At 39.1% G+C, this 57,671-nt stretch carries 45 protein-coding genes and 5 tRNA genes (1 of these 50 running past the window's edge); 39 read left to right on the top strand and 11 right to left on the bottom strand.

Features of this window, described 5'->3' with window-relative positions; all coding sequences use genetic code 11:
- Positions 1-481 carry the 5' end (the start) of an energy-dependent translational throttle protein EttA gene (gene ettA / locus VJ937_RS02920; protein WP_324065403.1) on the bottom strand. Its footprint begins 1,211 nt before the window's first position, so 481 of the gene's 1,692 nt are visible here — the first part of the coding sequence; its start codon is at positions 479-481; its stop codon lies off the left edge, out of view.
- A gap of 110 nt (positions 482-591) precedes the next feature.
- Between ettA and VJ937_RS02915 the strand changes: the two genes are divergently transcribed.
- From VJ937_RS02915 to VJ937_RS02890, 6 genes are all read left to right on the top strand, one after another.
- Positions 592-1,836 carry a hypothetical protein gene (locus VJ937_RS02915; protein WP_324065402.1) on the top strand — a complete coding sequence of 415 codons (1,245 nt, stop codon included), beginning with the start codon at positions 592-594 and terminating at the stop codon, positions 1,834-1,836.
- An 18-nt stretch (positions 1,837-1,854) separates the two neighbouring features.
- Positions 1,855-2,787 (top strand): DUF6263 family protein, encoded by a 933-nt coding sequence (locus tag VJ937_RS02910; protein WP_324065401.1) that lies wholly within the window; start codon positions 1,855-1,857, stop codon positions 2,785-2,787.
- A 165-nt stretch (positions 2,788-2,952) separates the two neighbouring features.
- On the top strand, positions 2,953-3,942 hold the full coding sequence (locus tag VJ937_RS02905) for an NAD(P)H-dependent glycerol-3-phosphate dehydrogenase (protein WP_324065400.1): 990 nt from the start codon (positions 2,953-2,955) through the stop codon (positions 3,940-3,942).
- Positions 3,943-4,017: 75 nt separating this feature from the next.
- The gene (locus VJ937_RS02900) at positions 4,018-4,668 is read left to right on the top strand and encodes a deoxynucleoside kinase (RefSeq protein WP_324065399.1); all 651 of its coding nucleotides are present in this window, start codon (positions 4,018-4,020) and stop codon (positions 4,666-4,668) included.
- 39 nt (positions 4,669-4,707) lie between these two features.
- Positions 4,708-6,318, top strand: a complete 1,611-nt coding sequence (locus VJ937_RS02895; protein WP_324065398.1) for a dipeptidase — start codon at positions 4,708-4,710, stop codon at positions 6,316-6,318.
- A gap of 99 nt (positions 6,319-6,417) precedes the next feature.
- The gene (locus VJ937_RS02890; protein ID WP_324065397.1) at positions 6,418-8,709 is read left to right on the top strand and encodes an NADP-dependent malic enzyme; all 2,292 of its coding nucleotides are present in this window, start codon (positions 6,418-6,420) and stop codon (positions 8,707-8,709) included.
- Between the two features lie 187 nt (positions 8,710-8,896).
- Here the strand turns inward: VJ937_RS02890 and VJ937_RS02885 are convergent, their stop codons facing one another.
- A complete protein-coding gene (locus tag VJ937_RS02885; protein ID WP_324065396.1) occupies positions 8,897-9,667 on the bottom strand; it encodes an FkbM family methyltransferase in 771 nt (256 codons plus the stop codon).
- Positions 9,668-9,854: 187 nt separating this feature from the next.
- On the opposite strand from VJ937_RS02885, the gene VJ937_RS02880 reads away from it, so the two are divergent.
- Together VJ937_RS02880 and VJ937_RS02875 are read left to right on the top strand one after the other, a co-directional pair.
- Positions 9,855-10,946: a sensor histidine kinase gene (locus VJ937_RS02880; RefSeq protein WP_324065395.1), complete on the top strand. Its 1,092-nt coding sequence runs from the start codon at positions 9,855-9,857 to the stop codon at positions 10,944-10,946.
- A gap of 25 nt (positions 10,947-10,971) precedes the next feature.
- Entirely contained in the window at positions 10,972-13,302 is a 2,331-nt protein-coding gene (locus VJ937_RS02875; RefSeq protein ID WP_324065393.1) for a PAS domain-containing sensor histidine kinase, read from the top strand.
- A 42-nt stretch (positions 13,303-13,344) separates the two neighbouring features.
- Here VJ937_RS02875 and VJ937_RS02870 read toward each other — a convergent pair whose 3' ends face one another.
- From VJ937_RS02870 to trmD, 3 genes are read right to left on the bottom strand one after another with little or no spacing between them, the layout of a single operon-like run.
- Positions 13,345-13,989 carry an HD domain-containing protein gene (locus tag VJ937_RS02870; protein ID WP_324065392.1) on the bottom strand — a complete coding sequence of 215 codons (645 nt, stop codon included), beginning with the start codon at positions 13,987-13,989 and terminating at the stop codon, positions 13,345-13,347.
- Positions 13,990-13,991: 2 nt separating this feature from the next.
- On the bottom strand, positions 13,992-15,230 hold the full coding sequence (locus tag VJ937_RS02865; protein WP_324065391.1) for a M28 family metallopeptidase: 1,239 nt from the start codon (positions 15,228-15,230) through the stop codon (positions 13,992-13,994).
- Between the two features lie 11 nt (positions 15,231-15,241).
- Positions 15,242-15,934: a tRNA (guanosine(37)-N1)-methyltransferase TrmD gene (gene trmD / locus VJ937_RS02860; protein WP_324065389.1), complete on the bottom strand. Its 693-nt coding sequence runs from the start codon at positions 15,932-15,934 to the stop codon at positions 15,242-15,244.
- A 269-nt stretch (positions 15,935-16,203) separates the two neighbouring features.
- Here trmD and VJ937_RS02855 point away from each other — a divergent pair, with 269 nt between their 5' ends.
- The 5 genes from VJ937_RS02855 (at position 16,204) to VJ937_RS02835 (ending at position 25,788) form a co-directional block, all read left to right on the top strand.
- Positions 16,204-18,339, top strand: a complete 2,136-nt coding sequence (locus VJ937_RS02855) for a DUF349 domain-containing protein (protein WP_324065388.1) — start codon at positions 16,204-16,206, stop codon at positions 18,337-18,339.
- Positions 18,340-18,441: 102 nt separating this feature from the next.
- Positions 18,442-20,766: a TonB-dependent receptor gene (locus VJ937_RS02850; RefSeq protein WP_324065387.1), complete on the top strand. Its 2,325-nt coding sequence runs from the start codon at positions 18,442-18,444 to the stop codon at positions 20,764-20,766.
- Between the two features lie 15 nt (positions 20,767-20,781).
- Positions 20,782-22,404, top strand: a complete 1,623-nt coding sequence (locus VJ937_RS02845) for a CTP synthase (protein ID WP_324065386.1) — start codon at positions 20,782-20,784, stop codon at positions 22,402-22,404.
- Between the two features lie 3 nt (positions 22,405-22,407).
- A complete protein-coding gene (gene yidC / locus VJ937_RS02840) occupies positions 22,408-24,273 on the top strand; it encodes a membrane protein insertase YidC (protein ID WP_324065385.1) in 1,866 nt (621 codons plus the stop codon).
- Between the two features lie 93 nt (positions 24,274-24,366).
- On the top strand, positions 24,367-25,788 hold the full coding sequence (locus VJ937_RS02835; protein WP_324065384.1) for a gliding motility-associated C-terminal domain-containing protein: 1,422 nt from the start codon (positions 24,367-24,369) through the stop codon (positions 25,786-25,788).
- A gap of 81 nt (positions 25,789-25,869) precedes the next feature.
- Here VJ937_RS02835 and VJ937_RS02830 read toward each other — a convergent pair whose 3' ends face one another.
- On the bottom strand, positions 25,870-28,029 hold the full coding sequence (locus tag VJ937_RS02830) for an elongation factor G (RefSeq protein ID WP_324065383.1): 2,160 nt from the start codon (positions 28,027-28,029) through the stop codon (positions 25,870-25,872).
- 197 nt (positions 28,030-28,226) lie between these two features.
- On the opposite strand from VJ937_RS02830, the gene rpsU reads away from it, so the two are divergent.
- The 21 genes from rpsU (at position 28,227) to VJ937_RS02725 (ending at position 46,561) form a co-directional block, all read left to right on the top strand.
- Positions 28,227-28,424, top strand: a complete 198-nt coding sequence (gene rpsU / locus VJ937_RS02825) for a 30S ribosomal protein S21 (protein WP_057952293.1) — start codon at positions 28,227-28,229, stop codon at positions 28,422-28,424.
- Positions 28,425-28,469: 45 nt separating this feature from the next.
- On the top strand, positions 28,470-29,342 hold the full coding sequence (locus VJ937_RS02820) for a tyrosine-type recombinase/integrase (protein ID WP_324065382.1): 873 nt from the start codon (positions 28,470-28,472) through the stop codon (positions 29,340-29,342).
- A 22-nt stretch (positions 29,343-29,364) separates the two neighbouring features.
- A complete protein-coding gene (gene hpf, locus VJ937_RS02815; protein ID WP_324065381.1) occupies positions 29,365-29,664 on the top strand; it encodes a ribosome hibernation-promoting factor, HPF/YfiA family in 300 nt (99 codons plus the stop codon).
- 88 nt (positions 29,665-29,752) lie between these two features.
- Positions 29,753-29,826 (top strand) — tRNA-Thr (locus tag VJ937_RS02810).
- A 25-nt stretch (positions 29,827-29,851) separates the two neighbouring features.
- Positions 29,852-29,934 (top strand) — tRNA-Tyr (locus VJ937_RS02805).
- Positions 29,935-30,020: 86 nt separating this feature from the next.
- Positions 30,021-30,093: transfer RNA gene (locus tag VJ937_RS02800), tRNA-Gly, on the top strand.
- A 9-nt stretch (positions 30,094-30,102) separates the two neighbouring features.
- A tRNA-Thr gene (locus tag VJ937_RS02795) sits at positions 30,103-30,174 on the top strand.
- Positions 30,175-30,237: 63 nt separating this feature from the next.
- Positions 30,238-31,428: an elongation factor Tu gene (gene tuf / locus VJ937_RS02790; protein ID WP_324065380.1), complete on the top strand. Its 1,191-nt coding sequence runs from the start codon at positions 30,238-30,240 to the stop codon at positions 31,426-31,428.
- Positions 31,429-31,471: 43 nt separating this feature from the next.
- Positions 31,472-31,544, top strand: a tRNA-Trp gene (locus VJ937_RS02785).
- A 14-nt stretch (positions 31,545-31,558) separates the two neighbouring features.
- A complete protein-coding gene (secE, locus tag VJ937_RS02780; RefSeq protein WP_057952289.1) occupies positions 31,559-31,753 on the top strand; it encodes a preprotein translocase subunit SecE in 195 nt (64 codons plus the stop codon).
- Between the two features lie 24 nt (positions 31,754-31,777).
- Entirely contained in the window at positions 31,778-32,311 is a 534-nt protein-coding gene (nusG, locus tag VJ937_RS02775; protein ID WP_081421451.1) for a transcription termination/antitermination protein NusG, read from the top strand.
- 21 nt (positions 32,312-32,332) lie between these two features.
- Positions 32,333-32,770 carry a 50S ribosomal protein L11 gene (gene rplK / locus VJ937_RS02770; RefSeq protein WP_324065379.1) on the top strand — a complete coding sequence of 146 codons (438 nt, stop codon included), beginning with the start codon at positions 32,333-32,335 and terminating at the stop codon, positions 32,768-32,770.
- Between the two features lie 24 nt (positions 32,771-32,794).
- The gene (gene rplA, locus VJ937_RS02765; protein ID WP_324065378.1) at positions 32,795-33,490 is read left to right on the top strand and encodes a 50S ribosomal protein L1; all 696 of its coding nucleotides are present in this window, start codon (positions 32,795-32,797) and stop codon (positions 33,488-33,490) included.
- A gap of 21 nt (positions 33,491-33,511) precedes the next feature.
- Positions 33,512-34,027 carry a 50S ribosomal protein L10 gene (gene rplJ / locus VJ937_RS02760; protein WP_324065377.1) on the top strand — a complete coding sequence of 172 codons (516 nt, stop codon included), beginning with the start codon at positions 33,512-33,514 and terminating at the stop codon, positions 34,025-34,027.
- A 40-nt stretch (positions 34,028-34,067) separates the two neighbouring features.
- Positions 34,068-34,442 carry a 50S ribosomal protein L7/L12 gene (gene rplL / locus VJ937_RS02755; protein WP_057952284.1) on the top strand — a complete coding sequence of 125 codons (375 nt, stop codon included), beginning with the start codon at positions 34,068-34,070 and terminating at the stop codon, positions 34,440-34,442.
- Positions 34,443-34,546: 104 nt separating this feature from the next.
- Positions 34,547-38,362 carry a DNA-directed RNA polymerase subunit beta gene (rpoB, locus tag VJ937_RS02750; protein WP_324065376.1) on the top strand — a complete coding sequence of 1,272 codons (3,816 nt, stop codon included), beginning with the start codon at positions 34,547-34,549 and terminating at the stop codon, positions 38,360-38,362.
- Between the two features lie 49 nt (positions 38,363-38,411).
- Positions 38,412-42,683, top strand: a complete 4,272-nt coding sequence (gene rpoC / locus VJ937_RS02745) for a DNA-directed RNA polymerase subunit beta' (protein ID WP_324065375.1) — start codon at positions 38,412-38,414, stop codon at positions 42,681-42,683.
- Between the two features lie 118 nt (positions 42,684-42,801).
- Positions 42,802-43,125, top strand: a complete 324-nt coding sequence (locus VJ937_RS02740; RefSeq protein WP_324065374.1) for a DUF3467 domain-containing protein — start codon at positions 42,802-42,804, stop codon at positions 43,123-43,125.
- Between the two features lie 90 nt (positions 43,126-43,215).
- Positions 43,216-44,073: a hypothetical protein gene (locus VJ937_RS02735; RefSeq protein ID WP_324065373.1), complete on the top strand. Its 858-nt coding sequence runs from the start codon at positions 43,216-43,218 to the stop codon at positions 44,071-44,073.
- A 116-nt stretch (positions 44,074-44,189) separates the two neighbouring features.
- Entirely contained in the window at positions 44,190-44,648 is a 459-nt protein-coding gene (locus tag VJ937_RS02730) for a DUF4293 domain-containing protein (protein WP_324065372.1), read from the top strand.
- Between the two features lie 68 nt (positions 44,649-44,716).
- Positions 44,717-46,561 (top strand): tetratricopeptide repeat protein, encoded by a 1,845-nt coding sequence (locus VJ937_RS02725; RefSeq protein ID WP_324065371.1) that lies wholly within the window; start codon positions 44,717-44,719, stop codon positions 46,559-46,561.
- On the opposite strand, the gene VJ937_RS02720 is transcribed toward VJ937_RS02725, so the two are convergent.
- Both VJ937_RS02720 and VJ937_RS02715 read right to left on the bottom strand, forming a co-directional pair.
- On the bottom strand, positions 46,558-47,391 hold the full coding sequence (locus tag VJ937_RS02720; protein WP_324065370.1) for a phytoene/squalene synthase family protein: 834 nt from the start codon (positions 47,389-47,391) through the stop codon (positions 46,558-46,560). The two genes, VJ937_RS02725 and VJ937_RS02720, sit on opposite strands and share 4 nt — an antisense overlap.
- Entirely contained in the window at positions 47,357-48,856 is a 1,500-nt protein-coding gene (locus VJ937_RS02715; protein ID WP_324065368.1) for a phytoene desaturase family protein, read from the bottom strand. Before VJ937_RS02715 ends, VJ937_RS02720 begins: the two co-directional genes overlap by 35 nt.
- Positions 48,857-49,051: 195 nt before the next feature.
- Between VJ937_RS02715 and crtD the strand changes: the two genes are divergently transcribed.
- From crtD to VJ937_RS02695, 4 genes are read left to right on the top strand one after another with little or no spacing between them, the layout of a single operon-like run.
- On the top strand, positions 49,052-50,539 hold the full coding sequence (gene crtD, locus VJ937_RS02710) for a 1-hydroxycarotenoid 3,4-desaturase CrtD (protein ID WP_324065367.1): 1,488 nt from the start codon (positions 49,052-49,054) through the stop codon (positions 50,537-50,539).
- Positions 50,536-51,198, top strand: a complete 663-nt coding sequence (locus tag VJ937_RS02705) for a carotenoid biosynthesis protein (RefSeq protein WP_324065366.1) — start codon at positions 50,536-50,538, stop codon at positions 51,196-51,198. Before crtD ends, VJ937_RS02705 begins: the two co-directional genes overlap by 4 nt.
- Positions 51,195-51,797: a 1-acyl-sn-glycerol-3-phosphate acyltransferase gene (locus tag VJ937_RS02700; protein ID WP_324065365.1), complete on the top strand. Its 603-nt coding sequence runs from the start codon at positions 51,195-51,197 to the stop codon at positions 51,795-51,797. Before VJ937_RS02705 ends, VJ937_RS02700 begins: the two co-directional genes overlap by 4 nt.
- Complete coding sequence (locus tag VJ937_RS02695; RefSeq protein ID WP_324065364.1) at positions 51,785-52,888, top strand: glycosyltransferase family 2 protein; 1,104 nt, start codon at positions 51,785-51,787, stop codon at positions 52,886-52,888. Before VJ937_RS02700 ends, VJ937_RS02695 begins: the two co-directional genes overlap by 13 nt.
- A 172-nt stretch (positions 52,889-53,060) precedes the next feature.
- On the opposite strand, the gene VJ937_RS02690 is transcribed toward VJ937_RS02695, so the two are convergent.
- Entirely contained in the window at positions 53,061-53,255 is a 195-nt protein-coding gene (locus tag VJ937_RS02690; RefSeq protein WP_057952271.1) for a winged helix-turn-helix transcriptional regulator, read from the bottom strand.
- A gap of 99 nt (positions 53,256-53,354) precedes the next feature.
- Positions 53,355-54,509 carry an alanine racemase gene (alr, locus tag VJ937_RS02685; protein ID WP_324065363.1) on the bottom strand — a complete coding sequence of 385 codons (1,155 nt, stop codon included), beginning with the start codon at positions 54,507-54,509 and terminating at the stop codon, positions 53,355-53,357.
- 320 nt (positions 54,510-54,829) lie between these two features.
- Here alr and VJ937_RS02680 point away from each other — a divergent pair, with 320 nt between their 5' ends.
- Positions 54,830-56,863: a M13 family metallopeptidase gene (locus VJ937_RS02680; RefSeq protein WP_324065362.1), complete on the top strand. Its 2,034-nt coding sequence runs from the start codon at positions 54,830-54,832 to the stop codon at positions 56,861-56,863.
- Between the two features lie 67 nt (positions 56,864-56,930).
- Here VJ937_RS02680 and VJ937_RS02675 read toward each other — a convergent pair.
- A partial coding sequence (locus VJ937_RS02675; protein ID WP_324065361.1) for a gliding motility-associated C-terminal domain-containing protein occupies positions 56,931-57,671 on the bottom strand: 741 nt, incomplete at its 5' end.

Genomic DNA, 57,671 nt, shown 5'->3' with positions numbered 1-57,671 from the left:
GCAGGGCATCCATGGCCAGTTCAAGCTTTGAGTCTAAATCCCATGCGCCTACCTGGTCCAGCTTTTCCTGTACTTCACCCTGCCGCTTTACCAGTTGGTCCATCTTATCGGCATCATTCATTACATCTTCATCCATGAATGCTGCGTTTATTTGTTCGTATTCATTCAGTAGGTCTACTGTGTCCTGAGCACCTTCTTTAACAATTTCCATTACTGTTTTTTCTTCGTCGAGGTAAGGCTCCTGTGGCAAATGTCCCACTGAATAACCTGGGGAAAAATGTACCTCGCCCTCATGCTCTTTGTCTAAACCTGCAATTATGCGCAGTACAGTTGATTTTCCTGCTCCGTTCAGACCCAATATGCCAATTTTAGCTCCATAGAAAAATGAGAGGTATATATCTTTGAGGATTTGTTTACCTTGCGGTGTTTTTTTGCTCACATTTACCATGGAGAAAATCACCTTTTTGTCATCAGTACTCATGTATTATAGGTTTTAATTTTGATGCAAAAGTAATGATTTAAGATACGGAAAGGAAATAACTCTTTGTAATAAAGTGATGTTTGCTGCTATTTTTATAATTTCGTATTATCATGAATACTACAATAATAAAAATTCTCTTAGTTGCAGGGCTTTTCGGAATGGGTGCTTGTAATCCTGGAACTAAAAAACAGGCCCCAGACCATGAATCGCAAGAAATAGTCTATTTGTCCGATGTTGCTGTGACAAAACCTGAAACTTCTGGTGATAAATGGCCTGTAGTGCTGTTTTTCGATGCGCAAGCCAGGGGGACACAATTTATAAATGCTTTTGGTTTACCCCTTTCAGATGCAGGTTTTGGTGTGGTTGCTTCAAATCAATGGAAAAATGGGACGAGTGGTGCATTGTCGCAAAAAATTGTAAAAAAGATGCTGGGCAGAGCCGCCTCAGAGGGTGCAGACATGAATCAGGTTTATGTGGCTGGGTTCAGTGGCGGTGGGCGTTTTGCACAAGTGTTGGCGCAATCTGGGCTTTCTGTACAAGGGGTCATAAGTCTTGGGGCAGGAGGTGCAGCAAAAAAGGAAATTACTAAACCTGTGGTATCCATTGCTGGAATGAATGATTTTAACCTGAGAGAAGTCCTTCAATATGCGTTAACTGATCAGTATCATGAACCAGATTTATGCATGGTATTCGATGGCGGGCATGAATGGCCTCCGGCAGATGTTTTTATGGCTGCGCTGAGTTGGTGTAAAAATCCAGGCACAGACCTGGCATTTAGTTCGAAAGATACCACCTTGCGGCAATTGAACCATTACTTTCTGCTGAAGTCAAAAGGTGATAACGCAATTCAGAACAATCCAGGTATTGGTAAACAAGTAGAGCCCATGCTCGAGCAGCTAAAAATGGAGTTTGCTGAAGAACTTAAAATTCAAAATGATTTAAAGCGGAATTTTGGTACAAATTCAAAAGGGTTTTGGCTTAAATGGCTAGATCAAATTGAGCAGTCTGGTAACAGTATGCATTTTCAGGCACGGGTTCGTCAATACATGAGTTTATTGCAGTATATGGCTGTTGACAATTACATCAGGCAGAAGCAGTTCGCAAAAGCTGAGCAAAGTCTGGACATATACAGGAGAATAGACCCTCGTAATCCTGATGTTGAATTTCTTGCTGCCAAAAGATTTTTGAAAATGGGTAAGAATAGTGTTGCAGTAAAGAAACTAAATGAGGCTGTTGAAAAAGGGTATAACAAATATCAGATCATAAGTAAGAGTGAATTCTCTAGAAAATTGAGCGATAGCAATGATTTTATATTAACTTTAAAACAAATTTATCCTGATAAAAAGACTTATTAACTAAACACAATTGACATTATGAGAAAAGTTCTGATTTTTTGGGTTGCGGCCCTTTTTATGGTGGCCTGCCAAAATGGAAACAAACAGAATAATGAAGAAACAGGTAAATCTTCAGTTACAATAAATTATGAAACTGAAAGTGGTATTCCTGAATTTTCTGCCACTAGCGACGAAGCTGTGAAGTTGCAATATTATTTCACTGAAGGCGATTCAGCTCATATGATTATGGAAACAGAAATGAACATGGAAATGATGGGACAAAAGATGCCCATGCAAATGACCATGGAGAGTAATTATAAAATTAATGAGGTAACTGAAAATGGTAATGCCAAAATTGGTGTTGAATTTACGCGTGTTGCTGTTTCTATGGATGGTCCGCAGCCTATGAAGTTCGACTCCGATAGTGAGGAAGATATGGAAAATAATCCAAGTGCCGGTGTTTTTACCTCTTTACTCAACAATGAAATTTCCTCTGAAATTACACCCAGCGGAAAAGTTGTGGAAATGAATATGGATGCCATTATGGATAACCTTCCGGCTGAGCAGGGTGCGCAGGTAAAAGGACAGTTGGAATCAATGTCTGACCAGTTTGCACAAAACGCTTTTGTGGCCCTTCCTGATGAGCCTGTAAAAGAAGGCGATGTATACGATGCCGGTATAATTGAAACCGGAAATTCCGGAATGAGTATGAAGGTAGATATGAAATATAAAGTTCTAAGCATTAGCGAAGACAAGCGTTATGTGATACTTGAACCACAGGGAGAATTTATAATGGAAAGTATTCAGGAAGGCGTTGAAATGTCTGCCGAAGATAATACCATTGGTGGCTGGGTATTATTTGACCTTGAAAGAGGTTTTCTGGAAAGTTCAGATATGAAAATGTTTATGAAGCTGACAGCTAATCAGATGGCGATTAAGATGGATATGAATATAAAAATGCGCATGGAATAGTGTGTAAATTAAATGTATTTGTGAAGTGCCTTGCAATAAGCATATTGCAGGGCATTTTTTTGTTTGGAATGCTGTTTTTCTGCCTTAAAATTGATATTCAACCGGGATTCTGTTTATTTTGTAGTTATAAATAGGTAGCACCTGCTACCATTAAAATATTTGACCGTGAAGACGACAATTGGTGTTATTGGTAGTGGAAGCTGGGGAACAGCCCTTGTTAATTTACTTACTCAAAACGGATACCATGTAAACTGGTTTGTTCAATCCCAGGAAATACGGGAGCATGTATATGAATATGGTCATAACCCCCATTATTTGTCATCTGCCTCATTAAATATGCCAAGGCTGAGGGTTACTATTAAAATAGATGACTTAATTGAGGCCTCATCTATTATTATTCTTGTCGTCCCATCTGCATTTCTGCATAGCGTTTTATCAAAATCCACCTATCCGTTAAAGGACAAAAAAGTAGTTTCTGCAGTAAAAGGCATCATTCCTGAGTCAAATGAAATTGTAGCTGATTATTTGTTCAGGGAGTTCAATGTGCCCAGAGAACATTTTGCTATGATTGCAGGTCCAAGTCATGCAGAAGAGGTTTCTTCTGAGAAGCTAACCTATTTAACTGTTGCTTCTGAACATGTTGATTTGGCAAAAGAGCTCAAGTTGCTTCTGAAAAACCATCATATAAATGTTAAAATCTCTCACGATATAGTAGGTACTGAGTTTGCTGCTGTTGCCAAAAATGTGTATGCCATTGCTGCAGGAATATATCATGGCCTGGGCTATGGCGATAACTTTCAGGCTGTGCTTGTTTGTAATGCCACTCAGGAAATGCGTGAGTTTATGTCAAAAGTATGTCGTGTAAATGCGGACATCATTGAGTCGGCTTACCTGGGTGACCTACTTGTTACCATGTATTCGCAATACAGTAGGAACCGGAATTTTGGTGTAATGATTGGAAAGGGCTACAGTGTTAAGTATGCCCGTATGGAGATGCTTCAAATTGCCGAGGGATATTATGGCGCAAAAGGCCTTGCTCATTTTATGGAAAAATTAAACATTGATATGCCCATTGCAGAAGCTGTTTTTAATGTGCTCTATGAAGGGCAGAACGCTTCAAATGTTTTCTCTGAATTGACCAATGACCTTTCGTAAAGATCCCAATAATAAGTCTTTTTCGACCCTTCAGGAAATTTTCTTTTTGAGCTACTTTTTTTATATCTTCGTTTTATGACCGAGAAGCCTGGTTCAAACTATCGCTACATAGTTGTTGAAGGAAATATTGGTGCCGGAAAAACTACGCTTACAGAAGCTTATTGCCGGCATTTAAACGCAAAAGAAATTTATGAGCAATTTGTGGATAATCCTTTTTTGCCCCTATTTTATGAAAATCCGGACAAATATGCCCTTCAATTGGAGCTTTCTTTCCTTGTAGAGCGGTTCAGACAGCTTAAAGAAGAACTTGAAAGCAGTTTGTTTCACGATGCCATTGTAGCTGACTATTATCTTAAAAAATCGCTGATATTTGCCTCTACAACACTTGATGAAGCTGATTTTAAATTGTATGCACGGATATTTCATTCTATGACCAGTACGCTGCCGGAACCAGATATTGTAATTTATTTGCACCAAAATCCTGAACAACTACTTCAAAATATTGCCCGTAGGGGCAGAACCTACGAAAGTAATATCTCTAATACGTATCTTGAGCAAATTCAAAAAAGTTACTTCAGATTCTTTAAGCAGGTTTCAGCTTTCCCGGTTGTGGTGGTCGATTGTCAGAATATTGATTTTGTAGCTGATAAAGCTTATTTAAATAAATTACTTGACATACCGTTTCAGCGTTTTAATAAAGGATTTAACGTCTATGACCTGAATTAATTTTAATAAAACTGATAATTAAATTTAAAATACTTGAAAATGAGACACATTACAATTTTAGCCTCTATTTTAATCATCTTCTCTATTACAGTAAATGCGCAGGATAAAAGCGACTGGAAAGGTGGATACCCTGAAGGTTGCACTTCTATAACTGTTGGCAAAAATGCCAGCTCAGACGGTTCTGTGATGACATCGCATACTGATGACAGCCACAGAACCAGAAGTTGGATGGATATTGTACCTGCCAAAGACCATAAGCCCAGTGAGCGTTTTACCGTTTACAAAAGAGAATCTACCGATTCCCTTGTGATGCCGGCATATGCACATATTCCAATAGGCAGTATACCACAGGCCGAGCATACTTACCAGTTTATAAATACTGCCTATCCCTGTATGAACGAGCATCAGCTTGCAATCGGGGAATCAACTTTTGGCGGACGTGAAGAGCTCTTTAGCAAAGAATGCAAAATCGACTGTCAACGATTGGTTCAGTTAATGCTTGAGCGTGCCACTACTGCAAGAGAAGCCATCAAGCTTGCCGGCCGTTTGCTCGCCGAACACGGATGGCGCGATTATGGTGAAGCCCTTACCATTGCTGATCCAAAAGAAGTATGGCACTTTGAGGTTGTTGGACCGGGTAAAGGAAATGTAGGTGCTATTTGGGTTGCCCAACGTGTACCAGACGATCATATTTCTGTTAATGCCAACGCTTCTACAATTAAAGAAATCGATCTGGACAATCCTGATTATTTTAAAGCATCAGATAATATCTACAGTTATGCAAAAGCACAAGGTTGGTGGAAGGAAGACGAAACTTTTCGATTCTGTGATGTTTATGCACCTGAAAGTCGTAAATCTGTAGCTTCACGCAGGCGCGAATGGAGGGTTTTTGACCTCCTTGCTCCATCGCTCAATTTGAGTCCCACATCAGAGAATTATCCCTTTTCTGTAAAACCCGATAAAAAGGTGTCGGTTGAAGACATGCGCCGCGTATTTAAAGACTATTACCAGGGCACGCCTTACGATATGCGTAGAAATATAACCACAACAAACGAAGATGGAGAAAGCGTTATTTCACCTTTGGCCAATCCTTTCCTGCCTTATGATCAACTCGATATAGATGACGTGAGTGGTGGTTGGTACCATGTGAATGACGATGGACACATTCGCTTTCTTGGTGAACGAACCATAGCACGCTGGTACACCATGTATGGAACAATTACGCAGAGCCGCGACTGGCTTCCCGATGATGTAGGCGGTGTTGTGTGGCTTGCACAGGATAATATCGCTTCTTCGGTTTATATTCCAGTGTATTGCGGTGCGACCGATTTGCCCGAATCGTATAAAACGCCTGGTCGAATAAACGGTTATACACGTGAATCGGCATGGTGGGCATTTAATAGGCTTGGTACGCTGGCAGCTCAGAGATGGGGCGATATGCATAAGGATTTGGATGCTGTATGGAATCCGATGCAGAAAGTATTTATTGATGAATTAGAGGAAACCGACGAAAAGGCCAAAAGCATTAAAAACACCAAAAAACGCAGGGAGTTTTTAACTAATTATGTGATTGAGAAAGGAGAGAAAGTAGTTAAAAAAGCCTGGGAATTAGGAGATTATTTGTGGACTAAATACGACGAGAAATTTTAATCATATAGTAACTACAGGGTTTATTTAAATCAATTTCTTTTACATAAACCCTGGCAATAATCTATTAAACAATTGTGGAAACACTAAATTCCAAACATCATGAAAAAATTCACAAAACAGGAAGCATTGGATTATCACTCATCCGGCAGGCCCGGTAAAATAGAAGTGATACCTACCAAGCCCAATAGTACACAGTATGATCTCTCTTTAGCTTATTCTCCGGGTGTGGCTGAACCATGCCGTGAAATTGAGAAAAATCCGGATGATGTTTACAAGTACACAGCAGCGGGTAATTTAGTTGCTGTAATATCAAACGGAACGGCTGTGCTGGGTATTGGCGATATTGGAGCCAGCGCCTCCAAACCGGTAATGGAAGGTAAGGGGCTGCTTTTTAAAACTTTCGCTGACGTCGATGTTTTTGATATCGAAATTGATGAAAAAGACCCCGATAAACTGGTAGAGCATATCAAGGCCATAGCTCCAACATTTGGTGGCATTAACTTAGAGGATATAAAGGCACCTGAGTGTTTTCATGTTGAAAGAAGACTAAAGGATGAACTCGATATCCCCGTTATGCACGACGATCAGCATGGGACAGCTATAATTTCAGGCGCCGGCTTATTAAATGCATTGGAGCTTGGTGGTAAAAAAATTGATAAGATTAAGGTAGTCGCCAATGGAGCTGGTGCCTCAGCCATTGCATGTTTGCGTATTTATAAAGCATTGGGTGTGAAGCCCGAAAATATTGTAATGTGCGATAGCAAGGGCGTTGTGCGTAAGGACAGAGAGAAACTCAGCGAGCAAAAAAAGGAGTTTGCCACAGAGCGTGATGTTCATACCCTCGAAGATGCAATGAATGATGCCGATATGTTCCTGGGATTATCTGTCGGAAATGTGCTTTCGAAAGATATGGTTAAAAGTATGGCCAGCAATCCTATTATTTTTGCAATGGCCAATCCGGACCCCGAAATTACCTGGGAAGATGCACATGCTGCCAGAAATGATATAATGATGGCTACCGGTCGATCAGATTATCCAAACCAGGTGAATAATGTGCTTGGATTTCCCTATATATTCAGGGGTGCCCTTGATGTAAGAGCTACTGATATTAATGAGGAAATGAAAATTGCTGCTGTTTATGCATTGGCCGATCTTGCAAAAAAATCTGTTCCCGAAGAGGTAAATAAGGCATACAACCTGAAAGGAATAACCTTTAGTAAAGATTATATAATTCCCAAACCCAACGATCCACGGTTAATTACGGAAGTTGCGCCTGCTGTGGCCAAAGCAGCAATGGAATCTGGCGTTGCACGTACGCCAATTGCCGACTGGGAAGAGTATGCTGCCGAACTACGTCGCCGGGCAGGCCTCGAAAATAAGCTTGTAAAACAAGTCTACGAAAGAGCCAAACAAGATCCGAAACGCGTTGTGCTCTCACAAGCCGATAACTATCAGGTTATTCGTGCTGCATTGATGGCAAAAGAGCAACAAATTGCAGAGCCAATTCTTGTAGGAAACACTACCAAAATAAAACAAATCGCAGAGGAGTATCATCTCGATATATCGAAATTGACTCTTATTGACAATGTATGTCAGGGTGAAGAAAAACGCAGAGACTATTTTGCCAAAGAGCTTTTTGCTTTGCGTCAACGTAAAGGTATTAGCTATAATGCTGCCCACCGCATGATGACTAATTGCGATTATTATGGTGTAATGATGCTTGAAACCGGACAGGCCGATGCCTTTATAACTGGACAACAGACAAAGTACGGAGAATCTTTGCGACCGGTAATTGAAGTTATAGGTGCGCGCAAGAGTGTAAACCGGGTGGCAAGTATGTATATTGTACTAACCAAGCAAGGGCCTCTTTTTCTTGCCGATGTGGCTGTAAACAGAGAACCCAATGCTCAAACATTGTCTGATATTACAGTGCTTGCAGCAGAAGAGATTAAAAAACTTGGGTTTGAGCCCAATATTGCCATGTTATCATATTCAAACTTTGGGTCAGTTAGAGGCGGAAGTCCAGCTAAAGTGCGCGAAGCTGTAAAAATTTTGCACAAAGATTATCCGGACTTGAATGTAGATGGCGAAATGCAGGCAAATTTTGCTTTAAACCCTGATCTAATCAGTAAACGCTATTCGTTTAGTAAACTTGTTGGGCGGCACATTAACACACTGATATTCCCTAATCTTAGCTCCGGAAATATTGCTTACAAACTTATAAGCGGAGTCTCTGATGCAGAGCTTATCGGACCTATTTTACTCGGAACACGTAAGCCTGCCCATGTATTACAACTTGAAAGTAGCATAAACGAAATTGTAAGGTTAATAAGTGTGGCTGTTGTTGATGCCCAGTTTTATCAGCGGGGAAGTAAACACCACTTGTTGTAATAAACAATATATTGGAGAGTGCTAAATAAATGAAAACGCGATTTGTGTTTTGTCAAAAAATTTACGGCAGAGGTTACTTCTGCCGTAAATTTTTAGTTTTTTTTGAATATATTTTATTTGGATTTGTATTGAATCCGCTAAAGCTTCAGCATTTTCTTAAACTCTATACCGCATGATCCTGTGCTGCTTATATATCTCCTTTAGTTGAGTTCTCAAGGTCATTAAGGCTAAAGATCAAATCACCGGAGAATTCCGGCGGATTATCTATGTTGTAATGCTTTGCTCCATCAGCATCAATATAGAAGATTTTGTAGCCCAGCGGTACTAGTATATCAATAATCTTTTTCCTGTTACTGCCATCGGTTTCAATTTGTAAGATTGGTTTATGTTCCTTCAAAAGGGGAAGCATTTCTGGAATCACTACTATTTCGTAACCTTCGATATCGCATTTAATGTAATCGATCTTTTTTAAATCTTTAAAAAGATCGTTCGGATTTCGCATCTCTGCTTTAAACTGCCTTTCGAATTCGTTTTTTTCGTTTTTAGAAACCACATGGGTTCTGCCATGGCTTAGATACTTATTACTGGCAGGGAGCCCCATTGATATTTGCTCTCCACTATTTTGGCCCAACGCGTAGGGCAGGACCTCCACATTCGATATCCTACTTAGGTTTTCAGAAAGAATGTTGCGGAACAATTCTACAGGTTCTACAGCGTAAACCTTGCCATCTTTACCTGTTAGTTTTGCAAATAACTGGCTGTAATAACCTAAATTGGCGCCGATATCGATAATAACATCATTTTTTTGAATCAGATTTTTGATGTAGTAATGGCAATAATATTCTCTCTTGTTTTTAAGCCATCCTTTTTTGTACGATAAGAAAAATATTTGGCTGATAAGCTTTAAATAGCCTCTAAGTCCAAGGGTTTTGTAAAGGAACCTTTTGATAAAAAACATATGATTAGCGTTAGGTCTGGTAATCAAAAACGTGCGAATTTACTGAGTAATGTAGTTGCAGCAAATTTTTTGTTGAAAAATAATATAAAAATGTCCAAAATATTTATGCTCTGACAGAACAAACTGAATAAAATCATTATTGTAACGTTCAATTTTTTTTAGCTTTGTACACAAGATATGGTTTCAGATGGAAGAAATGTTTTCAAATAGTGAGAAAGAAAGGCTGACAGAACTAATTAAAAAGGTGCAGGATAAAAATGACGAGCTTGAGAAGCACCGTAAGAAAATTGAACTGCAGAACGAAAAATCGCGTCAGCGTACCATTGAGCTTTTTGGTAAAATGATTGATCTGAAAAAGGCTAAAAAGATCATCAGTATACAAAATGAAGAGCTTGAAAAAAAGAATGAAGAGATTAACCGCAAGCGTGCTGCACTAGAAAACACTTATGTCAAATTTCGCAAACGCACCATTGAGCTTTTTGGCAAAATGGTCGATTTACGAAAGGCCTACAATATTATTAATAACCAGAAAAAAGAAATTGAGAATCAGCGTAAACAGCTGCATGAGCTCAATACAAGCAAGGATAAATTCTTTTCTATTATTGCCCACGATCTTAAAAACCCTATCGCGGGTTTCCTGGGACTTACAGAAGTTATGGCCCAGGATATGAACTCTTTTACCGACCAGGAAAAACAGGAGTTCATTGAGTTGATATATAAATCATCTAAACAACTTCATTCGCTTCTTGAAAATCTTTTACAATGGTCAAGGGCGCAAACAGGCAGACTCTCATACAAGCCAAGGAGATTAAATATGCATGCGCTTTTCCAGGAGAACTTTTCTTTAATCCACGCCAATGCTGAAGTAAAACAAATTGTGGTCGAAGAAAAAGTTGATAATGACCTGGAGGTTTGGGCCGATGTCGATATGGTAAATACCATTTTGCGTAATTTACTCACCAATGCAATTAAGTTCAGTAACAATGATAGTAGAATTACGGCCTACACTGAAATTGAGGGTGATAAAGTAATTACAAGCGTAAAAGATGAGGGGATCGGGATTAGTGATGAGGATCTGGATAAACTCTTTAAAATAGGCTACAATAAATCAAAAGTTGGTACTGCCAATGAAGAAGGCACAGGTCTTGGTCTGATATTATGCAAAGAATTTGCAAAGCGTAATGGTGGCGATGTGATGGTTGATAGTAAACTGGGAGAGGGGAGTATTTTTTCTTTTTCTTTACCCAGGGCGCAGCAGGGCGGAGAAGAAAATGATTAATCGTTTTCCAAAATAATTCAATATTATGGAAGGAAACAAGGCATATGAAAACAGAATAAAAAAACTTGAAGCAGAGAATAAACGCTTACGCTCTCTTTTGGATAGCCAGTCAGATGTTACACAAATTGGCTACCTGGAGGCGATAATACACTCCCTGCCTGATATTGTTTTTCTGATAGATGAAAAAGGCACATATCTCGATATTTTAACAGATAAAGAGGATCTTTTGTACAAAGAGTTCTCTTTTATGCTCAATAAAACATTTAAAGAGGTTTTACCAGCCTATGTTGCGGATAAAGCCCTTGCAGGTATTCGCAAGGTACGGGAAACCGGTAATCCTACAGTAATTGAGTATCAATTGTCAATTGCAGATGAGTTAAAGTGGTTCGAAGGTCGCATAGCCCCTATTATCGGGAGTAAGGATGAGCGCTACGTATTTCTTGTAATGGATATAACCGAGCGAAAAAATATTACGCGATTAGTCGAAACAAGTCAATTTAAATTGCGACGCGCACAGGAAATTGCGCGTTTGGCCTATTTCGAATGGAACCAAAAAACCAATAAAGCAAGTTTTTCTGAGGAGGCAAAAGCGCTGTTTCAAATCGATTCAGTGAGAGCTTTTGAAATGGACGATTATTTCAATTTTTTTGAAACACAAGATCAAAAGGAAGTTAAGAAAGGTCTTGAGGAATATGCCAGCAAAGAGGGTCCATTTGAGTATGAGTACAGTACACAGATAAATGGAGAAGAACGGGTTCATTTGATTCATTGTGAGTTAATGACAGAGTCTGATGATTCCAGAGTTGTTTTTGGTATTATTCAGGATGTAACTGATATACGCAACCTGGAAACTCGACATATACGCAAAACCCAGGAGCAAAATGCCATGTTGATGGCCATCCCCGATATGATGTTCATTCAGGATTCGAATGGGATTTTCCTGGATTTTCATACACCACAGGGGCAAATGCGGAATTTATTAATGGGTCCTTCTGATTTTATTGGTAAAAAGTCAATAGAAATTTTGCCCGCTGATATTGCTACAGCTAATCACGCAAAAATTCGACAGGTACTCAGAACCAATCAGCATGTAATTCATGAGTATCAGATGCAAATCAACGATCGCACTGCACATTTCGAAGCCAGAATGGTTCCGAGTGGAAATGGGGAAGTGCTCTCTATTGTGCGCGAAGTTACTGCCAGAAAGCAAGCAGAGCAGGAGCTCGTAAAAGCTAAACTGATAGCAGAAGAGTCTGACCGCCTGAAGTCCGCCTTTCTTGCAAATATGTCCCACGAAATACGCACACCTATGAACGGCGTGATTGGTTTTGCAGAGCTGTTGCTTCAGGAGGAAATTCCAAATGATGAAAAGCAGGAATATTTCAACATAATTGAAAAGAATAGCCATCAGCTGCTGCAACTTATTGATGATATCATTGACGTATCAAAAATTGAAGCAAACCTCCTGAAGCTTAATTCTTTTGATTTTAATATCAATGTGTTACTTAAGGATTTGGAGCGGGTGTATCAGAAAGAGCTCGATATGAGCGAGAAGAATATAACTTTAAAGTTTGATGGCTTACCGGATCAAAATCAGGCACAAATAAAAGCAGATAAGAGCCGGTTGATGCAAGTATTGCAGAACCTGATCTCAAATGCCTTAAAATTTACCGAAGCAGGTGAGATAAGTGTAGAACTGGATAAAAAAGACAATTTTTTGGTTTTCAGGGTGAAAGACACCGGAATGGGAATACCCGAAATGGCTAAAAGGCATATTTTCGAGCGCTTCAGAAGGCTCGATAATCCGGCCGACAAAATTTATCGGGGTACAGGCCTTGGTTTAGCCGTTTCAAAAGGTTTGGTCGAACTCATGGGTGGTGAAATAAATGTGGATTCAGTTGAAGGTGAGGGATCAACCTTCATTTTTACTTTGCCTCATAAGCGGGGAGCTGAGGAGAATGATGATTTTTATAACCTTAATGAGTGGGAGGAGTTTGCCAATAAACATGTCCTTATTGTGGAAGATGAAGACACATCATATCATTATCTTGCTTCAATGTTGAAGAAGAAAAAAATCAATGTTTTACGCGCCTTTACAGGCTATCAGGCCATTGAGCAGGTGAAAAATACCCCTGTAGATCTTATTCTCATGGATATTCAGTTACCCGAGCTTAATGGTTACGATGCTACAAGATATATCAAAAAAATAGCTTCTGATATTCCAATTGTAGCCACAACTGCATTTGCCCTGGCCGATGATGAGCAAAAGGCACTTGATGCAGGCTGCGACAGTTATGTGTCAAAACCAATATCTTCATACACATTATTTAAAAAAGTGAAAGCGCTTTTAGGATAAAAGTTGAACACGTTTACTCAATATTGGCGATTTTTCAGCTGTTCAATAATCATGCGATGATAATGAAACTTCCTTATGAATTTGATTGAGAAACTGAAGCATGAATTCATGTCGCTCATGAGCTAAGGCTCTTGCATGTTCAGTGTGCAAGCTATCTTTAATGTGCAGAAGTTTTTCGTAAAAGTGGCTGATGGTATCTTCTATGCCATTTAACTGATTTGCTTCTGAAGCTGGAACAATAATTGGTCGTTTGGCAAAACCTCCGTAGCTAAAAGCTCTGGCTATACCAATTGCTCCTATAGCATCGAGCCTGTCGGCATCCTGCACAATAGCAAGTTCGGGATAGTTCAAAGCATCATATTTGTATTGTTTTCTCCACGAAACATGCTTTACAATGTGTAATACGGCTGAAATAATATTTTTTTCTAACTTTTCCTGTTGCAGCCAGTTTTCGGTTAGCTTAATTGCAATGGTTTCGTCTCCATTTGTAAATTTAGCATCGGCTATGTCATGGAAAAGCGCTCCTAGCTCTGCAACTGTTTTATTGCATTTTGTGTGTATGGCCAGTGATTTTGTGGTTTGCCAAACCCGGTAGGTATGCAGCCAGTCGTGTCCGCCCTCTTGGAAATCAAAGAGTTTGTGTTTTACGTATTTGGCTGCTTCATCAATTATTGTTAGATGATCCATAATTAATACAAACGCATAAAATTATTCAATAGGTTAAATAATTCATCCCATTTTGTAAGCGGTACAGGCCCACTATCCGATATGGTATGATAGTGCATATATTCTTTACCTCTTGTGAATATGAAAATTGCCGGAACGTTTTTTCGTGCAAAGGCACAGTGATCGCTCACGCAGCGGGCTCCTCCTGATCTTATATCCGAAAAGTAATTCTTTTCGTCGTTGATCGCATTGATTAGGCTATCTGCTTTTGGCTCTACTTTAGCATTTACCATACCGATACCGCCGCTGCCGGATCCAACCATATCAAGATTAAATAGAAACTTAATTTTGTCTAGCGCAACAGGTGAATTGTTTGCAGCATATTCAGATCCAAATAAACCACATTCTTCGGCTGCAAAAGCCATGAAAATCATTGAATACTCTGGTTTATTCATTGGTTTACTGTAATGGCGTGCCATATCGAGTAACATGGCTGTGCCACTGGCATTATCGTTTGCCCCGGGGAAAAATACTTCACTGCCCATGCGCCCAAGATGATCATAATGAGCTGTGAAAACATAGAAAGAATCAGGTTTTGCACTGCCTTCTATCATTGCCATAACGTTTGCAGTACGGTAATTCTCGTAAAAAGTGTTGTTGATATTTGCATTTATGGTTTTCGAATCATTTATGAGTGAATCGTAAGTATGGAGATAAAAGTATGGTTTTACCTCTACAGCATCGCTTAATCGCCAATACAGGTTATTTTTGTGCGTGAAAATATATCCTGCTGCATTTAGTTTGTAGGTGCGTTTATCTTTTTCTGCAGCAGCAGGCAACACAACAACTTTATCATTTATATCCTGATTTATATCCGCCAGGTTATTTAATTCCGTAGTGTCAATATATACAAGTTCATAAGTACCATTGGTTTCCTTTGACCCCCCACCAACCATGAAGTCTTTTGCCGTTTTTAGGTTTTTTTTATCAACTTTTACAGAAACTGTATCGGGAAAAGTATTAATGGAGATATTAAATGGATGTAAATAGCTTTTCCCAAGTGGTAGAGCCCCGGAATTTTTAAACTCAGAAGCAATATAACGGGCAGCTTTAATATCGCCATTGTTTACATAACCACGACCGTCAAAAGCTTCGGAAGCCAAACGATCAATTATTTTGGTAGCAAATGATTTGTCCTGTGCAGGTGTGAGTGAAATTGTAAATAACAGAGCAAGTAGCAAAACTGATTTTAGTAAAGTCATAAAGAAATTGTTTAGTTATTATGATCCAAATCATCTAATAGGTCGGGTCTTAGTTTTTTTGTGCGTTCAAGTGCCTGCTGCATTTTCCATTCTTCAACAGCTGCATCATTTCCTGAAAGTAATATATCTGGTACTTTCCATCCATTAAAATCGGCTGGCCGCGTGTAAACAGGAGGTGCCAAAAGACCATCCTGAAAGGAATCGGTAAGTGCCGATGTTTCATCGCCCATTGCGCCAGGCAATAATCTTATTACGCTATCAGTAATTATTGCTGCGGCCAGTTCTCCGCCAGTAAGCACATAGTCGCCTATGGAAATTTCTTTTGTAATCAAATGGTCTCTTATTCTTTGGTCAATTCCTTTATAATGGCCACACAAAATAATGATGTTTTCGTAAGTGGAAAGTTGGTTTGCCTGTTGCTGGTTAAATACTTCGCCGTCTGGTGAAGTGTAAATAATTTCATCATATTTTCTCTGTGACTTAAGGTCCGATATGGCTTTGTAAACAGGTTCTACACGCAAAACCATCCCGGCACCAGCACTATAGGCGTAATCGTCAATCCGGTTGTGTTTATTGTCTGAGTAATTCCTTAGACTGTGTATTTTAATGGTGGCTGTTCCACTTTCCTGCGCTTTTTTAATAATGGAATTATTGAGCGGACCTTCAAGCATCTCCGGAATTACTGCAAGTATATCAATGCGCATTTTTTTGGTGTAAAATTAGCAAAAAATAGCAAGAGGGTAAATTCATTGGCTACAATGTGTTTCAGAATGCGCTGTTTTGCTTTTGAAATATGGTCTGGTGGAGTTTTTAAGTCGGTTATTTCTACGTAATTCACTGACTAATTTTTATTTGATGCTTAAAAAAATGAAAACAGTTCATGATATTTTTGAGGAATTTCGATGAAATATCTATTTTCGTAAGGTTTAAAGTAACAGTTTTTGAATAAAACAGAGCAAAATACCGCCGTAGTATGAATACGAATGAATTCAACGAAAAGCCGCAGACGCCTGAGAATGATAATTCTCATGCATCAGAGCCTGAAAAACAGCGATCTGATGAAAATTTGACCGATTCACCATCTTCACCAGTTGAAGGATCAGAGGAATCCACTTCTGATGAAGCGCAATCTCCAGCCAAAGACCAAATTGAAGAGTCAGAAAACAAGGAGGTTGAAAAAGAAATATTTAAAGAAGAGGTTTCACAAGAAACCAAATCTGTTTCCGGTAACCAGGCACCAGTAGATGCTGATAAGAAGGAAAAACAGGAAAAAGAGGAAGAAAACGCAACGGACAAGAAAGAAGAACAGGTTGCAGGATCTTTTTCCGAGCAAGATGAGCTTCTTCCCCCTGCGCAGAGTCCTTATGAAGATGAGGATGAGGGAGATTACTCCGATTATGGAGCATTGAGTAAAGACCAATTGACTTCAGAGCTTGAGAGGTTGCTCAATGAGTTTGAAATACAAAGAATACGGAAACGAGTTGAGGCAATTAAAAGCCAGTTTTACAAGAAACATCAAAGGGATCTTGCAAAACAAAAAGAGGAATTTGTTGCAGAAGGAGGCAACGAAAAGGATTTTCAACCTTCGCCGGATCCGGTAAATGATAATTTCAATAATCTGATGCAGCTCTACAAAGACAAAAGAGTTGCTTACCTGGATAAAATTGAAAAAGATAAGGAAGATAACCTTGCTGCGCGGTTCGAAGTTATTGAGAGCATAAAAAATCTTATTAATAAAGAGGAATCCTTAAATAAAACTTTTCAGGAGTTTAGGGCTCTGCAGGACAGATGGCGCGAAATCGGAAAAGTACCTCAGAGTGAGGTGAAAGGTATATGGGAAAAATACCACTTTGCGGTTGAGCAGTTTTATGACTATGTTAAAATTAATAAAGAACTCAGAGATCTCGATTTACGTAAAAACCTTGATGCCAAGGTTAATTTGTGTGAGAAAGCAGAACAATTGCTTCTCAAAGATAGCGTAGTTAAGGCTTTTAAAATATTGCAGGAGTATCATCAGCAGTGGCGGGAAATCGGACCTGTACCACGCGAGAAAAAAGAAGAAATTTGGGATCGTTTTAAAGAGGCTACAGTAAAAATTAACAAGCGCCATCAGGAGTTTTTCGAAGGACTGAAAAAAGACCAGCAGAAAAATCTCGAATCTAAAGAGACGCTTTGTAAAAAAGTAGAGGAAATCAATAAGCTCAACCTGGTAAAGCCCAAAAAATGGGAAGAAAAAAGCAAGGAAATTATTGAAATTCAAAAACTCTGGAAAACCATAGGTTTCGCACCCAAAAAATACAATAACGAAATATATCAACGATTTAAAACAGCATGCGATAAGTTTTTCGATGCCAAGCGCGCTTATTTTGCAGAAAAACACGCCGAAGAACAAGAAAACCTGGAGAAAAAAGCCGAATTGTGTCTGCAGGCAGAGGCAATGAAAGATAGTACGGACTGGAAAAAGACTACAGGCGAATTTATACAATTACAAAAAATTTGGAAACAAACAGGGCCGGTGCCACGCAAAAACTCAGAAGCATTATGGAAACGCTTCAGAGCTGCATGTGACCACTTCTTTGAGGCAAAAAAAGATTTCTTTTCCAATATTGATAAAAGACAAGATGACAATCTTGACGCGAAAAATCAGCTAATTGAAAAAGTAAAACAATTTGAACTATCCGGCGACGATGAAGCAGATCTGAAAACTTTAAGCGATTTCCAAAAAGAGTGGTCTGAAATAGGTTTTGTGCCTTTCGATAAGAAAGACGAAGTGCAAAAAGAGTTTCGCCAGGCTATCAATAAGCATTTCGATAGTATGAAAATTGAAGATGAGAAGCGAAACCTTATGAACTTCAGAAACAAAATTGAAAATTGGCTTGATAATCCACGTTTGAAGAAAAAGATTACACCAGAACGTAATAAAATTATCAATAAAATTAAGGATCTGGAAAACGAAATTACGCTCTACGAAAATAATATTGGATTCTTTAACGATTCCAAATCATCTAATGCACTTGTAGATGAAATTCAGGAAAAAATAGAAAGAGCTAAAAAACGTATATCTTTGCTGCGAAAAAAATTAGATATTCTTGACGAGCTGGACGACTAAAACAATACTACCCGTTTAATTTGTGGCTCGTTTAGGATATAATAAATTCTCTTGCAGTTGGTTTTCAGTGTGTTGCTGAACTGGCTGTTAAAATACCCGTTTATGATGAAGAAGATTTTTTTGATTGTTACTCTTTTTTATGTTAGTGGTGCTTTTGCTCAAACCGGCAGTGTGAAAGGCTTTATTTTTGATAAGGAAACCGGTGAACCGGTTTTGTTTACAAATGTAATTTTAAAAGGTACTACTTTTGGAGCCGCAACTGATGTAAATGGCTTCTATGCCATAACCAAAGTTCCGGCTGGAAGTTACGAGCTTATGGTTACCTACCTGGGATATGATTCATTGGTTGTGGATATTGATATTACTCCGGGTAAGCCTTTAACGAAAAACTTGTATTTACAACCGGCATCAATTACAATTCAGGACATTGTAGTGAGTGCCGAAAAAGAAGAAATGAAAAATCAGGTACATACTGCAGTCGTAAAAATTTCGCCCCGGCAGATTGAGAAGCTTCCTTCTGTTGGTGCTGAAGTAGATATCGCACAGTATATTCAGGTTGTTCCCGGAGTTGTTTTTACCGGTGATCAGGGCGGGCAACTCTATATTAGAGGTGGAGCACCCATACACAATAAAGTCTTGCTAGATGGTATGACCATTTACAACCCATTTCACTCAATTGGTATGTTTTCTGTTTTCGATACCGATCTATTATTAAATGCCGACATCTATACCGGAGGCTTTAATGCAGAATATGGCGGTAGAATAAGTTCTATAATGGATTTACGTACAAGGCAGGGCAATAAAAAGAAGTTTTCCGGTAAGGTGAGTGCCAATACCTTTGCTTCCAGGGTTTTGCTGGAAGGCCCTCTCAAAAAATTTACTAAAGAGAGTCCCAGTTCGCTTACTTATGCCCTATCTTTAAAACACTCATACCTGGAACAAACATCTAAAAAAATATATGATTACGTTGATGAAGATGGGTTGCCATTTAATTTTACTGATATTTATGGCAAGGTTTCATTGACAGGAGAGAGTGGGAATAAATTTAATGTTTTTGGATTTAATTTTACTGACCGCGTAAATTACCAGGGAACCACCGATTTGGAATGGAGCAATGGAGGAGGTGGTGCAACTGCCGTTGTTGTACCTTCACAATCAAACAGCATTATTGATTTTCATGTAAATTTCTCCGATTACGAGATTAGTATGGAGACCAGTGAAATACAGCCAAGCACAAGTAGTATTCGTGATTTTGGTTTTGGTCTTGGTGTGAAATCATTTATAGGGAAAAACGAGATTTCTTTTGGGTTCGATTTTTCAAGTTATGCCACAGATTATACATTCTATAATGCCTACGGGTTTAATGTAAATCACCAGCAGAATACAGCAGAATACAGCACATTTATGCAGTTCAAGGGGCAGTGGGGCGACTTTATTGTAGAGCCTGGTGTACGTCTAATCTATTATGCATCTTTGGGCGAGCCATCATTAGAACCTCGGCTTGGCATGAAATACAAAATATCTGAGAACTTGCGTTTAAAAGCTTCTGGTGGTTTCTATAGCCAAAACCTCATTGCGGCCAATTCACAAAGGAGTGTGGTAGATTTGTTTTACGGTTTTCTAAGCTCACCCGAGAGTTTACCCGCTTCGTTCAGGGGTGAAGAAGTCGAAACTAAACTTCAAAAAGCCAAACATGTTGTGGGAGGTATTGAATATGACGTAAATAACCGCATTACCGTGAATTTTGAGTCGTATTATAAGTATATGAATCCCTTGATAAATATAAATCCCAACAAAAGATTTGGTGAGAATACCGCTTTTAATGATATCCCCGATATTCTTAAAACCAGTTATATGTTTGAACAAGGTGATGCTTACGGGTTTGACTTGTCATTGAAATATGATTATAAACGCTGGTATGTGTGGACTGTAGGATCGTGGGGATATGTGAACCGTACCGGTTATTTTTATGACGACCTCACCCAGGAAGCCCAGCTAATTGAATATCCTCCACACTTCGACAGAAGACTGAGCGTAAATGTACTCACCTCTTATACTTTTGGAGCAAGACTTAACTGGGTGGTCAGTATGCGTTGGAATTATGGTAGCGGCTTGCCATTTACATCCTCTGTCGCTTATTATGAAAGTTTATCGCTTAATTCAATGAACGATGACTATTCAAATACAGCCGGAGATATTGGAACCATTTATGGAGGTGTTAATGAACGGCGACTTACGGCATACCACAGATTAGATTTCAATGTCAAGCGTAAGTTCTACCTGAAAGGAGATGCTGAGGTAGAGTTAGTAGCCAGCTTGACCAATGTTTATGACAGGAATAATGTTTTTTATGTAAATCGATTGGCAAATGAGGTAATATATCAGTTACCAATATTACCTAGTTTTGGAATGACATTTAAATTTTAGATAAAACTCAATATTGTGGCAAATACACGTTATATTTTCGTTACAGGTGGTGTTACTTCATCTTTGGGGAAAGGCATAATTTCAGCTTCACTGGCTAAGCTGCTGCAATCCCGGGGATACAAAGTGACAATTCAAAAACTTGATCCTTATCTGAATGTGGATCCCGGAACCTTAAATCCTTATGAGCATGGTGAGTGTTTTGTAACCGACGATGGAGCCGAAACAGATCTTGATTTGGGGCATTACGAAAGGTTTTTAAGCGCTGCTACATCACAGGCTAATAATGTTACCACAGGCCGCATATACCAGTCGGTAATTGATAAAGAACGACGTGGCGATTTTTTGGGTAAAACAGTTCAGGTAATTCCCCACATAACCGATGAAATCAAAAGGCGCATAAAATTGTTGGGAAACCGGGATAAATATGATGTCGTAATTACAGAAATAGGAGGCACCGTAGGTGACATAGAGTCACTGCCATATATTGAAGCCGTGCGGCAGCTAAAATGGGAGCTGGGCCGGAGAAGTATGGTTATACATTTAACGTTGGTCCCTTACCTTGCGGCCAGCCGCGAACTCAAGACAAAACCCACACAGCACTCAGTGAAAATGTTGCTCGAGGCAGGAGTGCAGCCAGATGTTGTTGTACTACGTTCTGAACATAGTCTGAATGAAGATGTGCGACAAAAAGTCGCCTTGTTTTGTAATGTAGATATTGATGCAGTAATAGAATCTATTGACGTTAAAACAATTTATGAAGTGCCGTTAAAAATGCAGGACGAGGGACTCGACCGCATTGCATTGCAAAAATTGGAACTGGACCCGCTGGAAGAACCCGAATTGAAACCCTGGAAAGAGTTCCTGCACCGACTGCATAACCCCAAAAAAGATATAAAAATAGCGCTTGTTGGAAAATATGTAGAATTACCCGATGCTTATAAATCCATTTCAGAATCTTTTGTGCACGCAGGAGCTGTAAATAACGTAAAAGTTAATATTTGTTGGGTGCATTCTGAGGAGTTGGACTCAAATAACATGAAAGCAAAATTCAAAGACTGTGCTGGTATACTTATTGCACCGGGTTTTGGTCATCGCGGTATTGATGGTAAATTGCTCGCTGCCCGGTATGCCAGAAAAAATAATATTCCGTTTTTAGGGGTATGTCTTGGAATGCAATGTGCAGTAATAGAATTTGCCAGAAATGTACTTAATTTTAAAGGTGCACACTCTACCGAAATGGATCGAAAAACAGAATACCCTGTGATTGCGCTAATGGAAGATCAGAAAAATATACTCGATATGGGAGGCACAATGCGCCTGGGAGCTTATCCCTGTCAGTTAAAAGATGGCTCAAAGGCTGCAAAGGCCTATAAAAGTAAAAACACCTGGGAAAGACACAGACACAGATATGAATTTAATAATAAATACCTCAATGACTTTGAGCAGGCGGGTATGATTGCTACAGGTATTAATGAAGATACAGATTTAGTTGAAATAGTTGAGATCCCTGAACATGAATGGTATGTTGGGGTTCAATTTCATCCGGAATATAAAAGTACAGTTGTAAATCCGCACCCCATATTTGTAGGTTTTGTGGCAGCAGCTGTAAATCATGTTGAAAAAATAAATCATAAATAAGAGATGGACAGAAATTCGATTATTGGAATACTACTTATTGGGGCGGTTTTGATCGCATGGAGCTATTTTGCCAGCCCCAGCGAAGAGGAAATTCAGGGTGAACGCAGAAGACGCGATTCTCTGGCACAGGTTGAGCAGCAGAAAGAGATGCAGCAAAAAGAGCAGGATATCGAACGGAGCACAGAGAAAAAGGCCGAGCCAACATTTGCTCCTGACCAGAATTCGACACATAGCCAGGATTCTGCTGATACCAAATTAATGGAAAAATATGGTGTCTTCGGTGTCTCAGCAAAAGGTGAGAATAAAACTTTTACACTCGAGAATGAAAAGGTTGAGATTGAAATTCATTCTCTTGGAGGTAGGCCTTATTATGTCAGTCTTAAAGAATTTCAAACATATGATTCGCTGCCATTAAAATTGTTCTCTGGTGACTCTACAAAATTTGGGTTTAACTGGGTTACCAATGATGCACAGGTACCCATTAAAACGCAACAATTATACTTTGAAGCTTACGAGCAAACCCGCACCGACAGCGGTCAGCAACTGGTTATGAGGCTTAGTGCTGGTGACAATCGTTATGTAGACTACAAATATACCCTGCACCATGACGATTATATGGTGGAATTCGATGTAGATTTACATAATTTGGGCGATATAATTAAAAACGATTACCTCTCCTTCGATTGGGCTATCTACATGCCAAGTGTCGAAAAAGGTTATGAATGGGAAGAGCGTAACTCATCTGTTTATTACCGCTACAAAGGTGGGGATGTAGACTATCTCTCAGAGACAGGAGATGATGAAGAAAAACTTAATGAACAAATTGAATGGGTCGCGTTTAAACAGCAATTTTTCAGCTCAATTTTGATTCCTGAAAGGCCACTTACCGATCTGTTTATTGAAACGCAAATGACAGCCGACCAGCAATTTGTGAAATATGTCTCTTGCGAAGCATATATGCCTTATATGGCTCAGCGCGAAAGCGATTATAGTTTTGATTTCTATTTCGGACCCAACAAATATGAACGCCTTAAATCCCACGAGAAAGAGTTTGAAGAACTACTTCCACTGGGTTGGGGTATTTTCGGATGGGTGAATAAACTCATTGTAATCAACCTCTTTGAATGGCTTGGGAAATATATTTCTAACTATGGCATCATAATTCTGATTCTTACATTGATCATTAAAGCCGGTTTGTTCCCGCTAACTTACCGTTCATACAGGTCAACAGCAAAAATGCGTGTGCTGAAGCCGGAAATTGATGAAATCAATAAGAAATTTCCCAAGAAAGAGGATGCCATGAAAAAGCAGCAAGCAACCATGAGCCTCTACAAAAAAGCAGGTGCCAGTCCAATGGGAGGTTGTTTGCCTATGTTATTGCAATTGCCGTTTTTAATTGCGCTATTCCGCTTCTTTCCGGCATCAATTGAACTACGTCAGCAAAGCTTCTTGTGGGCAGACGACCTGAGTTCATATGATTCCATTGTGCAATTGCCATTTGAAATCCCATGGTATGGCGATCATGTGAGTTTATTCGTGTTGTTGATGACCATCGTGAACTTTATTTACATCAACATGAATAATAAAAATAACCCACAAAGTACAGGAATGCCCGGCATGAAAACCATGATGTATATTATGCCACTATTCATGCTGTTTTTCTTCAATAACTATGCATCTGCGTTAAGTTATTACTACTTTGTATCATTGCTGATTACCATTCTACAGACCTGGGTCTTTAGGCAAATGATTGATGATAAGGCTATTCGGGCCCAAATCAACATAAATAAGAAGAAGCCAGCTAAAAAGTCCAAATTTCAGCAGCGAATGGAACAAATGGCTAAACAGCAGCAACAAAAAAAACGATAAATATATCCGGTGAACTTTTAAAGTTCACCGGCTTTTCAGGTACTTTTTGGGGTATTTATTCGTTAACATTATTGATTTGGAAAAACACCCATAATGCATAGGTTTTTAATAATATTTTTTGCCCTTGTGGTATCATTAAATGTTTCTGCGCAAATTGTAAGTAATGCCGATACCATTTTGCCAGTCGAATATGAGCGCGCTGCAGGTTCTGATAGTATATATGTCGTGTTTGGACCCAGTCCTACAGGGTTCAGTGATACGCTTGAAATGACTGCAAATTATCCTTATACCGGATCAGGACTTATACAGTGGTATAAAATCAGACGAAATGCAGACGAAACAGTTATTGAAAAAGAACTTATAATTGAAGCTGCAGATACCACTGAATTGACACTTAAAACCACAGAGCAGGCAGGTTACCCCGGCTATCAGGTGAAGTTTACAGGCACTACAAAAGATACGACCATTACCCGTTGGGCTTATTTTAATAATTTAATTGTAGAGCCCTATTACGAAGAGTCGTGCGATGAACTTTTTATACAGGGCATTAATGGAGGTATATCTTATCTATACTTTCATCCCGATTCTCTGGAAAATAATTATGCTATTGCAAACGGACTTAATTGGGAGTGGGAAGATTATTATTTAGATGAGCAAACGCAGCAATGGACAATTCTTGACTCGCTTGATTTTGGGACAGAGGAACCGAATCCATACTTTTCAACTCCGCCAATCGATTACGAAAATTATCTCTTTAAGGTAACAGTTACCGATAGTTTAGGGCATACAAAAGTTGATTCTGTTGTGTATGAAGCTATCGCTGTAGATGCTGACTTTGATGCTTCTCGAGATATTGAAGGTTTTAGTCCCGATACACTTCAGTTTGAAGCTCCCGTTAAATTAGGGTTCGTAAACAATTCTATCAATGCCGAACTTTATGAATGGACATTTTATAATGATTCAAGTAGGGTGGAGGATGGTGCAGATCGTATTCTCAGAACTTCAACTTTTTATGAACCCCTTGACTCCATAAATTACAAATATCCTGGTTATTACGATGTAAAGCTTAAAGCTGAAGGCCGCGTTTTTATTCAAAATAACGAGGAACGCACATGTGTCGATTCTATCCGTAAAAGACTCTACATTACCATTTATAACTCCTTTATCGGTAAACTGCCCAATGTAATTACACCCAATAACGATGGGAAAAACGATATTTTTTATTTTAAAAATATTGAAAGCTGGGACTATGAAGAGCTTGATGCACCGACAGATATGACATCTACTTCCATTCAAAGTTTTGAAGTATTTATATACAACCGCTATGGTTTACGTGTATATCATTTCAGCGGATCAGAATGGACAGAGCAGGATGCATGGGATGGTAAGTATAACGGAAGTTATGTTGGTGCAGGAGTTTACTATTATGTAATTAAGGCTAAAGGCTATGATGGAAGAGCCTTTGAAAAGAAAGGTTTCTTTCATGTTTTTAGTTCTAAAACCGCCGGAAATTAAAAGAAATATACATTATTTAACCCACAAAAAAAGAGGATGCCGGTAAAACATCCTCTTTTTTATTTCAGTTTGAGTTATGTTTTATTCCTCTTCTGCCTGAGCAGCTTCGTATTCTTTTAGTAGTTTATCCTGAATGTCTCCAGGAACTGCCATATACTCGTCAAACTTCATTGTGTACATAGCCTGACCCGAAGTTAATGAACTCAACGATGTAGAATATTTGTTCATCTCTGCTAAAGGTACTTTAGCCGTGATTTTCTCATATCCACCCTCGCTGTTCATGCCTTCAATCATGGCGCGACGACCCTGCAGGTCACTCATTACATCACCCATAAAATCAGAAGGAACCATTACCTCTACTTTGTAAATAGGCTCAAGAATCTTTGGTGCAGCTTGTTTAAATGCTGTACGGAAGGCTTGCATACCGGCAATCTTGAATGAAATCTCGTTTGAATCAACCGGGTGCATCTTGCCATCATATACAATTACTCTAATGTCGCGTGCATAAGAGCCAGTAAGCGGTCCTTCCTCCATTTTTTCCATAATACCTTTCAAAATGGCTGGAAGGAATTTCGCATCAATGGATCCACCAACAATACTGTTAACAAATACAAGTTTTCCACCCCATGGCAATTCATGCTCATCGGTGCCACGATTTGTTACAGTAATATCTTTACCGTTTACTTTATATGATTTTGGATCTCCCATACCCTCTTTAAAGGGCTCAATTATGATGTAAACCTCTCCAAATTGGCCAGCACCACCCGATTGTTTTTTGTGTCGGTAGTCTGCTTGCGCATATTTGGTAATGGTTTCGCGATATGGAATTTTGGGAGTGATGAATTCAACCTCTAGTTTGTCGAGGTTTTCGATTTGCTTTTTAAGCGTGTTTAGGTGAAATTCTCCTTGTCCATGCACAATTACTTGCTTCAGCTCCTTAGAGTGCTCAATGACGTATGTTGGATCCTCTCCGGCCATACGGTTTAGGATTTCACCCATTTTTTCTTCTTCACCCTTGTTTTTTGGTTCAATCGCAGTACGATATTTTGGTTCCGGGAAGTTTATTTCCGGAAATTTCCAATCAGATCCTTTTGTATTAAGGGTATCGTTAGTTTTTGTATCCTTAAGTTTTACAGTTGCCCCAATGTCTCCTGCAACCATTGAGTCAACTTTAGTCCTGTTGTTTCCCGCAACACAATAAAGCTGTGATAGACGTTCTTTATTATCGCTTCGGGTATTCATAAGGTCCATACCCTCTTTTATCTTACCGCTCATGACTTTAAAATAGGCAACCTCTCCAAGATGCTCTTCAACTGAAGTTTTAAAAACAAAAATTGAAGCAGGACCCTCTGGATCAATTGCTATTTCATTACCTTCAGAATCTTGAGGTTTTGGCATTTCAGAAGTTTGTGGAGCAACGTTGTTCAGGAACTCCATTAAACGACGCACGCCCATATCTTTTTTGGCCGAAACGCAGAATATTGGGAAAAAGTCTTTGTTTATAACACCTTTCTTAATGCCTGATCGCATTTGGTCCTCATTAAGTGTGCCCTCTTCAAAGAAAAGCTCCATCAATTCTTCATCATTCTCTGCCGCTGATTCAACCAATGCATTGTGCAATTCTTCTGCTTTATCTTTTTCACTTTCCGGTATGTCCTCGATAGATGGTTCTCCTCCTTCAGGTCCCCATTTGTACATTTTCATTTTAAGGACATCAATTACAGCATTAAATTCAAGACCTGCATTAATCGGATATTGTATTTGTACAGCTTTATTGCCAAATTTACTCTTTAAATCTTCTACCGTTTTATCATAATTGGCTTTTTCGTGGTCAAGCTGATTTACTGCGAAAATAATAGGCGTTCCAAATTTATTCGTATAGCGGCTCATGATTTCAGTACCGACTTCAACTCCTTGATGCCCACTAATAAGAAACAGCGCAGCGTCACTTACAGCTAGTGATGAAACTACTCCACCAATAAAATCGTCAAGTCCAGGTGTATCTATCAGATTTAACTTTTTGTTTTGGTATTCAGTGTATAAAACTGTAGAGAAAATACTACGTTCTTGTTGGTGTTCAATATCGTGATAATCCGATACAGTATTTTTACTGTCGATATCACCTTTTCTCTTTACTACGCCACCCTCGAAAAGCATGGCCTCCGCGAGGGTGGTTTTCCCTGAGCCAGCACTACCGATCAGGGCAATGTTCTTAAGCTCGTCTGGTTGATATACTTTCATAATATGCTTGTTTATAGGTTTGTTAGGATTGAGGATGTCAAAATTAATAATAATTTAATAATCACCAACTTTATGATTCTTGTTTTTACGGAAAATTGAGAGCTGTAAATTATGAAAAAATCATTTAAATTTTTGCATTCATTGAAATAGTTCATATATTTGCAGCCCTAAAACGAAAAAATAAAATAGATAATATTATGATTATTATTCCGGTAAAAGAAGGGGAGAATATTGATCGCGCTTTGAAGAAGTTTAAGCGTAAATTTGAAAAAACTGGTGTGGTTAAAGAACTACGTCAGCGTCAGCAATACGATAAACCATCAGCTAAAAGACGCGAGCAAAAAATTAAAGCTATTTATAAACAAAAAATGCAAAACGAGGAACAAAACGGGTAGTTTTTACGTTAAATTTTATACATTTGACGTAAACCGTCCGCCTATATGCCAAAAGCATTTTTTGATCATTTGGTGTTCGAAAAACACCTCTCCAAACATACAGTGGCTGCATACAAAACTGATTTAATTCAGTTTGAACAGTTCTGTAAAAATCAAAAAATTAATAATCTATTGTCGGTAACTTCTAAAGATATCCGCCGATGGATTATTTTTTTGTTGAACGAAAAACTAAATTCAGTTACGGTTCACCGAAAACTTTCAAGTCTTAAAGCTTTTTATGGATTTATGCAACGGGAAGGAGTAATTAAAGATAATCCGGCTGCAGGAGCAATCTTACCAAAAAAGCAAAAGAAAATACCCCAGTTTATAAAAGAGCAAGAGACCGATACCCTTTTCAATGATACATTCTTTGAAAATGACTTCAAGGGATTGAGAGACAAAAATATATTACACCTGTTTTATCTTACCGGGATGCGCAGGCAGGAATTAATAGATCTCAAACTACAGGATATTGATTACAACCGTGATGTGATAACCGTAACAGGAAAACGCAATAAAATGCGGTTAGTGCCACTTCCTGCATGGCTCCTTAATCAATTAAAAGACTATACTACCTTTCGTAAAGAATATTCCGCAGACGGACACAATTTATTTATTACTGAAAAAGGTAAACCCTTATATCCCAAATTAGTTTATCGTATAGTTAATAAATATATAAGTCAGATTGCTACACTTCAAAAGCGAAGTCCACATATATTACGACATACTTTTGCCACCCAGATGCTTAATTCCGGTGCCGATCTTAATGCCATAAAACAGTTATTGGGGCATGCGAATCTGGCTGCTACGGAAGTGTATACTCATAATAGTTTTCAGAAATTAAAAAGCACATACAATCAAGCCCATCCACGGGCATAACATATCTAAAAAGGAGGTTATTATGGACGTTAAAATTCATTCAATCAAATTCGATGCAGATCAAAAACTGATTCAATTTATTGAGTCTAAAATTTCAAAACTAGAGCAAGTATTTGATAATATCATAGAAGTTGAGGTGTTCCTTCGTCTAAGTAAAAATCAGAATGCAGAGAATAAACTTGTTGAAATGAAAATAAGCATTCCTGGCAACGAACTATTTGCCAAGAAGCAATGTAAGACATTTGAAGAAGCAACAGACCAATCTGTAGAGGCGCTCAGACGGCAAATTAAAAAGCACAAAGAAAAAGTTCGTGGAATTTAGAAAAAAAGTTCATTATTTATTTGGACGCTAAAAAGTAAGGTTATACATTTGCAACCCTGAAAACAAGAAGGTAGGTTCTTTAAAAAACGCCGATGTAGCTCAGTTGGTCAGAGCAGCTGATTTGTAATCAGCAGGTCGTGGGTTCGAATCCCTCCATCGGCTCAGGTTGCAAATGTATTTTTATATCGGGGAGATACCAAAGCGGTCAACTGGGGCAGACTGTAAATCTGCTGGCGTACGCCTTCGGAGGTTCGAATCCTTCTCTCCCCACTTTTACCGGCAAAGCATTTTGCAAAGTCGGATGTCGTTACTTAGGTAGGGTGTTTGTACACCTTCGCTGAAGCTGCGGCGCATAAGCGGGAGTAGCTCAGTTGATAGAGCATCAGCCTTCCAAGCTGAGGGCCGCGGGTTTGAATCCCGTCTCCCGCTCTGGTTTTTGCCGATGTAGCTCAGGGGTAGAGCGCTTCCTTGGTAAGGAAGAGGTCACGGGTTCAATTCCCGTCATTGGCTCGAATTTTTGTGTTTGAAAGAATTAAATATCATTGAAAGTTAAATATCATAATTTGAGAAGTTATGGCTAAAAAAGAACAATTTGATCGGTCCAAACCACACGTTAATATCGGTACCATTGGTCACGTAGACCATGGAAAAACTACCTTGACTGCTGCTATTACAAAAGTATTGGCAAAAAAAGGTTTTGGTGAAGAGCGCGATTTCGATTCTATCGATAACGCTCCCGAAGAAAAAGAACGTGGAATTACAATTAACTCTGCTCACGTAGAGTACACAACTGCTAATCGTCACTACGCTCACGTAGACTGCCCTGGTCACGCTGACTATGTGAAAAACATGGTAACAGGTGCTGCCCAGATGGACGGTTCTATACTTGTAGTGGCTGCAACTGATGGTCCTATGCCTCAGACTCGCGAGCACATCCTGCTTGCACGTCAGGTAAACGTTCCTAAAATTGTAGTATTCCTTAATAAAGTTGATATGGTAGAAGACGAAGAGCTCCTCGAACTTGTTGAAATGGAAGTTCGTGAATTGCTTGATTTCTACGAATTCGACGGCGACAATGCTCCTATCATCCAGGGTTCTGCTCTTGGTGGATTGAACGGAGAAGAAAAATGGGAAGAAAAAGTTATGGAACTCATGGACGCTGTTGATGAGTATATCCCACTTCCAAAACGCGATGTGGATAAACCATTCCTAATGCCTGTTGAGGACGTATTCTCAATTACAGGTCGTGGTACTGTTGCCACTGGTCGTATCGAAACTGGTGTAGTTCACACTGGCGACGATGTACAGATCATGGGTCTTGGTGCAGAAGGTAAAAAATCAGTTATTACTGGTGTGGAAATGTTCCGCAAAATTCTTGACGATGGTCAGGCTGGTGATAATGTTGGTCTGCTGCTCCGTGGTATCGACAAAAATGAAATTAAGCGTGGTATGGTTATCGCTCACCCCAAAACAATCACACCTCATACCAGATTTAAAGCAGAGGTATATGTGTTGAAAAAAGAAGAAGGTGGACGTCACACTCCATTCCACAAAAATTACCGCCCACAGTTCTACTTGCGTACGCTTGACGTAACAGGTGCTGTTACGCTTCCAGAAGGAACAGAGATGGTTATGCCTGGTGATAACGTTACAATTACCGTTGATCTTATCTATCCTGTAGCACTTGACCAGGGATTGCGTTTTGCAATTCGTGAAGGTGGCCGCACAGTAGGTGCCGGACAGGTAACTGAAATTCTTGAGTAATAAATATTACAAGTGTTCCCCTCAAACAGGGAACACTTTATACACGGGTGTAGCTCAGTTGGCAGAGCACTGGTCTCCAAAACCAGGTGTCGGGAGTTCGAGTCTCTCCTCCCGTGCAAATTTGTAAAGTATGAGAAAGATTCGTACATATTTTAAAGATGTCTATGAAGAGTTGGTTCACAAAGTGAGCTGGCCGACATTGAAGGAACTTCAAAGCAGTGCAATAGTTGTAATGGTTGCTTCCTTAATTATAGCGCTCATCATTTATTTGATGGACACTTCATTCACGAATGTGATGAAGATTATTTACAGCATGTTTTACTAAGCGATTGGCGAAAATTAGGTTCTGATGGAAAAAAAGTGGTACGTTGTTCGTGCGGTAAGTGGTAAGGAAAAAAAAGTAAAAGAGCTGTTAGAGAGTGAGATGAGCTCTACGTTGAAAGATTACGTCTTTCAGGTACTCATTCCCACTGAAAAAGTTTACCAAATACGCAATGGTAAAAAAATCTCTAAAGAGCGGTCTTATTTTCCTGGTTACGTACTTATCGAGGCCATATTAGTTGGCGAAGTTCCCCATATTATTAAAAATATGACCAATGTAATTGGTTTTTTGGGAACAAAAGAAGGTACACCCGTTCCACTTCGACCCAACGAAATGAACCGAATTTTAGGTAAAGTTGATGAAATCTCTGAAAAAGAAGAAGAAATCAATGTGCCATATATTGTTGGTGAAACTGTGAAAGTTATTGATGGACCTTTCAACGGTTTTTCAGGAATTATTGAGAATATCAATGAGGAAAAGAAAAAGTTGAAAGTTATTGTCAAGATTTTCGGGCGCAGAACCCCTTTAGAACTGGGATTTTTGCAAGTCGAAAAAGAGTAAAATTTTGAATTAATTTGAATTATGGCAAAAGAAGTTGCAGGAATTATTAAGTTGCAAATTAAAGGTGGGGCGGCAAATCCTTCACCACCCGTGGGCCCTGCTCTTGGTGCTAAAGGTGTAAACATTATGGAGTTCTGTAAGCAGTTTAATGCCAGAACCCAGAACAAAGCCGGAAAAGTTTTGCCTGTAATTATTACTGTTTATGGTGATAAATCGTTTGATTTTATCGTCAAACAACCACCAGTTCCAGTAATGCTGAAAGAAGCTGCAAAATTGAAAAGCGGTTCGGCTGAGTCAAACCGCCAAAAAGTAGCTTCTGTAACCTGGGACCAGGTTAAAGAAATTGCAGAAGAGAAAATGTCCGACTTGAATTGTTTTACTGTTGAGTCTGCAATGAAGATGGTTGCAGGTACAGCCAGAAGCATGGGTATTACAACTAAAGGTGATGCCCCATTTTAAAACCAAACAAAGATCTTATTAGCAATGGCTAAACTGACAAAAAAACAAAAGATAGCACAGGAGAAGATCGAAGCTGGTAAATCTTACCCTATCTCAGAAGCAGCAAATCTAGTAAAGGAAATTACCAATACTAAATTTGATTCAGCTGTGGATATGGACATCCGATTAGGTGTAGATCCAAGGAAAGCCAATCAAATGGTTCGTGGTGTTGTTACGTTACCACATGGAACCGGTAAAGAAGTACGTGTATTGGCACTTTGTACACCTGATAAGGAGCAAGAAGCTAAAGATGCCGGTGCGGATTATGTCGGACTGGACGATTACATTGAAAAGATCAAAGGTGGATGGACAGATTTTGATGTTGTCATCACAATGCCCCCTGTAATGGGTAAGGTTGGACCATTGGGCCGTGTTTTAGGGCCACGTGGTTTGATGCCAAACCCTAAAAGTGGTACGGTAACCATGGATTTGGGACCTGCTATTAAGGAAATCAAACAGGGTAAAATTGACTTTAAGGTTGACAAATACGGAATTATCCATACCTCAATTGGTAAAGTATCTTTCAGTCCCGAACAAATTGCAGATAATGCGGTAGAATTTATGAATACAATCATGAAACTTCGTCCATCTGCAGCCAAAGGCACCTACGTGAAAAGTGTATTTATCTCATCAACTATGAGTATGGGTATACCGGTAGATGCGAAGTCATTTGATGTTTAACAAAATTAAAGAATCGAAGTAATGAAGCGAGAAGATAAGCTACAAATCATCGAATCGCTAACAGAAAAACTTAATGAGTACGGTCATTTTTATTTGACCGATACCAAAGGGTTGAATGCTGAACAAACATCGAACCTTCGCCGTGTATGCTTTAAAAATGATGTATTATTGGTTGTTGCCAAAAATACACTGTTACGTAAGGCTATGGAGAAGGCTGATGTAGATTATAGCGAGGTTTATGATTTACTTAAAGGCAATACCTCAGTAATGTTTACTCAAGTAGGTAATGCCCCCGGTAAACTCATGAAAGAGTTCCGGAAAAAGCACAAAAAGCCTATCCTGAAAGGCGCATTTGTTGAAGAGGCCGTTTATGTTGGAGACGAACAACTTGAAGCACTTGCCAATATCAAGTCGAAAGACGAACTACTTGGCGATATCGTTTCACTGTTGCAATCACCAGCTAAAAATGTTATCTCAGCATTGCAATCAGGAGGCTCTAAAATTCATGGTGTTCTCGAAACACTATCAAAGAAGTAAAATTAAAAGATTAATCAACAATAATTAAAATTGTAGGAAAATGGCAGATTTGAAAAAACTTGCAGATGAGTTGGTAAACTTAACTGTAAAAGAGGTAAACGAATTGGCTGATATCCTGAAAGAAGAACATGGAATTGAGCCCGCAGCAGCAGCAGCTGTTGTAGCAGGCCCAGCAGGAGAAGGTGAAGCAGCAGCAGAGGAGCAAACTGAATTCGATGTTATACTTAAAGCAGCCGGTGGTGCTAAACTTCAAGTTGTAAAACTTGTAAAAGAATTAACAGGTCTTGGACTTAAAGAAGCCAAAGCCGTTGTTGATGGCGCACCAAAAGCAATTAAAGAAGGAGTATCAAAAGACGAAGCTGACGGTTTAAAAGACAAATTAGAAGAAGCTGGAGCGGAAGTTGAAATTAAATAATTTACTCCTAAATAACTGAATTTATGAGGTTTAGAGTCCTGAGAGAGGACTCTAGGCCTTTTTCGTGTTATTTTTATTCAGTTTAATTTATCTTAACTTTGAGTATGGCTTCAACACAAAATATCAACGGACGGATTTCGTTTGCCTCCATTAAAAATCAACTTGAGTATCCCGATTTTCTCGAGATACAGTTGAAATCATTCTATGAGTTCTTCCAATTGAATTCTACCCTGGCTCATAGAAAAAGTGAAGGTTTACGTAGGGTGTTTCAGGAAAATTTTCCAATTACAGATACCAGGAACAACTTTGTTCTTGAGTTTCTCGACTATCAGGTCGACCCCCCAAGGTACACAATTAATGAGTGTATCGAACGTGGGCTCACCTACAGTGTGCCCCTAAAGGCAAAACTTAAACTTTATTGTACCGACCCCGAACATGAGGATTTCGATACGGTTGTGCAGGATGTATATCTTGGCACGGTCCCTTATATGAGTCCTAAGGGTACTTTTATTATCAACGGTGCGGAAAGAATTATCGTAAGCCAACTTCACCGGTCGCCGGGTGTGTTCTTTGGACAGAGTGTACACGCCAACGGGACCAAACTTTATTCGGCCAGAATTATACCGTTTAAAGGTTCATGGATCGAATTTGCTACAGATATCAATAATGTCATGTATGCTTATATCGATCGAAAAAAGAAATTGCCGGTCACAACACTATTAAGAAGTATTGGTTTTGAGAGTGATAAAGATATTCTTGAAATCTTTGACCTTGCAGATGAAATTAAGGTGACCAAAACCGGCCTTAAAAAGGCCATTGGACGCAAACTGGCTGCCCGTGTTCTGAAAAGCTGGATCGAAGATTTCGTGGACGAGGATACAGGAGAGGTGGTTTCTATTGAAAGAAACGAGGTTATCATCGATCGTGAAACCATACTTGAAAATGAACATATTGAAGAAATAATAGATTCTGGCGCTAAAACTATTCTCCTTCATAAAGAGGATACAAACTTAAGCGACTATGCTATTATTTACAATACGCTGCAAAAAGACCCCTGTAACTCCGAAAAAGAGGCGGTACTGCATATTTACCGACAATTGCGTAATTCAGAACCACCTGATGAGGCTACTGCCAGGGACGTTATTGATAAGCTTTTCTTTTCTGATAAGCGATACGATCTTGGTGATGTAGGGCGTTACAGATTAAATAAAAAGTTAGGTGCCGATATCGATATGGATACACGCATCCTGACCGAAGAAGATATAATTTTAATTATAAAATACCTGATCGAACTTATCAACTCTAAAGCTGATGTTGATGATATTGATCACCTTAGTAATCGTCGTGTACGTACAGTAGGGGAACAACTCTATAACCAATTTGGTGTTGGTTTGGCACGTATGGCCCGCACGATTCGCGAAAGAATGAATGTAAGAGACAACGAGGTATTTACACCTGTGGATTTGATTAATTCAAAAACACTCTCCTCTGTTATTAATTCATTCTTTGGGACAAATGCACTCTCTCAGTTTATGGATCAGACCAACCCACTGGCTGAGATGACCCACAAACGGAGAATGTCTGCACTCGGACCAGGTGGATTGTCGAGAGAAAGAGCCGGTTTTGAGGTGCGTGACGTGCACTATACACACTATGGTCGTTTGTGCCCCATTGAAACACCTGAAGGACCAAACATTGGTCTGATTTCCTCAATGTGTGTTTTTGCTAAGGTTAACGAACTAGGATTTATAGAAACACCCTACCGTAAAGTTCAAAGCGGGCAGGTCGACATGACAGACCAGGGGGTTGTTTATTTAAGTGCTGAAGAAGAAGAGGAGCAAATTATTGCTCAGGCCAATGCGCCACTTGATGAACAAGGAAAATTTGTTAATGATCGCGTTAAGTCTCGACTTGAAGCTGATTATCCAGTAACATCACCAGATGAAATTCATTTGATGGATGTTGCGCCTAACCAAATTGCTTCAATTGCTGCATCACTCATTCCATTCCTTGAGCACGATGATGCAAACCGTGCCCTAATGGGTTCTAACATGATGCGTCAGGCCGTTCCGTTGCTTAATGCGGAATCTCCGATTGTAGGAACCGGTATTGAACGCAAAACAGCTCTTGATTCACGTAATGTGCTGGTAGCAGAAGCTGACGGGATAGTGGATTATGTCGATGCAGAAGAGTTGGTGATCAGATACAATAGGACAGAGGATGAGCGTTTTGTGAGTTTTCATGATGATATTGTACGTTACCGACTCGATAAGTTCCATAAAACCAACCAAAATTCATCCCTGAATATACGCCCCATAGTTCATAAAGGACAAAAACTTCAGAAAGGCGATGTGCTTACAGAGGGTTATGGTACCAAAGGCGGTGATCTTGCACTTGGACGTAACCTGAAAGTGGCATTTATGCCCTGGAAGGGATACAACTTCGAGGATGCTATTGTGGTAAGTGATCGCGTTGTGCGTGAAGATGTATTTACTTCTATTCATATTAATGAACATATTTTGGAAGTGCGTGACACCAAGCGGGGAATGGAGGAACTTACTGCTGATATCCCTAATGTTAGCGAAGAGGCAACAAAAGACCTTGATGAGAATGGTTTGATTAGAATCGGAGCTCATATAAAACCTGGTGATATTTTAATTGGTAAAATTACACCAAAAGGAGAATCTGATCCTTCGCCAGAGGAAAAACTGCTTCGTGCAATATTTGGAGATAAGGCCGGTGATGTGAAGGATGCATCATTGAAAGCCGGACCATCTGATTATGGTGTTGTGATAAACAAAAAGTTGTTTTCACGTACAGTTAAAGATCGCAAGGTTAAATCAGCAGAGAAGGTCCTTATTGAAAAACTTGATAAAGAGATGGAAGGTAAAGTCGGTGAACTTAGAAATAAGCTTATCGATAAACTGTTCATCATGGTTAATGGCAAAACATCGCAGGGTGTAAAAGACTATTTCAGCAACGACGTAGTAGCCAAAGGCACTAAGTTTACGCAGAAATTGTTGAATGACATTGATTATTTGCAGGTTAACCCTTCGAAGTGGACTACTGATAAGAAAAAGAACGATCTCATTGAATCTCTGATTCACAACTACAATGTGAAATATATGGAGATTGATGGTGAATTTAAACGGAAAAAATTCAATATAACAATTGGTGATGAACTACCCAATGGTATTATTCAGCTTGCCAAGGTATATGTAGCACAAAAACGTAAGGTTAAAGTTGGAGATAAAATGGCCGGACGCCACGGTAATAAAGGTATTGTTGCTAAAGTTGTTCGTAAAGAAGACATGCCTTTCCTTGAGGATGGTTCACCGGTTGATATTGTATTGAACCCACTTGGTGTACCTTCACGTATGAACCTTGGTCAGATTTATGAAACAGTACTTGGATGGGCTGGTATTGAGCTCGGAGTGAAATTCTCTACACCAATTTTCGATGGTGCATCGCTTGACGAGATAAACGAATATACCGATGAAGCAAAAGTACCACGATATGGAAAGACTCAGCTAATTGATGGCGAAACAGGGGAACCATTTCACCAGTTAGCCACAGTAGGCGTGATTTATATGCTGAAACTTGGCCACATGGTAGATGACAAAATGCACGCTCGTTCAATCGGACCTTATTCACTTATTACGCAGCAGCCATTGGGTGGTAAAGCTCAGTTTGGTGGTCAGCGTTTTGGTGAGATGGAGGTTTGGGCGCTCGAAGCATTTGGAGCATCCAATATCTTGCAGGAAATTCTGACAATTAAATCAGATGATGTACAAGGTCGTGCCAAGGCATATGAATATATTGTAAAAGGTGATTCATTGCCGGATCCCGGAGTACCAGAATCATTCAATGTGTTGTTGCATGAGCTGAGAGGTCTGGGATTAAGTATCAGCCTCGAGTAGTATCCGGTGCCGAAGGCACTTTATATCAAAAAAATCTAATACGTCAATTATGGCATTCAGAAGGGATAATAAAGTTAAGAGTGACTTTACAAAAGTAGTCGTTAGTTTGTCTTCACCAGAGGAAATTCTTGAAAGGTCTTTTGGTGAAGTGCAAAAACCGGAAACAATTAATTATCGTACCTACAAACCGGAAAGAGATGGTTTGTTTTGTGAGCGTATTTTTGGACCGGTAAAGGATTACGAATGTCACTGCGGTAAATATAAACGTATCCGTTATAAAGGCATTGTTTGTGATAGATGTGGTGTAGAAGTTACAGAGAAAAAAGTAAGAAGAGAGCGCATGGGCCACATCAATCTTGTGGTTCCAGTTGCACATATCTGGTACTTTAGATCATTGCCCAATAAAATCGGTTACCTTCTTGGTCTCCCAACCAAGAAACTTGACTCCATTATTTACTACGAACGCTATGTAGTAATTAACCCCGGAGTTAAAAAAGAAGATGGTATCGAGTATCTTGATTTCCTCACAGAAGAGGAATATCTTGATATTCTGGATTCTCTTCCAAAAGAAAATCAATATCTTGAAGATACTGATCCTGATAAGTTTATCGCTAAAATGGGTGCAGAAGCATTGAATGAGTTGCTTTCGCAACTTGATTTAGATGAGCTGTCATTCTCATTGCGCGATAAAGCCAGTAAGGAGACTTCACAGCAGCGTAAGAATGAGGCGCTGAAGCGCTTACAGGTGGTAGAGGCTTTTAGAGCAGCAAAAGGTAAAAACCATCCTGAATGGATGATTATGAAGGTAATTCCGGTGATTCCACCAGAATTGAGACCACTGGTTCCACTTGATGGAGGCCGATTTGCTACATCTGACCTCAACGACTTGTATCGCCGTGTAATTATTCGTAATAATCGCCTGAAAAGGTTGATCGAAATTAAGGCGCCTGAGGTTATTTTGCGAAACGAGAAACGTATGTTGCAGGAATCAGTTGATTCACTGATAGATAATTCAAGAAAATCCAATGCAGTTAAAACTGATGCCAATAGACCACTAAAATCACTTAGTGACAGTTTGAAAGGAAAACAGGGACGTTTCCGTCAAAATCTACTTGGTAAACGTGTCGATTACTCTGCACGTTCAGTTATTGTCGTTGGTCCTGAGTTGAAAATGCATGAATGCGGTCTTCCTAAAGATATGGCAGCCGAATTATACAAACCATTTGTAATTCGTAAGCTTATTGAACGTGGAATTGTTAAAACCGTAAAATCAGCCAAGAAAATCGTTGATCGCAGAGATCCTGTGGTTTGGGATATTCTCGAGAATGTATTGCGCGGTCATCCGGTTATGCTTAACCGTGCACCAACGCTTCACCGTTTGGGTATTCAGGCTTTTCAACCAAAATTAATTGAGGGTAAAGCAATTCAGTTGCACCCACTTGCATGTACTGCGTTTAATGCCGACTTTGACGGTGACCAAATGGCAGTGCACTTACCACTTGGTAATGAAGCCATTCTTGAGGCACAAATGTTAATGCTTGGTTCACACAATATCCTGAACCCTGCTAATGGCGCTCCTATTACTGTACCTTCACAGGATATGGTTCTGGGTCTGTATTACATTACCAAAGAGCGCGAAGGAGTTAAAGGTGAAGGACTCACTTTTTACTCACCTGAAGAGGTTAAAATTGCTTACAATGAGGAAAAAGTAGCGCTTCATGCAGGTATAAAAGTACGTATCAAACTTAAACAGGAAGATGGTAGTTTTAAAGAAGAACTCATTAAAACCACTGTAGGTCGTGTACTTTTCAATGAAGTTGTACCCGCTGATGCAGGATATATTAACGAGCTTCTGACCAAAAAAGCCCTTAGAGATATCATTGGAAATATCTATAAATTGAGTGGAACAAGCGTTACTGCTCAATTCCTAGATGATATTAAAGACATGGGTTACAGAATGTCGTTCAAGGGAGGATTGTCATTTAACCTTGATGATGTGATTATACCAGAAGCAAAGGCAAAACTTGTTAAAGAAGGATATGCTCAGGCTGATGAGGTAGCCAATAACTACAACATGGGATTCATCACAAATAATGAGCGTTACAATCAGGTGATTGATATCTGGACACACACCAATGCCAGTTTAACTCAGATTCTGATGAAGCAGTTGAGTACAGATAACCAGGGTTTCAACTCTGTGTTTATGATGCTCGATTCTGGTGCTCGTGGATCAAAAGAACAAATTCGTCAGCTTTCTGGTATGCGTGGTTTGATGGCCAAGCCCCAGAAAAGTGGTGCTACAGGTGCTGAGATTATTGAAAACCCTATTCTTTCAAACTTTAAGGAGGGTTTGTCTGTTCTCGAATACTTTATCTCGACACACGGTGCACGTAAAGGTTTGGCCGATACTGCTTTGAAAACAGCCGATGCAGGTTATCTTACACGTCGTTTGGTGGATGTTGCTCAAGATGTTGTTGTTAGAGAGAAGGATTGCGGCACATTGCGTGGTCTTATGGCTACTGCCATTAAAAAGAATCAGGAAGTAGTAGAAACATTATATGAACGTATCCTTGGTCGTACTGCCCTTAATGATGTATACCATCCATTAACAGGAGACCTGATGGTGGCTGCAGGAGATATTATTACTGAAGATATCGGCGCGAGAATTGAAGAATCTCCTTTGGAGCAGGTTGAAATCCGTTCTGTACTCACATGTGAATCGAAACATGGTGTTTGCGGTAAATGTTACGGAAGAAACCTTGCAACTGGCAGAGATGTGCAAATTGGTGAATCTGTAGGTGTAATCGCTGCCCAATCAATTGGGGAGCCTGGTACACAGCTTACATTGCGTACTTTCCACGTGGGTGGTACAGCATCAAATATTGCAGCAGAATCAAGTATCGTAGCTGGATATAATGGTATAGCCAATATTGATGAGCTTCGTACGGTCAAATACAAAGACGATTCTGGTAATGTGAACCATATCGTTATTGGTCGTTTGGGCGAACTTCGCATTATTGATGAAAATACAGAGTTGGCGCTAAGTACTCACACTATACCCTATGGAGCTAAAATCTATATCAAGGATGGTGATAAGGTGAAAAAGGGCGATCTGATCTGTGAATGGGATCCATATAATGCAGTTATTATTTCGGAAGCAGAGGGTAGTATTTCATTTACAAATGTAATTGAAGGTATTACATTCCGCGAAGAGATGGATGAGCAAACTGGTTTCCGCGAAAAAGTAATTACTGAAACTAAAGACAAGACCAAAAACCCCATGATTAAGGTACTTAATAAAGATGGGGAAGTTACCAAGATGTATAACCTTCCGGTAGGCGCACACATTGCTGTTGAGGAAGGCGAAAAAGTTAAAGTTGGTCAGGTCATTGTTAAGATTCCACGTTCAGCAGGTAAATCGGGAGATATTACCGGTGGTCTTCCACGTGTTACAGAGCTATTTGAAGCCAGGAACCCATCTAACCCATCTGTGGTTGCAGAGATTGATGGTGAAGTTAGCTTTGGTAAAATAAAACGTGGTAACCGTGAGGTTATCGTAAAATCTAAAGCCGGACAGACCAAGAAATATCTCGTATCGCTTTCAAAACAGATACTGGTACAGGAAAACGATTATGTGCGTGCGGGAATCCCACTTTCTGACGGAGCCATTACACCGGCTGATATTCTTAGTGTTCAGGGGCCAACCAAGGTTCAGGAATATATTGTGAATGAAGTTCAGGAAGTATATCGTATGCAGGGTGTGAAAATTAATGATAAGCACTTTGAGGTAATCGTACGTCAGATGATGCGTAAGGTTGTAATTGTAGATCCTGGTGATACCAAGTTCCTTGAAAAACAAGAGGTTGATAAGATTGCCTTTATGGAGGAAAATAACTGGATCTATGGTCGCAAAGTTGTTGAGGAGCCTGGTGATTCTGAGAACCTTAAGATGGGACAGATCGTTAGTTTACGTCAATTGCGCGAAGAGAATTCAATGCTTAAGCGTAAAGATATGAAATTGGTAGAAGTACGTGATGCAATTCCGGCAACATCAAGTCAGGTATTGCAGGGTATTACTAAAGCCGCACTTCAAACCAAGTCATTTATCAGTGCTGCCTCGTTCCAGGAAACCACCAAAGTATTAAATGAAGCCGCAATTAGGGCTAAAGAGGATGGCCTTGAGGGACTTAAAGAGAATGTTATTGTGGGTCATAAGATACCAGCTGGAACAGGACAACGGAAGTTTGACGATCTTTTAGTTGGTTCAAAAGATGAGTTCGATAAACTCATAGAATCGAAGAAAGAGGCTCAAAAGTCTTAAATAGAAATTTTTCAAGATAGGTACAAAGAGCGCAACAAGATGTTGTGCTCTTTTTTTATTTTATTCAGTCACTTTTTCTTACATTTATCTTTTATATCAAACCTTAAATACGACCATTATGAATCAATCAAATGAGAAAAAACAGAACCAGGTAAATATTGAACTAAAAGAAGATATTGCTGAAGGTATTTATTCAAACTTAGCCGTTATTACACATTCTCCTGCCGAATTTGTAATTGATTTTGTACGTGTTATGCCTGGCTTGCCAAAGGCTCCAGTAAAATCAAGAATTGTGCTCACCCCAGAACACGCCAAAAGGCTCATGAATGCCTTAAAAGATAATATCGAAAAATTCGAATCAGTTAACGGTCCGATAAAATCATCAGGCGGTGGAAAATCTGATATGCCAATGGGATTTGGCGGACCTACTGCACAAGCATGATTGTTAATGATATAATAACAAAGGTATTACTTAAAACAATTAGACTAATTATTCGTATATTGGTTAACATAACCCCAAAAATAGCTTATTATGATTAAATTTAGATTTCTTTTATTGATACCTTTGTTTGTATTGGCCTTTTCTTCATGCGAGGAAGAGGACCAAACAAGCATTGGAACCCCGGCAGAGGAGGATTTACAACCCATTCAGGACAATACAAAAGCTGAGCAGGGTGTTATGAATTCTGCAAATCTTATGAATCCCTATGGTTTAGACGAAGACCTGTCAGGTAAAAAAGCTTTTGATGAAAATCCTGTATACAGCATTAGTAACGATTCATTGCAAGTAACCATTGATTTCTCCGCTGTAGACAATATGGATGGTGAAATAATCATTACATACAACACGATTCCATTATATGATTTTTCACAGATTTCTGCTACTGCAGAGCTTATAAATTATACCCAGGGAACAATTGTGTATAATGGCCTACTAAACTTTTCTATGACAATTGGTGACGTGATTACAATGACCGTTGCAACCCCTGATGGAGAGGAAATTACCATTCAGGATGGGAATCTTGAGAGTACATGGATTGGTGAGCGCGTAATGACCTGGACAGAGGGCTTTGATACTCCTGCTATCGCTTCTGATGACATCTATGAAGTATCAGGAAGTGCACGGGGAATTACCTCAAATCAAACCAACTATACAGCAGAGATTTTAGAAACTTTAGTTTTTTCTCCAGATTGTGATTACATAATGTATGGAGAGCAGCAAATAAAGAATTATGTTGGTACAGACAATGAAACAACATTGACATTAACATATCATGTAGATTCTGGAGGTAATACTTTAACCGAGCCTACCTGTAATTCATATTTTAATTTGAATTTTGTTTCTCAGAACCTGGAGCTTAATCTGGTTTTGAGCTTTAACGATATGTAATGAAAATTTAACTTATGAGAAGCCGCCTGATGTTTCCGGCGGCTTTTTTTTTGATATTGGATTTTTTTAAGCAGGAATTTATTAATTTGCGCCTCCAAAAGTTAAATTATAAACTTATGTTGCAGAGAATTCAAACTATATTTTTATCAGTAGCATTTATTATTTCTCTTGGTATTTATGTTTGGCCAATTGCCATTTTCCCAGCAGAATCAAATGATTTAATCTTTACCGTTAGAGGTTTTTTAAGTGATTCAGGTGAGGTAATTACACTTTTGTACCCGTTTTTAATTCTTTCGGGCATCATTTCTTTTCTTATTCTTTATCAACTTTTTAGTTTTAAAAAGCGGATTCGTCAAATTCAAACCGGTAAAGCAATAATAATTCTGCTCGTTATTTGGTATGGAGTTGGTGTAACACATGTCTATAACTATTTTCAAAATTTTGAAATATTATTGACTATTAAGCCGCACATTACGTTGTTTATTCCATTTGTACTTGTGATACTAATTTTGTTTGCCAATAAGTATATTAGAAAAGACGAAGAACTAGTCCGTTCTGTCGATCGCATTAGGTGAATTTTAGTCAACCCGGATAAATATTACATTGATTTACTTTTCGTTAAAGTAAAAGCTAATCAAACATTATGACCATTAAGAAGCGTTTGTTTGCCCTATCCCTTATTGCTTTTATTGCCTTGTTTTTTGCAGGTGCACTGCAGGTATCAGGGCAAAGTAGGAGTGATATAGAGCTTGCAAGAGAATATTTACGTAATAAAGAGTATGGCAAAGCATTGTCTTTATATGAGAAATTATATGAGATTCAACCTTCTTCAACTGTCTTTTTCAGGTACTATATCCAATCGCTTATGGGTGTTGAAGACTATCGCAAAGCTGAGCGGATAGCCAAAAGGCATATACGCAGGAATCCATACGATTTGAATGCCCATGTTGAGCTTGGACAAATATATCAGCAACAAGGCGAAGATAAAAAAGCTGCAGATGTCTATCAGGATATCATCGATGCTGTTAGTGATAATATAAACCGTATGCGACAATTGGCTAATGTTTTTATAAGTCGAAGGCAATTTGGGTGGGCCGAGGAGGTTTATCTCGAAGGAGCAAAACAAAACAGGCATTATAAATTCAATTATGAACTTGCCAATGTTTATTACTATCAGCGCAATTATCCAAAAATGATTGATGCTTATCTGGAGCTACTTGCAGTCAATGATCAATATTTGAATACAGTCAAAAACAGGCTGAATCATGCAGTTTATAGCGATACTGATGATACACTTACGGAATTGTTGAAAGACAGACTGCTTTTAATGAGTCAGAAACACAGTGGCAGAGATGTTTTTAATGAATTGCTTATATGGGCTCATTTGCACGATGATGAATTTCAGCAAGCATTGGTGCAGGCAAAAGCACTTGACCGGAGAAATAATGAAAATGGTTCCAGAATAATTGATATCACACAAAAGGCCTTAAAAAATAATCAGTATGATGTCGTGGCTCAAGGGGCTGAATATGTGATGGGTAAAGGCAAATCCGGGTCGTATTATATTTTGGCCCGACATCTTTATTTGAAATCACGCTTTAGCCAGGTCGAGGAAGGCATCATATATGAACAGGCTGAGATGTCGGAACTCGCTCAAAAATATCAGCAAGCTATTAATGATAGCCGGCCCGGTGCCAGATTGTTGCCTTTTTATATTGACCTTACCCGGCTTTATGCTTTTTATTTGCACCAGGTAGACTCTGCTTTATATTGGGTTAAAAAAGCAGCTAATTTGCCGCAATTATCGATAATGGATGAGAATAAAGTAAAGATACTCGAAGCCGATGTGAAACTGGTCGATGGGCAAATATTTGATGCTACGCTAATTTATGCGGCTGTTGAGCGCGACCTCAAAAACAACCCTATTGGCTATGAAGCTAAATTAAAAAAGGCGTTGATGGCCTTTTATCAATGTGATTTTCAATGGGCACTCGGGCAGGTCGATGTATTAAAAGCCAGTACATCTAAACTTATAGCCAACGACGCGGCAGAATTATCTTTGCAAATTTCAGAGAATCAAACAGAGGATTCTGTTCAAACAGCCCTTTGTAGGTTTGCAAAAGCCAGACTGGCTATGCGTCAGCACCAGGACACTGTTGCAATAAAAATTCTTGATTCATTAATAACTAAATACCCGAATCACCCTGTATTGGATGATGTACTTATGAATAAGGCTGAATTGCTAAGGGACAGGGGGAATTATGAAGAGGCAACAAGCTTATATATGCGCGTTTTTGAAGAGTTTACAAAAGAACCCTTTGCTGCCGCAGCCGGATTTCATGCAGCTATTTTGTTCGAAGAACAGTTAAAGAAAGAAACAAAGGCTTTCGATATTTTTAAAACGCTACTGAAGGACTATCCAATGAGCATCTATCAGCCTACTGTGCGAAAGCATATAAGGAGACTGAGGGCAAATATTGTCAATTAAATCAGGTTCATTTTATGTTTGATGTAACCTTTAAATAGCAGTGCCATTTTACGCGTATTTGATATCCTGTAGCGCTCCGACATGATATTTTTTGCCTTTGTTTGCCGGATTTTTAAGAATAGTTTTTTGTAATATGTATAGGCAAGAAAAACTCCCAACCGGCTATCTTTATTGAGTCGTTTAATTCCTTCATAAGCTTCATTGAAGTCTATAGCTATGTCTTCTTCAATTTTAGCTTTGTCGGCATCAGAGAAAGATGCAGGGTCTATTTGCGGGAAATATGATCGGCTCCTTTCAAGGTAGTCGCTACTTAAATCTCGCAGGAAATTAATTTTTTGGAATGCTTCTCCCAATTTCATTGCTGGCTCTTTCAGTCTTTCGTATTCTTTGGCGTTGTTTTCAGTGAAAACTCTTAAGCACATAAGACCAACCACTTCGGCTGAACCGTAGACATATTTTTTAAAGGTTTGGCTGTTATAGTCTTCGTGGGTCAGATCCATTTGCATACTATCTAAAAATGCCTCAATAGTTTCTTTTTCTATACTGTACTTGTTTACTACATATTGAAAGCTGTGCAGTATTGGGTTGGTGCTAATTTTATCTTCAATTGCTTTGTACGTATCTTCTCTAAATTCTTTCAATAATCTTTTTTTATCATGCTCATGAAAAGTATCAACAATTTCATCAGCAAATCGCACAAAACCATAAATACCATGAATTGGCATTCGGTATTTTTTCGACAGAAGTCGTACCCCTAAGGAAAAAGAGGTGCTATAATTGCGTGTGGTTCTTCTACTACACTGAAGTGCGTTTTTTGTGTACAGGTCCATAGTCTTTTTCTATACGTTCAACAACTAATTTAGAACTAATAACGGCCATCGGTAATCCTGTCCCAGGTACTGTTGATGAGCCCACATAATAAACATTATCATAATCTTCATCTGCATTGGAAGGTCTAAAGGCCCCAATTTGATTCAGGTCGTGAGCAAGGCCCAATCCGCTCCCCCTGTGTAAACCAAATGTTTTTTCCCAGAAGGGAGGTGCATATATTGTTTTGCTTACAATGTGATCTTTAATGTTGGTTTTGATCCGATTCCCTAAATCGCTTATGATATTGTCAGCCAACTCTTCCTGGTCGTTCCAGTCTGGTTTATACCTTAAATCAGGCACCGGACAAAGAATAAATACTGCTTCCTGTCCTTCTGGAGCGCAATCTTCATTGTATTTTGATACATTGGTTACGTAATAGTAAGGTTTGTCAAGTGAGATGCTGTTTTTGAAAATTTTGCTGGCATATTCTTTAAAGTTATCTCCCAAAAAGTAGGAGTGGTGTTCCAATTCCGGTAACTTTTTGTCAATTCCCAGGTACATTGTAAATGGGGCCAATGTCCATTTTTGTTTGTCCAGCTTTGGTGTGCTGAATGATTTCTTGTGCATTATTTTATTTCTGAATACGGCAGCGTCTGCATTAACAACAAATATGTCAGCTTCCCATTTTTTATCGTTTTGGTCAATAAATGCGGTCACTTTGCTACCTTGTGCTTCAAAGCTTTTAATAGAGGTATGAAAAGTAATATCGATATCCTGTTTTTCCATCTCCTTTACCAATCCGTCTACAATTTTATACATTCCACCCTTAACATTGTGGTAGCCATCATGTACCAATTCTGTGTAAGATAGCAGGGAGTAAACAGCTGGCGTGTCGAATGGTGTCGCTCCAAGGAAAAATGCCACCAATGAAAGGGTTTCTTTAACTTCTCTGGAGCTAAAGTATTTGCTAACCTCGCTCCAGAACGAACGTAGCATTTTAGGTGCATGTCCCCATGGGACTCTTGCTAGTGTGATAATATATTCAGCAATGTTCCTGAAATTCCGTTTAATAACCAGATCAGTGCTATCGTGAAAAAATTTTCCTGCTGAATTGAGGTATTTCTCAATATTTTCCCTGAAATCAGGCTCTACGGCCTTAAATTCATTGGCAAGTTTGTCGAGGTTTTTGTAAATTCTGTAAGTTTCACCTGAGTCGCGAAAATTTACGGAATAAAGTGGATCCAACTCGATAAATTCAAATGGCATTGGGATTTCTGCATCGTTTATGAACTCAGTAAACTCATAACTCATGCTGAAGAACGACGGAGCCATATCAAAAGTAAAACCATCTTTTTTAAGCTGATTAAGTCTTCCACCTGCCTGATGATATTGCTCAACCATATGGACTTTGTATCCTCTTCTGGATAGTCTGAGTGCGGCTGTTAAGCCTCCAAGTCCTGTTCCTATAATTAATGCATTTGGCATTTGTATAATGTTTTTGTTGTTTTTTTAAACAAATTGATCTGATTGTTCAACAAGAAAAGGAAAATATTGTTTGACTGTTAAACAAAAATATAGACGATTCAGTGCTTTTCGCATTATTTTAATATTTAACTTGAGTATTATTAATTGATTTTCAGGATATTGTTGGAAAGACTCACTATAAAAGAGCATCTGATCATGAAGCAAAAAATAGCCATAGTAGGTTCCGGAATAGGTGGAATTGCTGCTGCCATCAGATTGGCTGCACAAGGGCACGATGTAACAGTATTTGAGCAAGCCGATAAGCCTGGCGGCAAATTAAATGAGCTGAAAAAAGATGGTTTTAGGTTCGATACAGGACCTTCTTTATTTACACTTCCGGGACTTGTTGAAGAGCTGTTTTCCATGGGGAAATCACAGTCTCAAACTAACCTTAAGTATCATAAGCTAGATAATGTTTGCAAATATCATTATGAGGATGGAATTGTGTTGAATGCCTGGGCTGACCCTCATCGATTTGCTACCGAAGCTTGTGAAAAAGTGGGAGAACCTACATGGCGGGTGCATAACTATTTTAATAAGGTTAAAGAGATGTACGACCTGTCTGCCGGGCTGTTTATTTTTAGACCATTTGCCAGATGGGAGACATTCAGGTCTGAAGCAGGTAAAAAAGTAGCTAAAAAGTTTCATAAATTAGATATGTTGCTTTCCATGCATCAGCGTAATAAGCGCAGTTTTAAGAGTAAGTATTTGGTAAAACTGTTTGACCGCTATGGTACCTATAATGGGTCCAATCCCTACAGGGCCCCTGCTACGCTGAATATGATTGCCCATCTTGAGCATAGCGAGGGGGCTTATTTTCCTGATAAAGGTATGTATGATATTATTACACAACTTGTGAATCATGCTCGCGAATTGGGAGTTGACTTCAACTTTAATTCAAGGGTTGAAGAGGTGTTGTTTCAGAAAAACAAGGTTAGGGGGGTTAGGGTAAATGGTAGTAGTTTTTTTGCAGACAGGGTTGTCAGTGATATGGATGTTACTGGTTTTTATAAGCACCTGATGCCGGCAAGGAAAATCCCTCTGCGCGTTAGAGTAATGGAAAAATCAAGTTCAGCGGTTATTTTTTATTGGGGTGTTAACCGTACTTTCCCTAATCTGGAGCTGCACAATATCTTTTTTGCAGAAAATTATAAAGAAGAGTTTAGGTATCTTTTTCGTAAAAAGCAGCTTTATCATGATCCAACTGTGTATATTTTTATAAGCAATAAGGTTACCGGAAGAGATGCACCTGCAGAAATGGAAAATTGGTTTGTGATGATTAACGCACCGGTAAACAAGGGACAATACACTGCAGAAGTGATGGCTGAATTGCGAACAAATATCATAAAAAAGTTAAGCAGAATGCTTAATGTAGATGTCAAAAAACACATAGTGAGCGAGTCTATAGGAACACCGGTTACAATTGAAGAAAATACCTCGTCTGCCGGGGGCGCTATTTACGGAAGTAGTTCCAATAGTCGATTCTCAGCTTTTATGCGTCATCCAAACAGAGTTAACCGGTTCGGGGGATTGCATTTTGTGGGAGGAAGTGTGCATCCCGGAGGAGGAATTCCTTTGTGCATTGCTTCAGCGGGAATTATAAGTAATGATATTCAAAACGAAAACCAAAAGTCGAAAAAATGAAAAAGTTATTGAAAAATATTACTGTAAGTAATGCCAAACTTATACGCACAGTTATATCGGTTTATTTTATTGGTGTTTTGGGTTTTTTGATTCCTTATACCCGCGATTTTTTTGTTGACCTCACCGTACTAAATCTTCTTTTTAGTTTAGTAGTGTTGTTTTTGGCTGTATGGAAAGACTTAAATTGGTGGCACATATCCATATTCATTTTAGTGTATGTTTTGGGCTATGGAATTGAAGTTGTAGGTGTGAATACAGGCTGGCCTTTTGGTGATTACGCTTATGGAGACGTGCTTGGAATAAAGATTCTCGAAACGCCTTTATTTATAGGTATCAATTGGCTGCTGCTAGTATTGGCAACTAATTTATTAGCCAGGCAAAGAATCGAGAATAAGTGGCTGGTACCGGTGGCTGCTGCTACTATGATGCTTATTTTTGATATAGCCCTTGAGCCATTTGCGATTTATACCGGTATGTGGACCTGGGAAGCTATAATTGTCCCCTTCAATAATTATGTAGCATGGTGGATAATTGCTTTTGTAATGCATATGCTTTTTGTGCCTTTAAAATTTACAAGAGGCTACACCGTTGCTGCTGCTGTTTTTTTAGCTCAAATTGTTTTTTTTATTATCGTTAATCTTAAAAACTATCTGATATGATAAAAGCCCGTCATCTGGCTTTTTATCGTTGGTTCTACGGTGTTTATTCCCGTATTGCCATTAGCAGGGCTTTTAACCAGGTTAATGTCGTTCTACCTGAAATTGATGTCGATAAACCACTATTAGTAATAGCCAATCATCACTCCTGGTGGGATGGTTTTTGGGTGCTGAATCTAAACAGACGCTACTGGAAAAAACGGTTTCATGTGATGATGTTACTTGAACAATTGCGAAGGCATCCTACCTTCAGATACGTTGGGGCATACTCCGTGCAAAAGGGTAATAGAAGTGTAATGGAGTCTTTGGAATATACCTCTTCTATATTAGGAGAAACTAAAAACATGGTTTTATTGTATCCGCAGGGTGTAATTCAATCTCAACATGCTGAGTACATAAAATTTCAAAAAGGGATTGATAAGATTATAAATAATGCTTCTGGTATTTCTGTGCTAATGTTAGTTACCCTAACAGATTATTTCTCTCGCAGAAAACCGGGACTGTGGGTTTATGGTGAATTATTCAATGGAGAAGGTGATATTGAGCTGGCTTATAATGATTTTTATATGCAGAGTAAACAACAACAAAAATGGACTGGATAAATTTAGGAGCCTGGATCGTTATTGGATTTGCCGTAATCCGCTTGTTGGTATCCCTGTTAAATTTAATTTTTAAAAGGGAGTTGACAGATATGCGATTAGAAGGTGAGCCATTGGTTGATATTCTGATTCCTGCCAGAAATGAAGAGAATAACTTACCCAGAATATTAAAAGATCTCGACCAGCAATCTTACAGGGAATTTCGCATTACTGTGTATGATGATAATTCATCTGATGGCACAGGAGCTTATCTGGATGAAGTAAAAAAGGGCAACCCGGCTCTTAGTGTAATAAAAGGAATTGATGTGCCTGATGGCTGGAGTGGAAAAAATCACGCATGCTACCAATTAGCTAAAAATGTGAATGGCTCAATTATCATTTATCTTGATGCCGATGTGCGTGTTAGTAGATGTTTTGTGCGAAAAGTTGTGGCGCATTTTCATAAACATGAACTTCATCTTTTATCGTTTTTTCCTGTACAGGTAACCAAAACTTTTGGTGAACTATTGATTGTTCCTCTAATTAATTGGATATTGCTCAGTTTGTTGCCATTAAATTTGGTTAGAGCTTCTTCCAGACCGGCCCTCTCCGCAGCCAATGGTCAATGTATGGTTTTTGATGCTGATAATTATAAGCATCATCAATGGCACAAGCAAGTCTGCATCGATCCTGTCGAGGACATTGCCATAATGCGCAAAATGAAAGCAGCGGATTTTAAAGTGGAAACCTTACCCGGTAACAATGAAATTAGTTGTCGTATGTATCGTACCTTTAGGGAGTCATTAAATGGTGTAGCCAGAAGTGCACCTGCTTTTTTCGGAAACAATTGGCTCCTGGCAACTTTTTTTGTGGTCATAATTGTACCAGGTCCACTTCTCGTATTTCTGAGCGGAGATTTATTTTTAATATACTTTTTTATATTAACAGTTCTGTTAATGAGGGTGTTTGTGTCAATAGTTAGCAAACAGGCAGTACTCCTAAATGTAATACTCCATGTACCCCAAATGTTAATGTTTCCTATAGTTGTATTCAAAGGTTTGTACAACCGCTTCAGACGCAGGTACCAATGGAAAGGCCGCGCTTTTAAATTGTAAATACCATTATCGGAGGCGTAAAATTGCTATGCACTGAAGGATCGATTCCTTATTTGCCTGTGGATTTTTTGAAAATAAAGCGGTTAGGAAACTCCTGAAAGCGGCTCGTAATTGAGGCTCAGCCTGACTTGGAGAGTTTCCGGATAGGAGTTAGTGCCTTGCAGATTGATCGCTAAAGGTTGAGTGCATATCTTGAGTGATCTTCTACTTTAACAAGTCCCTGACGCTTAAGGCTAATCATGTGTTGAAGTCCCCGTTCTGCTGAAATGCCAAGATTTTTAACTATACCGCCAAGAGTCATGTCATTGTTTTGTTCCAGTAATTCAAGAATTTTTTGATTTGTTTTGTCTTGTAATAGTTCATTCATGATTTGTAAAATACTGATTTTTTGGTTAGACATATAGTATTTAGACGTAATTTCAGCAAAAAAGTTGCCAAAATCCGTTACTTATTTGTTATCTGAATGTTAGTTTTTAATTATTCGGGGTATACTTCCGGGTAGTCTTGTAAGTAGTTCGTAATTTACCTGCTGGGTAAATTCACTAAAAGAAGATACTCTGATGATGTTGTTTTTCTGTTTGCCAATAAGAACCACTTCGTCGCCAGGTTTTACATTATTAATATGCGTAACGTCTGCTATAAGCATGTTCATGTTAACCAGTCCGATTACTGATGCAATTTTTCCATGAATCAGTACCCGGCCATTGTTGCTTAACGAACGATTGAAACCATCTGCATAACCAACAGGTACCACCGCTATTTTCTTTTTCTCACTGGCAAAAAATGCTGTGCCATAGCTTATAAATTCTCCGGGCTCAACGGTTTTGATGTGCATTACGCGGCTTTTCCAGCTTAAGACCCGTCTGAGTGGGTCAATTGTATGTTTATATTTTTGCATGAAGGCAATTCGTGTTTCAAAGCTTGGCCAAAAACCATATTGAAGAATTCCCGTACGAATTAAGTCTTTTCTTGTTCTGGGGTATGAAATAGCAGCTGCTGAGCAGGCCATATGTAGTTTTTCCGGTTCGCAGCCCTGCTTTTTTATTTGGTTAAGCTGCCTGTTGTAGTTAATGATTTGTCTTTTAACCCTAACGTGGTTAGCAATACTCTCTGCTCCTGCAAAATGTGTGCAGGCGCCTTTTATGTGCACATAACGTCTGTTTTCCTTTATAAGCTTAATGGCTTTTTTTAGATTTTCATCATCTAATCCGGTACGGTTCATGCCTGTTTCCAGTTCCAGGTGTATGTTAGCCTTTTTCTTTACTTTCTTTGCAGCAAGAATTGCTTTGTTCAGGTCACCTGGTTCGTAAATGAAAAAACTAATGTCATGTTCTATAACCCACTCGTACGAATCGTTGGGAATGTAGCCCATAATCATTAAGTGTACATCTTTGTTTTTTACGCTATGTACCCTGCAGGCCTCCTCCAATGAGAACACAGAAAAGTAATTGATGCCCGCATTTTGTGCAAGTGGAACGATTTGTTCTATGCCATGACCATAAGCATTACCTTTTACGACTGACGAAATATCTGTGTCTTTGAATATACTTTTCAAAAACTCCAGGTTATGTAAGTAGGCTTTTTTATCTATTTCGATCCAGGTGCGCAAATTGGTTGACATATTGGTCTTTTTAAGTCTCCTGGAATTTCGCAAATTACGTTCCACTATGCTTTTGTGTTTATTGTTTTTGTCTTTACAACAAATATAGAGTTTCTGGCTACTTTTCCCAAAACTGTATGGTGCAGCATGTGCTAATTTTAAAGTAATACTGTGCACCCAGTGTTCGAAAACGCACGGATTTCTGCCTGATTTTACCTTATGGTAATTCCCTGCTGTTTTTCAACCTGAAAGTAATCAGTAAGTTATATTTTTTGGTGGCTTTTTTGCGTATTCATTAAGAGTTTAAACAACCCGAAAAATAATTTAAAAAGGTTTTAGATATGAAAAAAATCATGATTTTTGCCCTTGTTTTATTAATCACCAGCATAACTATATCATGTGATATGAACAACAACGGCGAAGAAAAACCCATTAAAAAAGAAGATATGGACCTGACCGCAAGTCCGGTAGAAGATTTTAACCAATATGCCAATGGCGGATGGATGAAGTCGCATCCAATTCCTGCAGATAAATCTCGTCACGGTGCTTTTACAGAGTTGGCCGACAAAAACGAGAAAAAACTCAAGGCTATCGTGGAAGAAATGTCTGGGGCAAATGCAGAGGCAGGTTCCGTGGAACGTAAAATTGAAGATATGTTTGCTACCGGCATGGATACTACAGCCATCGAAAAGGCCGGAGCTGAACCACTCAAACCCTATCTTGAGCAAATAGAATCGATTGCTTCAGTCGAAGATATGCAAGCATTACTGGCCGAATACAAAACACAGGGCATGGGCTTCTTATTTGGTTTTTATGGTTCTCCGGACAAGATGAACTCTGATTTCCAAATACCACAGTTGTCGCAAAGCGGACTTGGCTTGCCTGATAGAAGTTACTATTTCGATAAAGGAGAAGATGCCGAAAATATTCGTGAAAAGTATCTGGCTCATGTTCGAACAATGCTGGAACTTGCAGGAGCCGCTTCTGATGAGGCCAGCAAGGCAGCTAAGAAAATTATGGCCATTGAAACCCGTTTAGCAAAAGCATCGCTTACAAGGGAACAGCTTAGAAATGTAAAACTTACTTACAATAAAATGCCACTCAACGAGGTTGATGACTTGATGGATAACTTCGATTGGAAAACCTACTTCAAAAGTGTGGGGTTAGCCGAACCCGGAGAAATCAATGTTGGTATGCCAGGCTTTTTCGAGGAGCTGGATGAAATGTTGGCTGATGTGGATGTTAAGGATTGGCAATGGTACCTTAAATGGCACATGATCGACAAAAATGCATCATTTTTAAGCAAAGATTTTGTAAATCAGAATTTTGCCTTTTATGGTAAAACACTGAGTGGTCAAGAGCAAATCAGACCACGATGGAAACGAGTACTGAACGCTACAAATGGCGTGCTTAGCGAAGCAATTGGAAAAGTTTATGTCAATAAATACTTCCCGCCAGAGGCCAAAGAGCGCATGGAGAAACTTGTAGGAAACTTAAAACTTGCCCTTGCTGAGCGTATTAAAGTGCTTCCCTGGATGGGAGATAGCACGAAAACACTTGCCCTTGAAAAACTAAATACCATAAAGGTAAAAGTGGGTTATCCTGACAAATGGAAAGATTACAGTACACTGGACATCAAAGACGATAATTATTTGGCAAACATCATGCGGGCTCGCCAATGGAACTACAAAGATATGCTGGGCAAAATTAATAAACCCGTAGATAAGTCTGAATGGTTTATGCCACCACAAATGGTTAATGCATATTACAACCCGGCTTATAATGAAATTGTATTTCCTGCAGGAATTCTGCAGCCTCCGTTTTTCTACCAAAATGGCGACGATGCCGTGAATTATGGTGCTATAGGTATGGTAATCGGACACGAAATGACCCATGGTTTCGATGATAAAGGTCGCCTTTATGATAAAAATGGTAATATGACAGATTGGTGGACCAAAGATGATGCTGAACGTTTTAATGAAAGATCACAAAAATTGGTTGAGCAATATAATAATGTGAATATAATTGATACAATAATGGCCAACGGCGAACTCTCTCTGGGTGAGAATATCGCCGATTTAGGTGGGCTAAATATATCCTTAACCGCTTTAAAAAACACAGAGCAATATAAAAATGGCAAGGAAATGGAAGGATTTACCCCATTACAACGATTTTTCCTTGCCTATGCGCATGTATGGGCTCAAAATATCCGCGATAAGGAGAAGGTAAGGCTCACCAAAGTGGATGTTCATTCCCTCGGCAGGAACCGGGTAAATGAACCGCTTCGCAATATGCCGGAGTTCCACAAAGCCTTTGGCGCCAAACAAGGTGATTATATGTTCCTCTCTGAGGAGCAAAGAGCTTATATTTGGTAATAATTAGGTGAGTTCACTCTCGAAGGCACCTGGCTTTGGTCAGGTGCCTTTTAAATTTTTAGACGTTTTATTTCAAACCACCCGCAATTACACAGGTTTGTTTTGATTCACCCTGGTTACCAGTGTCATCGAACCATTCTGCGTAAATAATGTAAATGCCTACAGGCAACTTTTGGCCATTATCGTCTGTGCCATCCCATGTAACAAATCCCTCCGACGAAACCGACTCATTGTTTAAAAGATTGCGTACCAGTAATCCACGGTGATTAAGTATCCTAATCGTAAGTATGTTGCCAGGTTCAGCGAAGCGGTAATTAATCTTTAGATAGTCCTGGTAGCCGTCGCCGTCGGGGCTTAGGGTTTCATTGGTGAGCGAAATATTGTCTGTGTCAGTTTTTTCTGTATTATATTGAGAGTTTTCTCTTGTTGGCGTAGCAAACCCTGCATCAGCAGCTGCAGAGTGCCAATTTGATGGGTTGTCTGACGCCGATAAAGGTGAAATCCTTTCCAGTGACACCCCATCAGGATCATCCAACAGCGCATGGTGCATTGATTCATTGTATTCCACTCTGTCGATTTCGTTACCGCCGGATTCCATTAAAATAAAAGCTCCGGCATCATTGGCTAATGATGGTAGATTGGTTAATAGTGTCTGGTTTTTATGCACAGGCGTATAGGCGTCCTCTAAACAATCGTATGCACTCGTAAGTATGTAATATTTTTCAGGTGGTAAAACATACCTTTTGGTTGTAACCTTGTTAATATCATCGGGTTGTCCCGATTCATCAAGGTTGCCCATGTACATCTG

The organism is Salinivirga sp. (assembly GCF_035268865.1).
Taxonomy (GTDB): Bacteria; Bacteroidota; Bacteroidia; order Bacteroidales; family Salinivirgaceae; genus Salinivirga.
Note: the sequence above shows the minus strand (reverse complement) of the source record. Positions and strands in the feature narration are given on the sequence as shown.

What these genes read in the sequence shown, in the direction of transcription:
- VJ937_RS02915 (WP_324065402.1), top strand. Translation starts at nt 592, where the DNA reads ATGAATACTACAATAATAAAAATTCTCTTAGTTGCAGGGCTTTTCGGA.
- VJ937_RS02910 (WP_324065401.1), top strand. Translation starts at nt 1,855, where the DNA reads ATGAGAAAAGTTCTGATTTTTTGGGTTGCGGCCCTTTTTATGGTGGCC.
- VJ937_RS02900 (WP_324065399.1), top strand. Translation starts at nt 4,018, where the DNA reads ATGACCGAGAAGCCTGGTTCAAACTATCGCTACATAGTTGTTGAAGGA.
- VJ937_RS02895 (WP_324065398.1), top strand. Translation starts at nt 4,708, where the DNA reads ATGAGACACATTACAATTTTAGCCTCTATTTTAATCATCTTCTCTATT.
- VJ937_RS02890 (WP_324065397.1), top strand. Translation starts at nt 6,418, where the DNA reads ATGAAAAAATTCACAAAACAGGAAGCATTGGATTATCACTCATCCGGC.
- VJ937_RS02885 (WP_324065396.1), bottom strand. Translation starts at nt 9,667, where the DNA reads ATGTTTTTTATCAAAAGGTTCCTTTACAAAACCCTTGGACTTAGAGGC.
- VJ937_RS02880 (WP_324065395.1), top strand. Translation starts at nt 9,855, where the DNA reads ATGGAAGAAATGTTTTCAAATAGTGAGAAAGAAAGGCTGACAGAACTA.
- VJ937_RS02875 (WP_324065393.1), top strand. Translation starts at nt 10,972, where the DNA reads ATGGAAGGAAACAAGGCATATGAAAACAGAATAAAAAAACTTGAAGCA.
- VJ937_RS02870 (WP_324065392.1), bottom strand. Translation starts at nt 13,989, where the DNA reads ATGGATCATCTAACAATAATTGATGAAGCAGCCAAATACGTAAAACAC.
- VJ937_RS02865 (WP_324065391.1), bottom strand. Translation starts at nt 15,230, where the DNA reads ATGACTTTACTAAAATCAGTTTTGCTACTTGCTCTGTTATTTACAATT.
- trmD (WP_324065389.1), bottom strand. Translation starts at nt 15,934, where the DNA reads ATGCGCATTGATATACTTGCAGTAATTCCGGAGATGCTTGAAGGTCCG.
- VJ937_RS02855 (WP_324065388.1), top strand. Translation starts at nt 16,204, where the DNA reads ATGAATACGAATGAATTCAACGAAAAGCCGCAGACGCCTGAGAATGAT.
- VJ937_RS02850 (WP_324065387.1), top strand. Translation starts at nt 18,442, where the DNA reads ATGATGAAGAAGATTTTTTTGATTGTTACTCTTTTTTATGTTAGTGGT.
- yidC (WP_324065385.1), top strand. Translation starts at nt 22,408, where the DNA reads ATGGACAGAAATTCGATTATTGGAATACTACTTATTGGGGCGGTTTTG.
- VJ937_RS02835 (WP_324065384.1), top strand. Translation starts at nt 24,367, where the DNA reads ATGCATAGGTTTTTAATAATATTTTTTGCCCTTGTGGTATCATTAAAT.
- VJ937_RS02830 (WP_324065383.1), bottom strand. Translation starts at nt 28,029, where the DNA reads ATGAAAGTATATCAACCAGACGAGCTTAAGAACATTGCCCTGATCGGT.
- rpsU (WP_057952293.1), top strand. Translation starts at nt 28,227, where the DNA reads ATGATTATTATTCCGGTAAAAGAAGGGGAGAATATTGATCGCGCTTTG.
- VJ937_RS02820 (WP_324065382.1), top strand. Translation starts at nt 28,470, where the DNA reads ATGCCAAAAGCATTTTTTGATCATTTGGTGTTCGAAAAACACCTCTCC.
- hpf (WP_324065381.1), top strand. Translation starts at nt 29,365, where the DNA reads ATGGACGTTAAAATTCATTCAATCAAATTCGATGCAGATCAAAAACTG.
- tuf (WP_324065380.1), top strand. Translation starts at nt 30,238, where the DNA reads ATGGCTAAAAAAGAACAATTTGATCGGTCCAAACCACACGTTAATATC.
- secE (WP_057952289.1), top strand. Translation starts at nt 31,559, where the DNA reads ATGAGAAAGATTCGTACATATTTTAAAGATGTCTATGAAGAGTTGGTT.
- nusG (WP_081421451.1), top strand. Translation starts at nt 31,778, where the DNA reads ATGGAAAAAAAGTGGTACGTTGTTCGTGCGGTAAGTGGTAAGGAAAAA.
- rplK (WP_324065379.1), top strand. Translation starts at nt 32,333, where the DNA reads ATGGCAAAAGAAGTTGCAGGAATTATTAAGTTGCAAATTAAAGGTGGG.
- rplA (WP_324065378.1), top strand. Translation starts at nt 32,795, where the DNA reads ATGGCTAAACTGACAAAAAAACAAAAGATAGCACAGGAGAAGATCGAA.
- rplJ (WP_324065377.1), top strand. Translation starts at nt 33,512, where the DNA reads ATGAAGCGAGAAGATAAGCTACAAATCATCGAATCGCTAACAGAAAAA.
- rplL (WP_057952284.1), top strand. Translation starts at nt 34,068, where the DNA reads ATGGCAGATTTGAAAAAACTTGCAGATGAGTTGGTAAACTTAACTGTA.
- rpoB (WP_324065376.1), top strand. Translation starts at nt 34,547, where the DNA reads ATGGCTTCAACACAAAATATCAACGGACGGATTTCGTTTGCCTCCATT.
- rpoC (WP_324065375.1), top strand. Translation starts at nt 38,412, where the DNA reads ATGGCATTCAGAAGGGATAATAAAGTTAAGAGTGACTTTACAAAAGTA.
- VJ937_RS02740 (WP_324065374.1), top strand. Translation starts at nt 42,802, where the DNA reads ATGAATCAATCAAATGAGAAAAAACAGAACCAGGTAAATATTGAACTA.
- VJ937_RS02735 (WP_324065373.1), top strand. Translation starts at nt 43,216, where the DNA reads ATGATTAAATTTAGATTTCTTTTATTGATACCTTTGTTTGTATTGGCC.
- VJ937_RS02730 (WP_324065372.1), top strand. Translation starts at nt 44,190, where the DNA reads ATGTTGCAGAGAATTCAAACTATATTTTTATCAGTAGCATTTATTATT.
- VJ937_RS02725 (WP_324065371.1), top strand. Translation starts at nt 44,717, where the DNA reads ATGACCATTAAGAAGCGTTTGTTTGCCCTATCCCTTATTGCTTTTATT.
- VJ937_RS02720 (WP_324065370.1), bottom strand. Translation starts at nt 47,391, where the DNA reads ATGGACCTGTACACAAAAAACGCACTTCAGTGTAGTAGAAGAACCACA.
- VJ937_RS02715 (WP_324065368.1), bottom strand. Translation starts at nt 48,856, where the DNA reads ATGCCAAATGCATTAATTATAGGAACAGGACTTGGAGGCTTAACAGCC.
- crtD (WP_324065367.1), top strand. Translation starts at nt 49,052, where the DNA reads ATGAAGCAAAAAATAGCCATAGTAGGTTCCGGAATAGGTGGAATTGCT.
- VJ937_RS02705 (WP_324065366.1), top strand. Translation starts at nt 50,536, where the DNA reads ATGAAAAAGTTATTGAAAAATATTACTGTAAGTAATGCCAAACTTATA.
- VJ937_RS02700 (WP_324065365.1), top strand. Translation starts at nt 51,195, where the DNA reads ATGATAAAAGCCCGTCATCTGGCTTTTTATCGTTGGTTCTACGGTGTT.
- VJ937_RS02695 (WP_324065364.1), top strand. Translation starts at nt 51,785, where the DNA reads ATGGACTGGATAAATTTAGGAGCCTGGATCGTTATTGGATTTGCCGTA.
- VJ937_RS02690 (WP_057952271.1), bottom strand. Translation starts at nt 53,255, where the DNA reads ATGAATGAACTATTACAAGACAAAACAAATCAAAAAATTCTTGAATTA.
- alr (WP_324065363.1), bottom strand. Translation starts at nt 54,509, where the DNA reads ATGTCAACCAATTTGCGCACCTGGATCGAAATAGATAAAAAAGCCTAC.
- VJ937_RS02680 (WP_324065362.1), top strand. Translation starts at nt 54,830, where the DNA reads ATGAAAAAAATCATGATTTTTGCCCTTGTTTTATTAATCACCAGCATA.